This window comes from Streptomyces sp. A01 (assembly GCF_059026195.1).
Window position 1 is genome coordinate 1 of record NZ_JBWLKN010000033.1, and the last position, 56626, is coordinate 56626.

Below are 56626 nucleotides of genomic sequence, written 5' to 3' on the forward strand. Positions count from 1 at the left end.
TCTGGACCAAGACCGCCGACGAAATCCTCGAACGCCTCGCTTCATATCTGAACAGAATTCCTGACTCAGAAGACTAGGAAAGACGAGAAAAGAAGAAGCAGGAATACCACGGTGACTGAGCACTCCGGTTGGCCCATGCGCGATTGAGTCGGCCACTCTCGCCTTGAGCGCCGAGCGCGCTTGTCAGCCTTGTGCCGGGCGCGGTGGCACCGGCGTGTGCAGGAGCCGCAGACCCGCCTCGACCAGCACCCAGCCGAGGCGGACCCGCACCGAGGCACCGCCCCGGCCCGCATGGTCGGCGCCGACGGTCCGGCGTAACTCCCCGGCGCGGGCCTGTGCCCGCAGATCGGCGGCGCGGGCGGCGTGGAGGTAGGGGTGGATATCCGGGTGGTGGCTCATGACGCCTCCCCCCGGCGGTTGCGGAACGCGATGCGCAGCACGGTCACCGGCTCCGCCCCTTCCGGGCGCCGTGACGGGTCCTCGAACCGCTCGCCGTAAGGCTCCAGCAGCGCCGAGACCCGCTCTTCGAACTCGGCGAGTTCGGCGGCCGTCAGGTAGACGATGTCGTCGCCGAACCGCTCCGCCCCGCGCCACTCGCGCGGCAGTTGCTGCCGGGTCTCGACCGCGTGCGTGAGCCGCTCGAAGTACAGCTCCGCCACGGCCCTGCTGAGATCCTCGGCCGCCTCGCTGTCGACACCCTTCCAGGTGGTGTAGCGGGCTGTGGCCCGCCAGGGCTTCTCCCTGCCCTGGCCACCCTCGGCCTCCTCCACCAGGCCGTACTTGGCGAGCATGCGCAGGTGGTAGGAGCAACTGGCCACGGACTCGCCGGTGAGCTGCGCGGCACGGGTGGCCGTGAAGGGCCCCTCAACACGCAGCATCCCGACCAGCTTCATGCGGGTGGGATGGCTGTAGGCCCGCAGGGCTCGGGAGTCTGAGAGATGGACGGTGCGCTGGGGCTTGCCAGCCCTGGGCGTAAGCTCGGACATGCATCTAAAGCTAACTTTCTAAAGAACCCTTTACAAGGTGTTGGCGGGCGGAGGTATCCGAGCCGGAGCGGGATGCCGGCGCTCGACCGGGCCGACCGCGACGCGCGACGTGGCCGACTTCAAGCTCAGTCACCACCACCTGCTGAGCCGAGGACAGTCCTTGTCGCGAGGCACAGTCCGTGTCCCCCAGCCGCGGTGTCGGCACACGACCAACGCAGCGGCCTGCCCGCCTAGTCGGCCACCACGCTCCCTCGCCGATGACCTGATCCCGGCCCGTACGGCGGCCTGCACGGGCAAGGGCGGGCCAGGGCGCACACCGTCCAGGTGACGATCCGCATCCCCGAAGCCGTCTTGCCTGTCCCACCTGGGCCACAAGCGGCGGGGCCCGGCGATCCGGGCGCGCGGGCGCGCGGGCGCGCGGGCGCGCGGGCGCAGTCACGTGACGGATACCGCGCCGACCCGGACCGTTCGTACGGTCTCCAAGAAGGCTGCCTCCAACCCTCCCGAGACCGCCGCCTCACGGACAACAGCAAGCCCGGCAACGTCACCACCCGCAGCCACCCCCAGCCATCTGCGGCCACCCCCAGCTACCTGCGGCCATCCTCGGCCATCACGCCGCGGAGGCGGCGCACGACACAAGCCAGCTCGCCATCCCAAGCCGGCCCCCCTCCACCCCCGGCACCGAGCAGGGCCGAAACCCGAGCCCACAGAAAGACACACCCATGAACCACCACCCCGACCCCCTCGCGACCACCACCAAGGGGGCGGTTGGCGGCCTGTGTCATGAGGGCGTTACCGCTTTCTTGGATATCTCCTGCGCCGTGCCGCTCTTGTGTGCCGGCTGGTTCGCCGCGCCGCGGCCGCACGAGCCCTGGCAGGGCGTACGGGACGCCACTCTGTGCCGGGGCCCAACGCGTCGCAGTCCGAGCGCAAGCTCGGCAGCGTGGACATGTCCCCCTACCTCGGCGCCGGCTGGAGCCGGGGGGGCGGACTACCTCACCCTCAACGTCTGGGCACCGGAGACCGGGGGCGGCCTGCCGGTCGTGGTGTTCGTCCACGGTGGCGGTTTCGTCGCCGGGTCGACGCGGTCGGCCCTGTATGACGGGTCCGGCTTCGCCCGCGACGGCGTCGTCCTTGTCACCGTGTACTACCGGCTCGGCATCCCCGGATTCCTCGACCTGCCCGGAGCGCCTGTCAACCGCGGGCTGTTCGATGTCATCGCCGCGTTGGGCTGGGTGGGGGAGGACATCACCGCTTTCGGTGGTGATCCCCACCGTGTCACCCTCTTGGGCCAGTCGGCCGGGGCGGCCGTCGTCGGTGGCGTTCTGGCCAGCTCCCGGGCTACGGGCCTCTTTCGGCGGGCGGTCGTCCAAAGGGGCAGCGGCCTGGGGGCGTTCACCACCGGGCAGGCCGCCCGCGTCACCGGGGCCGCGGTCCGGGCCCTGGGTGTCGGGCCCCGTCTCGACGTCTTCGCGGACCTCTGCGAGGAGCGCTTGGTCCAAGCCGCCTCCCAGCTCACGGGCATTGATGTGCGCAACTCCCGCGCACCGCGACCCGCTGATCGGACTGGCCCCCTTCAGCCTGGTCCTGGACACTCAGCCCGCCCTGTCGGTCGCCGCCGGCCTCAGCGCCGGCGTCGATCTGCTCATGGGCACCGACACCGAAGAGGGAAATCTCTACCTGGCCCCCCTGGCCCCCTGGCCCCCCTGGCCCCCCTGGCCCCCCTGGGCCACTACGCCACCTCGACCGGCGCGGACGTCGACGCCGTGGCGGCGCGCTCCCATCCCGACCCGGCGCGGCTCGTCCAGGCCTGCCACAGGGCATGCCCCCGGGCGTCCTTGGGTGAGCTGCGCTCGGCCATCATGGGCGATGCGCTGTTCGGCGCGGGCAGCTGGGCCCTGGCCGGCGCACACGCGGCCCACCCCCGCTCCGCCACCTTGCGGCTACGCGTTCGCCTGGTGCTCCCGCGCCCTGGGCGGAGAGCTGGGCGCCACCCACGCGGTGGGGTTCCCCTTCGTCTTCGACCGCACGCGTCTGCCCCCGCTGCGGAGACCTGACGGCCTGCTCGGCCCCGGCAAGCCCCCCCGCGGAGCTCGCCGCTCGTGTGTGCCAGGCCCCTGGGTCCGGTTCGCCCGGAGGGGGGGGACCCTGGTTGGGAGCCGTGTGGTCGCCAGTGCTGGGCCGTGATGGGCGTCGGTACCCAGTGGGCCCAGGGCGGCGACCTTCGCGGCCGGGAGCGGCAGGTCTGGGACTGGGCGCGCGCCGCGGCCGCCGGTAAGCCGTTGCCTGCCCCGGTCTACTGTCTGCGCCTGGCTCCCCTGCCCTGGGGTTGTTGGTGGAGGTTGGTGCCTTGGTGGTGCTGGTGGATTGGGTTCCAGTACTCTGTCCCGCGCTGGTCTGTGGGGGTGTCCGGGCCGTGGGCGGGGGGGTGGGGGCCGGTGGGGGGGTGGGGTGGTCGGTCAGGGTCGGCGGTGTCGGCGCAGTATCCACAGGGCGGCGGCTGCGCCTAGCAGGTGGCGTTCGGTGCGTCGTGTTCGGGTGGTGGTGCGGTGGTCGGCCGGGGAGGAGGGGCGTGTGATGGCGGTGTGCTGGAGGGTCAGTTCCCCGCCTGCTAGGCCGCGTCCTACGGCTCGGGCTTGCGGGAGTAGGGTCTCCAGGCCGGAGAGGAATTGTAGTGCGGTGTAGCCTAGTTGCTGTTGGGACAGTGATTGCATGGCGTACTCGGTCAGTACTCGCCGGGTCTGGCTGACCAGGATGTCGGTCACTGCCAGGTGTGGGGCCAGGTAGCGCACGGACCCCTCGATGTTGGCGAAGGACTTGCCCAGAAGACCGATCATGGGGTTGGTCTGGATGCCGCGCCGGGTGGAGTACCGCAGGAGCGTGCCCAGGGACGCGCCGAACTCCAGCCGGTCCAGGGGGACGGCGGACAGTTTCGGTACCAGGCGGGCCATGTCCTGCTCGAAGCCGCCGATGTCCGCCCAGGCGGTGGGCCTGCCCATCTCGGGCCAGGTGCGGGCGACGGCGTGGGCGTCGTTGTTGGCGAGTGCGAGTAGCGACATCATCAGCGTCATGCTCAGGTGCCGGTCGATGCGGCCGACCATGCCCCAGTCGATCAGGGTGGCCGGACCGCCGGGGCAGACGAAGACGTTGCCTGGATGGGGGTCGGCGTGGAAGCGGTTGTCCAGGAAGTATCCCCGGTACATGACGGTCATCAGGTCGGTGCCGATGCGGTCGCGTTCGTCGTCGTCGAAGTCCGCGGGGTCGGCGTCGCGGATGCTGGTTCCGGGGGCGCGCCGCTGGATGAGCACGTGTTGGGTGGCGTGTACCACTGAGGGGACCTCGACTCCGGGACAGGAGGCGAGGGCGGCGCGGGCCTCGTCCATGTTGGCCGCCTCGCGGGTGAAGTCCAGCTCGTTGCGCATGGCGTCGAAGATCACGCCCAGTATGGCGTGGACGTCGATGGTCTGGCTCAGGGCGGGTGTGCGCTTGGCCAGCGTCCGGGTCATACCGCGCAGCAGGCGCATGTCCGCGGTGATCAGCGGCGAGATGCCGGGGCGCTGGACCTTGACGACGGCCGGGGTGCCGTCGGCGAGGGTAGCGGCGTACGCCTGGGCCAGGGAGGCGCAGCCCAGCGGTCGTTGCGCGTCGAAGTCCCGGAAGCGTTCGCGCCACGCGCGCCCCAGGTCCGCTTCCAGTACGGCCGCCATGCCCTCGAAGGGGCAGGCGGTCGCGCGGTCGCTCAAGTGCTCCAGTTCCCGCGCGATGGCCGGCGGGATCAGGTCCTGGCGGGTGGAGAGGATCTGGCCGGCCTTGACGTACAAGGGGCCGAGCCGTTCCAGGGCCGCGCGGACGCGTATCGCGCGCTCTTCCATCGGTGAGGCCGTTTCCGGGCGGTCTTGTTCTTTGCGCCGTCCGGCCACGCGCACCTCCTGGGCCATCAGGCCCGCGGCGACGGTGAACAGCAGTCGGCCACGCTCAGCAAGCACCGGCGCCTCCAGTCAGCAGCGACCCTGTGAACTGTCCCCCGCGCGGGCGGGGGCGGTGTGCCCCTGCGAGAGGGCGCCCTTTTTTTCGTCGGGGCACAACTCGCGGTGTTGTGCCTCTTGTTAGTTGACTCCGATGGCAGGCGCCGAAACCCGTCCGATATACACACAAGGGTCGGTGGCTGCCCTTTCGCCGCCCATGCATTGTCTGGAATCACCCGTCCGGGTAATTCGGGAGTGAGCGCGGGCGGCGGCCGGCCGGTGCGCGCGGATTCCTCCCATACGAGATCCGCCGGATACGCCCTGGGCGCATGAGGAAAGCAGGGGCCCGCTACAGCGAACAGCAGGTTCCCTCGCGGTGTCGTCCTGCGAAAACAAGGATAGGGGCCGGATGGTCCCGTGGGCGGTGCCAGATGCCCGGCGCTCTTCCCGCTCTTTTCTCACGATTATGCCGTGCGTGGTGAGGGGAGGGGCTCACAGAGGGCGTGCACGGCTGTGGCGCGCGCCAATCGTCCGCGGCGGGGCCTTGCGTAAATTGGCTGCTCGGTTCAACGTGAATACAGTCCCCCGATAGTGCGTGCTCGGCCGCCGTGTGGACGAACGTGAAGGACCGCGTTTGTCCGCCATGGCCCAGCCCGCGGACAGGGCGTAACGACCAGCCGTCGACGCCCCCCAGGCGACGGGACGCGTGCGGGGTCCTGCCCCCCGCCACCGCGACCGTCCCGCGCCACGGTCGCTTTCCCCCTCTCTCTTTCGTTCGTACCGCACCCGACACTGGAAGGACGAGTGCTGCGCCATGCCTCTTCACCTGCTGGGACGCACACTGCACGGACTCGTAGCGGAAACCAAGGAGTTCTTGGACGACATCATCGACGCCTTCGAGAAGTACGAGGGTTTCCGCGGGGCGGCCACCACGGCCACCGCCCCGCCCCGTCCCGCCCGCGGCCCCGCGCCGGCGCAGGAGAGCGCCGGCGGCACCGGCCGGCTCGACGCGCTCCGCGAGGAAGTGGACCGGCTGCGCCAGGTCCTGGAAGAGGTAGCCGAACGGCCGGCGTCCCAGGCGCCCGCACCGTAGGAAATCCCTCCCGGGCACCCCGCGACACCCCCCCCGGTCCGGGTGCCCGCGTTCTTGTGGGGCGGCAGCCTCGCCTGACCGCGCCCCCGGGCCGGAAGTGCCCTCAGCGCGGGACGGTGACCGCATCCCCCGGTAGTGGTCATTCACCCGCCGCGCGCAACCGCGCGCACCCGTACGCGACGGCGCGCGAGGGCACGGCAGTTTTGTGCCGCGCCGCTTGCCAAAAAACGCGGCGCGTGACCGTAGGACACCCCGAACGGGAATCGTCACCCCCTTCTTTCGAGAACCGAGGTCCGCAGTGGTGGATTCAGGCTGTTTCAAGCTGGCCAGGAACCCGATCGCCATCATCGGCGTAGCCGGGATATTTCCGCAGGCTCACGACGTGCGCGAGTTCTGGCACAACATCGTGACCGGCCGCGACTGCATCACCGATGTTCCCCCGGCGGCCTGGAGCATCGCTGACCACTACGACCCCGACATGCTGGCCGAGGACAAGACTTATGTCCGCAAGGGGGGATTTCTGCCTCCCGCCGTTTTCGACCCCGCGGAATTCGCCATGCCGCCGGCGACACTGGACTCCATCGGTTTGGTGCAGTTGCTGAGCCTGCGGGTAGCGGGGCAGGTCCTCAAGGACGCCCGGTGCCAGGACTCCGCCTGGTACGACCCGTCCCGGACGGGTGTCATCCTCGGCGTCTGCGGCCAGAACACCACCTTCTACGCGCTCGGCGCCCGCCTCAGCGCTCCCGCCGTGAAGAAGGCGGCACTGAGCTGCGGGCTCCCCGAGGGCGCGGCGCGCGAGGTCGCCCGCAGATCCGCCGCGTGGTCTCCGCCCTGGACGGAGGACAGTTTCCCGGGCATCCTCGCCAACGTCGTCGCGGGGCGCATCGCCAACCGCTTTGACCTCGGCGCCGCGAACTGCACGGTCGACGCCGCCTGCGCCAGTTCGCTGGCGGCCTTGCGTATGGCGGTGAGTGAGCTGGTCGAGCACCGCGCGGATCTGATGATCACCGGTGGCTGCGACGCGGACAACTCGATCACCACGTTCATGTGTTTCAGCAAGACCCCCGCCCTGTCACCGAGCGAAAGCGTCAAACCCTTCGACCGCGACGCCGACGGGACACTGCTGGGCGAAGGCATCGGCATGCTGGCGCTCAAGCGACTGGCCGACGCCGAGCGGGACGGCGATCGCATCTACGCCGTCCTGCGCGGGCTGGGCGACTCCAGCGACGGGCGGACCGGCAGCATCTACGCGCCCAGCGGCGAGGGACAGGTGACCGCGCTCTCCCGCGCCTACGCGGACGCGGACGCGGACCCGGGCACCGTCGGGCTGATCGAAGCGCACGGGACGGGCACCCGGGTCGGCGACAGGGTCGAACTCGCCGCCCTGCGCACCGTGCTGGGACCGGGGCAGGGGCCGTCGCCGATCGCCATCGGCTCGGTGAAGTCCCAGATCGGGCACACCAAGGCAGCCGCCGGTGCGGCCGGTCTGATCAAGACCGCACTGGCGTTGCACCACAAACTCCTGCCGCCCACCATCAACGTCGACGCCGCCACCGATGCCATCCAGGACAGCGGCCTGTACGTGAACACCCGCGCCCGGCCCTGGGTCCGCGATCCGCGGCAGGCGGTACGCCGCGGCGCGGTGTCCGCCTTCGGGTTCGGCGGCGTGAACTTCCACGCCGTCTTGGAGGAGCACCCGCCCTCCGACCGGTACGCCCGCTCGCTGCACCGCACCGCGCAAGCGCTGCTGTGGCACGCGCCGGACCCGGCCGCGCTGCTGGCGCTGCTGCGGGAGGGGGCACCTGCGGCCAGTGGCGGACCGGTCCCGGCCGGCCACGCCCGCCTGGGCCTGCTGGCCCAGGACGAGGAGGACCGCGAGGCGCTGCTCGCCGAGGCGGTGGCACAGCTGGCCGAGGACCGCGCCCAGGACAGCTGGACCCTGCGGGGACGCGCGCACTACCGGCGCACAGGGCTGCCCCGCGGCGCGAAGGCCGCCGTGCTCTTCGCGGGCCAGGGCAGCCAGTACGTGGACATGGGGATCGACGCACTCCTGGCGGTGCCCCCTGTGCGCCGCGCCTTGGACGACGCCAACGCGCTGTGGGCCGGGGAGCCGACCACCCTCGCCCAGGTCGTCTACCCCCAGCCGGGACAGGAGCGGGACCCGGCCGCCGACGCGGCCCGGCTGCGGCGCACCTGCTTCGCCCAGGCGGCGGTCGGCGCGCTGGCGATGGGCCACTACGCCTACCTCAGCGATCTCGGATTCGCCCCCCAGGCAGCGCTCGGGCACAGCAGCGGTGAGATCACCGCCCTGTGGTCGGCGGGAAGCCTGTCCGATACCGACTGCCTGCGGCTGACCCGGCAGCGCGGCCAGGCCATGCAGCCGCCACCGGCCGCCAACGGGGATGCCGGGGCCATGGCGGCGATCGAGGTATCGGCCGAGGAGTGGAAGGAACAGGCCGGTACCCACCCGGAACTGACCGTGTGCAACATCAACGCGCCGGACCAACTCGTCGTCGGCGGCCCGACACCGGCCGTCGAGGCCCTGGCCGCCCGGTGCGCGCGCGAGGGCGGACCTCTGGTACGCCGCCTGCCGGTGGCCGCCGCCTTCCACACACCGCTTCTCGCGCATGCCGTGGACACCTTCGCCCAGGCCCTGGCGGAGACTGATGTGGGACGCCCGGCCATGACGGTCCTGGCCAACACCCCTGGCGCGCGGTACGGGTCGAACCCGGAGGCCAACCGGCGTGTCCTGGCGCGGCAGATCGTGGAACCGGTGGACTTCGCCGCCCGGGTGAGGGAGCTGTACGCCGACGGGGTCAGGGTCTTCGTGGAATGCGGACCGAAGCAGGTCCTGAGCCGGCTCGTGCTGCGTACGCTGGGCCCCGACGCGGTGGAAGCCGTACCGGCCGACACCGGTCCGGGCACCGACAGCGCCGCGGCGTTGAAGAACGCCGCCCTGCGGCTGGCTGTCCTGGGCTTGGGCATCCGGGACATCAACCGCCACGACGCCCCGCCGCGGCCCCCGCGGCCCAGCCCCTCCCCGGTGGCACGGCTGCTGGAGGGCGCCTCGTTCGCGGTGGAGGCCCGGCGGGCGCGGTACGAGGCCGAACTCGCCGCCCCCTACCAGGACACGCCCCCCGCGCCGCCCCTGAGCACGCCGACTGCCGCCCCGGACCCCGCCGCCTCGGGCCCGGCCGCCTCGGGCCCGGCCGCCCCGGGCCCGGCCGCCCCGGGCCCGGACCTGGCCGCCTCGGGCCCGGCTGTCACCGTGGCCTCGGGCCCGGACTCGGCCTCCTCGGGCCCGGCCGCCTCGGGCCCGGACCTGGCCGCCTCGGGCCCGGCCGCCTCGGCCTCGGGGCCCGCCGCCCCGGACCCGGCTGTCACCTTGGCCTCGGGCCCGGACTCGGCCGCCGCCTCCGACCCGGACCCGGCCGCCTCCGCCCCGGACTCGGCTGCCTTGGACCCGGCTGCCGCCTGGGGTCCGGCTGCCGCCGGACCCCAGGCGTTGGCACGCGCCGCAGCCGCTCAGCTCGACCTGCACAGTCAGTTCCTGACCGGCCAGCTGGAAACCGCACGGAATTTGACGAAGATGCTCACCCGCGACGACAGGACGACCCCTGACGCGACGCTGCTCGCCTGCGCCGAGGCCGTCCGGGACCACAGCGCCGCGCTCTGCCAGGCACATATCAGCGGCCAGCAGACCCTTCTCGAACTGGCCCGCACGGGACTGGAAGCGGGCCTGCGCGCATCGGCCGAAGGCGCCTGGTACGCCGGGCAGGCCATCGGCGACCGCACGCCGGTTCCCCCAGCGAGAGGCGCAACCGACCCCACGGCAGGGGCCGGTACCGGCCTGGCCTTCCACGACGCGGCGCCCACCGGCAGCGCTCCCGCACCTCTCACGCCCTCCGCAGTCCCGTCCGCCGGCATCCCCGCCGCACAGGAGCGGGTCCCGGCCCAGACCACCGGCGCCGCCGAACCGCCCCCCGCCCGGCCGCAGGGCCCCGCCGGGTCGCAGGGCCCCGCCGGGTCGCGGGACCTCGCCGGGTCGCGGGACCTCGCCGGGTCGCGGGACCTCGCCGGGTCGCGGGACCTCGCCGGGTCGCGGGAGCTCGCCGGGTCGCAGGACCCTGTAGGGCCGCCTACCGATGTCGCCGACGTCGAACGCATCCTGCGCGAACTCGTCGCGGAGAAGACCGGCTACACCTTCGAGATGGTCGGCCCCGACCTGGACATCCAGACCGACCTTGGCATCGACTCGCTCAAGCAAGTCGAGATCGCCTCCGAGGCCTGGCGCCGCTACCCCTTCCTGCCCCGGGAGGAGATCTACCGCTTCGCCCAGGCGCGCACCGTCGCCGAACTCGCCGCGCTGCTGACCACCATGACGGCCACGCCCACCACCCAGCCGCCCCAGCGCACCCCGGTGGCCGCCGGGCGCGCCTGCCTGGGACTGCGCCCCCTGCCGGCCGTCGACGTCCTGGCCGACGCCTACGCGCCGCAGCCCACCGCACTCGTGGTCGACGACGGCAGCGCCCTGTCGCACGCGCTGGCCGCCACGCTGCGGGAGCAGGGCTGGGACACCCGGCTGCTGACCCTGCCCGGCGCGGCCCCACACGCGCCCGCCGCCGGGCAGCTGACGGACAGCCACGAGGAGACACTGCAAGACCAGCTCGGACAGGCCCTGCCGGCAGGCAGCCGACTCGACCTGTGCCTGCTGGTCGCCGGCCGCGAACCCGATACGGACACCACCACCACCGCCATCGCCCGCCTGGGCCACGCCGTACTCCTGGCCAAACACACCGTCCACGCGCTCAAACGCACCGCTGCCGCAGGGCACCGTGCCGGCTTCCTCACCGTCACCCGCATGGACGGCGCGCTGGGCCTGGCCGGGTCCGGCGGCCACCTCGCCCAGGCCCTGTACGGGGGACTGGGCGGCCTGGTCAAGGCGCTGGGCGTGGAGGAACCGGACCTGTTCTGCCGAGCCGTGGACATCGCCCCGGGCATCGACCCCGGCGCGGCCGCCGAACAGGTGCTCCGGGAAGCGGCGGACGCGGCGCCGGACTCCGAGACCGCCTGGGACGGGGCGTCGCGCCGCACGCTGCGGCTGTCCCCCCAACCCTCCGGCCTCCTGCCGCCCGGGCCCGCCGCCGACGCGCCCGGACCCGAGGACCTCCTGCTGGTCACCGGCGGGGCACGCGGTATCACCGCCTGGTGCCTGACCGCGCTCGCCACCCGGGGCCCGTGCCGCTTCCTGCTGCTGGGACGCACACCGCTGGAGGAACTGCCCGCCTGGGCCGCCGAACCCGACAGCTTCCCCGCGCTGCGCCAGGCGTGCGCCGAGCAGGCCCGCGCCGACGCAGACCCCCCCGGCGCCGACGCCCTCCAAGCCGCTGAGGCGCGCGCCCAGCACCTTGAGCGGCAAAGGGAGATCCACCACACGCTCAGCACCCTGCGACAACTGGGCGCCCAGGCCCAGTACATCAGCGCCGATGTCAACGACCCCGACGCGGTCCGCAGGGCACTGGCCCCCTACCAGGACCAGCTGACCGGCGTCATCCACGGTGCCGGCGTCCTGGCCGACCAGCCGCTCGCGGACAAGAGCCCACGCGACATCGAGCGTGTCATCGGCACCAAACTCACCGGCCTCCACCACGTCCTGGAGGCGCTGCCGGCCGACCGGCTGCGCCACCTGGTCCTGTTCACCTCGGTGTCCGGCATCTACGGCAACGGCCGCCAGACGGACTACGCCATGGCCAACGAGGCCCTGAACCGGTTCGCCTGCGCCTGGAAGGCCGCCCACCCCACCACCCGGGTCGCCGCGCTGGCCTGGGGGCCGTGGCGCGGCGGCATGGCCTCCGCACACGCCCAGGAACTCTTCCAGCAACTCGGTGTGCCGCTGCTGACCCGCCAGGAGGGCTGCGCCTACTTCGTCGAGCAGTTCGCCCCGGAACACCACGACGACACGGTCACCGTCCTGGGCCCGCTCGCCTCCGTCTTCGCCCCCGCCCCGCTGCCCACCGACGGCCGCGTGCTGCTGCGCGACCTCACCGGCCTGGCCGCCGAACCGGTCCTGCGCGACCACCGCATCGACGGCCAACCCGTGCTGCCGATGACCGCGGCCATCGGCTGGGGCCTCAACGCCGTGGAACGCACCGGGGACGGCAAGCCCGTCCGGGAGGTCCACGACTTCAGCGTACGCAAGGGCCTGGTCCTCAACGGCACCCAGGCACCCCGCGCCCGGGTGGTCCTGCGACCGCTCCAGGACGGCCGGATCGCGGTGGCCATCCACGACGACGGGCACACCCACCCCACCCCGCGCTACGAGGGCGAGTTCAGTACCCGTCCAGTCCTTGGTGAGGCGCCCGCACCACTCCTGCTGCCCATCGCGCCCCCACCCCCCTTCCCGCGCCACCCCGCCTACGGCGACGGCTTCCTCTTCCACGGCCCCCTGCTCCAGGGACTGGGCCCGGTGCTGCACGAAGACGACACCCGGCTGACCGTCGCGGCCCAGCTGCCCGACGCCCCGCTGGCCCGCGGCGCGTACGCCGGAGCGCTCTACAGCGCGGCTCTGGCCGACCTGCTCCTGCAGACCGCGGCCCTGCTGGGCCGCCGCGTCTGCGGCCACCGGTGCCTGCCCGTCGCGGTGGAGCACATCGAGCTCCTGGAGCCGCTGCCCGACGGCGAGCCTTTCGCCATCAGCGCGGAACTGCGCGACCACAGCCCCCTGGAACTGACCTGCACGGTGGTGGCCTGCCGCCTTGACGGCACCGTCTTGCAGCGGTGGTCCGGCCTGAAGGGCATCGTGGCCGCCCCGCAACTGGGCAGCAGGGCCGCCTGGCCGGCCACACCCCCCGACCCCGCCTCGTAACGCGCCGCCACCCCCCGAACGGACAGCGACCATGGACGATCTCGTATTCGACGGCCCTGCCCATGGCACCCCCGGGTGGGCCGGGGAGGGCCCCGGCACCGCGGACACGACGCCGACCGACCCCCCACCCCCCGCACCACCCCCCGCACCACCCTCCGGCCGCCCCGCCCCCACCCTCCCGGCCGGACTCGCCGAGCTGGCCGGACTCGCCGAGCTGGCTGAAGTGGCCGGCCGGGCGCACCGTGTCACCCTGCGCGCCCACCAGGCGCTGCAGGACTGGGTCCTGGCCGGCGCCGGCCACCCCGCGCCGGACAGCGATCGGCCCCCGCCCACCGGCGCGGCCGCGGCAGTCCTGCACACCGGTGAGCGCGCCAGCCCCCTCCACGGCCTCATGACGGCACAGCCCCTCAGCGCCGTGCTCATCTGGCACCGGGAGCCGCCACGGGCCACCGGCGGCCTCCGGGGCCGCGCCCACCGCGCACCGGGCCCGCGCGGCTGGACCGTGCGCCAAGGCCGAAGCCTCCTGGCCCAGGCACAGCTGACCGCGGAAGAAGAACCGGACGCCCCCCCGGCCCCCGCGGCGCCCGCGCAGTGGCGGCCGCTGGCCCGCACCCCCTGCCACCACCTCACACGCGCCGCCCTGACCCAGCTCACCGCAGGACGGATCACCGACGTCTTCGGCCCCTCCCACGGGCCGGCCACCCCCGACGCCTGCGCGGGCTGGTGCGACCTGACCGGGCCGCACCTGATCGACGGAGCCCTCCTGTCGGGCGCCGGCACCGGCCGCCACGGCCTGGGCCACATCACCGCCACCCTCCCCGCCGCACACGGCACCGGCCGGCAGTGGACCGACCTGGTCCGCGCCACCTGGCAGGCCCTCCAGGTGCACGCCCTGCACGAAGGCATGCACCTGTGCCTGCCCGCCCCCTGCGCCCACCCCCTGCTGAACACGCCGACCCACGTGCGGATCACCGACCCCGCCCGCCTGGCCGGACCCCTCACCCTGCACGGCGACATCACCGCGATCGGCCTCCTCCCACGCCCCCACCTCCGGGCAGACATCAAGATCACCAGCGAACACGGCGCCATGGCCCACGTACGCGGCGCGGGAGTGGCACTGCGAGAACCACCGCAGGCACCCATCGCCCCGTCACAGACCGCCGGGCCCGGCCGCCGCTCCAGCCTGGGCGAACCGGTCTACGCCCACGAACTGCACATGGCCCACGCCGCCGACGGCGACCTGGCCGTCACCTACGGGCCCGCCGCACGGGATTCCGCCGCGCGGGTACGCCCGCGCCTGCCCCGCGGCGACATGTTGATGCTCGACCGCATGGTCACCCCACCGGCGCCCCGGGGCCACTACCCGATCGGCACGACCTACACCACCGAATACGACGTCCCCCCCGACCCCTGGTACGTACGGGAGAACGCCGGAACCTTCCCCTGGTTCGCCCACCTGGAACACCCCCTGCAGGCGGCGGCGTTCGTCGGAGCGGCACTGGGCACCAGCCTGGAGCACCCCGGCGAGGACTTCACCGTCCGCAACCTCGAAGGCCACAGCCGCCTGCTGCACCCAATCCGGCTGTGCGGGCGTACCGTACGCCAGCGCACCACCCTGCTCTCGCACACCCCGATGCCCGGAGCGGTGCTCCAGCGCTACGCCTTCGAACTCGACGTGGCAGGCGAGGTGTTCCAGCGGGGCGAGACCGTCCACGGCTTCCTCACCGGGCCCTTCCTGGCCCAGCAGCAGGGGCTGGACGGCGGCCGCCACGTCCGGCCATGGCTCCACGACCGCGAAGCACCCGCGCCGCCGGCCCAGCACGCGGACGCGGACGCGGGAGCGCCGATCGCCCACGGCCGCCTCGCACTGCTCAAGGGCGCCCACTGCGCCCTGGTCCCCGACGGCGGGCGCCACCGGCGGGGATACCTGCTGCTGACCAAAGCCGTGGACGCGGCCGACTGGTACTTCGCCCGGCACTTCCTCAACGACCCCGTCATGCCCGGCTCCTGCGGAGTGGAGACGCTCTTCCAAGCCCTGAAGTACTACCTGCTGCACACCGGCGCCCTGGCCGCGGACGCCCTCCACGAACTCGCCCCACTGCCGGGCACGGAACTGCGCTGGACCTACCGGGGACAGATCCTGCCCCACCACCACCAGATCCAGGCGGAACTCCACCTCAAGGAACTCCGCCACACCCACGGCCACCTGACCGCCGTGGCCGACGGCAGCCTCTGGCGCGACGGGCTGCGCATCTACGCCGTCGACGGCATCGCACTGGCCCGCGGCCACCGCGGCGAGCAGGTGCCGGCATGAGCCCGGCGCACTTCGACCGCACCGGTATCCGCGAGGCCCTGGCCGCACTGGACCAGCCCTGCTTCATCGTCCGCGCCCAGGGACGGATCGGAGCCAGCAGCGAGCGCCCCCCTTCCACCGCGAGCGTCGAAGTCCTCGCCTCAGCACCACCGATCACCCCCCGGCTCCTGGGCTCCGCCGACTTCCAGCGGCGGCACGCGCTGCGACACCCCTACATGGCGGGGTCGATGGCCGGGGGCATCTCCTGCGAGGAACTGGTCGTCGTCCTCGCCCGCTCCGGCCACCTCGCCTCCTTCGGCGCCGCGGGCCTCGCCCCCGCACGGGTCGAGCGCGCGGTCCGCGAGCTCCGCCGCCGGCTGCACGGCCTGCCGTGGGCCTGCAACCTCATTCACAGCCCGGCCTCCCCCCAGTGCGAGCGGGAAACCGTCGACCTCTACCTCCGGCACGGCGTGCCCTGTATCGAGGCCTCCGCTTTCCTGGCCCCCACCCTGGGCCTGGTCCGCTTCCGCGCCACCGGCCTGCGGCGCGGCCCCGACGGCGCGGCCCTGGCAGAGCACCGGGTGATCGCCAAAGTCTCCCAGGCCGCCACCGCCGCCTTCTTCCTGCGCCCCGCCCCACCCGAACTGGTCGCCGCCTTGGAGCGGCAGGGCGCCCTGACCGCGGAGCAGGCCCGCCTGGCAGCCCAGGTACCCCTGGCGGACGACATCACCGTCGAAGCCGACTCGGCCGGACACACCGACCGCCGCCCCCTGGTCACCCAGCTCCCGCTCATCCTCGCCCTGCGCGACCGCGAAGCCCGGGCCGGCCGGCCCGGCGCGGCGGTGGGCATCGGCGCGGCAGGCGGCATCGGAACACCCCAGGCCGCCTTCGCCGCGTTCGCCCTGGGCGCCGGCTACATCGTCACCGGTTCCGTCAACCAGGCATGCGTGGAGGCCGGCACGTCCCCCGCGACCAAGACACTCCTGGCCGGGGCCGACACCCGCGACTACGCCATGGCACCGTCGGCCGACATGTTCGAGATGGGAGTGGACGTCCAAGTCCTCAAACGCGGAACACTCTTCCCCAGCCGCGCCGCATGGCTCTACCGCCTCTACCGCACCCACCCCTGCCTCGACGCCCTCCCCGCGCCGGACCGCGACCGGCTGGAACGCGAGGTCTTCCGCCGGCCACTGGCCACCATGTGGCCCGACGTCGCCGCCTACCTGCGACAACACCAACCCGAACAAGCCGAGCAGGCCGAAGACGACCCCCGGCTGCGCATGGCCCTGGTCTTCCGCTGGTATCTGGGCCTGTCCTCCCGCTGGGCGACAACCGGTGCCGCGGACCGGCAGGGCGACTTCCAGATCTGGTGCGGCCCCGCGATGGGCGCCTTCAACCAATGGGTCCAGGACACCCCCTGGAGCGCCCCGGAAAACCGGCGGGCCGCCGAGGTGGCGCAGGCCCTGCTGCGCGGCGCGGCCTACCACAGCCGCCTGGCCCAGCTGCGCTTCGCGGGTGTCCGGCTGCCGTCCTGGTGCACCCACTACCCCCCACCCGCGGCGCGGGAGGCCACACCGCCCCCCGCCCCCGCGACCACCAGCACAAGCCCCTGAGCACCACCCCCTCCGCGTGCCGGCCGCGCGAGAACCGCGCCGAATACGCAACCGGCCACCGACCCGCGCCGCGCCGACCCGCACTGACCCGGACCGCGCCGGTCCGGCACCCCCCGGAGCGCCGCCTCCACGACACGCGACCTCCACGACACGCAACCGCACGGCAACGCCGCGCAGGGAGCACCACCACCCCCGCCTGCCCTCCCGCTCCCCGCCGCCGACCAGGCGCCCCACCACCCCGCCACCGGCGCCCCCGGACCGGGCCTGCCAGCAATCCCGCACACGGTCAGCGGCGGCCCCCACCTGCGGGGGCACCACCGGCCGCTGCGCCCACCGGCCCCCCTTGCCGACCTCGCTCCGGAAGCCACCCGCCATGCCCCCACTGGCCGTCAGCTGGACCCTTCAGCACCTACTGGGCGCGTTCCTGCCCCGGGCCTTGGCCGACTGCGGCCTCAGCACAGCGACCGAGGACCGTGTCACCGTCACCGGTGTCTTCTCCGGCCGCCCTTTGCTGTCGGTTCCCCTGTCGTCAGCCGGCCAGGCGCACACAGCGGTCGCTCGGGCCAGGCAAGCCGCTCCGTCGTGGGGGGAGGTACCGGCAGCCCAGCGCGCGGCGTGGGGCAGACGCCTCCGGCGGGCCGTCGCCTCGTGCCGCGGCCCCTTCCTCGCCGTCCTCACGCAGTCCTGTGGTCTGGGCCCGCTCGACGCCGAGGCCGAGTTCGGCGCGGCCGAGCAGGCGCTGCGTACGCACCTGGGGGCCGTCCGCCCGCGACTGGGCCGGCCGGTCGCCCTCCATGGCCCGGCCGGCCGGGCGCCGCGGCCCACGGTGGTGTCCTCCTGGGTGGACGACGCGCGCCCGCTCGCCTCGCTCCTCGAAGGAGGGCTTCCCGCACTGCTGAGCGGCCTCACGGTGGTCACCGCGGTCGACCCTCGCAGCGCGGTGCCGGCCCTGGCGGTGCTCAAAGCCGCTCGAGAGGCCGGACTGCCGCCCCACGCATGGCAGTTGGCTCTCTGCGATACGGCCGGTGACGGTCATGCCGCTGTCCGAGCGGTGCTCGCCGAGCACGTGGACCTGGCGGCGCCGCAGTGCTGTCCGCGCCGAACGGGCGCCCGCCTGCGCCCGCCGGGCCTCCTGGTGCTCCGGCACGACGGGAACCCCCGGGCCGCCGCACGCGAAACGGTGGGCGCCAGCTTCACGCGGGCGGGCCGCAGCTGTTCAGCCACCCCTCTCGTGGCGGTCCACGCCAGTGTGCTGCCGGTCTTCCTGGGCCACCTCTCCCGCGAGACCGCGCGCTTCGTCCCGCGCACCGCCCTGCCCGAGGCACAGCAGCGGACACGCTTGGCCGCCTGGACGGCAAAGGCCCTGGCCTCAGGTGCATCGGCCGTCCAGGAACACGCTCCGGGCACCACGGCACCTCATATCCCGCACCCCGTCATCCTGCGGGCTCCCTCGTGCGCGAGCGATCACTTCCTGCGGGTGCCGGTCGGCCCGATCGCATCGGTCATCCCCTTCACCGCGTGGGCGGAAGTCCTGCGCCTGGCCCGCCACACCGGCCCGCACCTGAGCGTCTTCACCCGGACCAGCCCCTCACAGCTCCACCCCCAACTCGCCGGCCTGCCCGCGACCAGGATCACCCTCAACCGGGCACCCCACGCCGGATTGCCACCGCGACTCGCGCTGACCACCCTCCTGACCGCCCTCCCGCCGTGACGCGCGCCGGCCCCAGCCCCGCAGGAGGACCGGCCCACGGCGCGCGGGCGCTGCCGGGGCGCGTCGATACCGTCATGGCCCGGTACCAGGCCGCCGGCGGGAATGACGTGCCGGCTGGTCAGCAGTGGCCAGACGGGGGCGGGAGGGGCGAACCGCGGCCGTGGAAACGCTCCATGACCTCGTGGTGCACCTGGCCGAGAGCCTGGGGCCGACGCCGATGCAGCGGGCGGCTTCCTCGATATCAGCGCGGACTTCCTCGCCTACGGGCTCGCCTACGGGACCCCCGTCGGCGTCGCCGCGGCCCGCTGTCTCGTTACCGGCTGCCGGCTACCGGCTGCCGGCAGTCGCGCCGGCCTCGATGCTGCGGGAGCGGACCAGCCGTGCCGCCCACCAGCCGCCCGCGCTCAGCACCAGCAGACCGCCCAACGCGACCCACAGCCCAGGAGAGGCGGGGTCGCCCAAGGACCCGCCGAGCCCGGTGTAGAGGACAGTGCCCGGGAGGATGCCCAGGGCCGTGGCGGTCAGGTAGGAGGAGAAGCGGACACCGGCCACCCCTGCCCCGTAGTTGATGACCGAGAAAGGGAACAGCGGCACCAGCCGCAGGAGCAGGACGGCTGCGAACCCGCGGCGCGTCAAAGAGGCGTCCAGCCGGGCCAGCCGCCCCGAGCCGGCATAGCGGGCCACCACCGGACGCCCCAGCCGGCGGGCGAGGCCGAAGGACAGGGCCGCACCCGCCGTCGCTCCCACGAGCACCGTGCCGGCCCCCAGCGCCAGCCCGAACAGCGCGCCCGCGGACGCGGTCAGTACCGAGCCGGGCAGCAGCGCCGTCACCGCCAGGGCGTAGCAGACCGCGAAGACCACCGGCCCCCACAGGCCGAGCGCATCGACCCACTGGCGCACATCGCGCCACAGGTCCCCACCACCCAGCGCCACCCAGCCCCCGAGTGCCACCAGCAAGGCCACCAAGGCGGCCAGCCGTGACCACGCTGCTCTGCCCGGCGGTGCCGCGCCGTCCGGGGCCGCGTCGGACGGCGGGTGCGCGGGTGCGGGGGAGGGGGCCGCCGGGCGGCTCATGTCGGCTCCTGTGACGGTTGCTTGGTGGGAAGGTCGGCCACCACGCGGCGCAGCGGCAGCTCAAGGCGCCGGGTCCGCACCGCCCACCGCGCCAGGGAGTGCTTGGCGGCCTGGGCGCGGTGGTGCGTCAGTCCGGGCAGGTACAGGGCATCGGCCAGCAGGGCCGCCGCGTCGGCCGAGTCGATGGCGAGGGCGAACACGCGTCGCTCGTCGTCGCGGACGCGGAACCCTGCCGTGCGCAGCACAGCGGCCAGTCCGTCGCGGGCCCGCGGGTTGGGCCACGGCTGGCGCGGGGCGCGCAGGGCTGCCATCACCCGCAGCCAGCCGAGCAGGCCGGAGGGGGAGAGCCCCGACTGGGAGGGCACCAGCGCCGCGAGCGTCCCTCCGGGCCGCAGCACGCGCCCGATCTCCCCGAGGACCAGCGGCAGGGGGGTGACGACCGGCAGGCACATGGCCGCGCAGACGGCGCCGACGCTCGCGGAGGCCGCCGGGAGCGCGCCCGCGCCGGCCTGTACCAGCGATCCGCGGCCCCGGCGCGCCGCTTCGGCGAGTTCCGCCGCCGACAGGTCGATCCCGACCCAGTCGACGTCCAGCAGTTCATCGCGGGTGGGTGCCGAGCCGCAGGCCAGGTCGAGGACCGTGCCGCGGGCGCCGCGCAGCGGTTCGGCCAGCCAGGCATAGGGGGAGGTGCCGGCCAGGGAGAAGAGCTGTTCGGTGATACCGGGGTGCGCCTGGTGGTAGGCGCTGATGAAGCGCCGCCAGTCCGGTTCGTCCATCCAGCCCTCGCCTCTCCTCCGGCCCACGGGACGGCTCGCCCCCTGCCCTCGCCGTCGGGAACCCTGCCGGGCCGTTGCCGCATTCCGTTGTCGGACCCGCCGGAAGCGGACGGATGACGCAGGCCGGCCTTCCCGGCCGTGCCCGTGGGGCCGGGAGAGGGAAGGCCCCGGCTGTGTCACCGGGGTTCCCTCACGTCCCACGACCGCGCGCCGACCATCCCACGACCGTGCGCCGACCATCCCACGACGGCGCGTCGACCGCCCCACGACCGCGCGCCGACCGCCCCACGACGGCGCATCGGCCGTCCCACTCGCCTCCTGGGCCGCGGCGGCAAAGGCGAGCCGCGCTCGGCTGGTGGCATCCCCGGCGCCCGAGGGGGGGGTACGGAAGCGGGACGCGGAGCAGCCCCAGCGGCGACGGTGCCAGACCGGCAGTGCGGTGGCGCTAGGCCCGCCGCCCGAGTGGCGCCACCGTGATGTCACCGCAGCGCCATGGCGTGCCGCCTGGCTGTCATCCCGGCGCCATGACACGCCAATCCGAGAAAGAATCCCCAGTTCAGAGCCGTACGCGCCAAAAGGAAGCCAATCTGGCTCGCCATGGCGCCATCGATGTGCCATGATGGCGTCATGGACCTCACGCCCTACGTCGACAACCTCCGGCACGAGCTGGCCGTCGCCGCGGACGCCGGCGGCGACGACGCCCGCGCCCTCGCCGAGCGGCTCACCGCCCCCCTGGAGTCCGCCGCCCGCCTGACCCTCCTCAACGCACTGTCCGCCGCCATGGGCGAGGTCACGCGGGAGCTGGCGCCGGGCTCGGTCGACGTGCGACTGCGCGGACTCGACCCGGAGTTCGTGGTGACCGCGCCGCCCGTGCCCGAGCCGTTCCGGGAGGCGCGGGAGCCGGTCGCCGCCCCCGCCGCCCCCGCCCCGCAGCCGCCTGCGGACGCCGACGACGGCGCCATGGCGCGGATCAACTTCCGCCTGCCCGCCCACCTCAAGGCCCGCGCCGAGGACGCCGCGGCGGCGGAGGGCCTGTCGGTCAACGCCTGGCTGGTGCGGGCGGTGTCCACCGCCCTGGACGGCGGGGAGCGCGCGAGCACACCGGGCCGCGGCAAGGACTCGGGCAGCCGGGGCTTCACCGGCTGGGTCCGCTAGGGCCACCGGCCCACCCCCCGGCCCACCCCGACTTTCACCGGCGGATCGCCGATCCCGCCGACGTCACTCATCACCCGCCTCACCAGCGGGATCACTCACCCAAGCCAACAGGACGGGACAGCCATGCCTGCTTTCGAGACCCCCGAACCGATCTCCGCCACCTTCGAGTTGGAGGTCGGCACCGCCCGCATCACCGCGGGCAAGCGCACCGACACGGTCGTGGAGGTGCTGCCGCGCGACGGCTCCGACGACAACGACGTACGCGCCGTGCAGCAGACCCAGGTCACCTGCTCAGGCGGCCGCCTGAGCGTCAAGACACCCAAGAAGCGGTCCCTGTTCGGCAAGCCGGGCGCCATCGAGGTGAGCGTCGAACTGCCCGCGGGATCGGATATCCGGGGCACCTCGGCCATGGGCGGCTTCTTCTGCCAAGGCCGCTTGGGACAGGTCACGCTCAAGACCTCGCTCGGCGACCTCCAGATCGATGAGGTGGCGGGCGCCGACCTCAAGACCGACCACGGCGACATCCGCCTGGACCGCTCGACCGGGGACATCGAGGTCATCGGCGCGGGCCGGATCGAGGTCGGCACGGTCGCCGGCACGGCGACCGTCAAGAACGGCAACGGCGCGACCGAGGTCGGCGAGGTCACCGGCGGCCTGAAGACCAACGCGGCCAACGGCGACATCAGCGTCGGCATCGCGCACGGCAGCGTCGGCGCCAAGTCCGCCAACGGCCGGATCGAGATCGGCGTCGCCCACGCCGGAGTCGAGGCGATGTCCTCCAACGGCCGCATCCGCGTCAGCGACGCCATCCGCGGCCGGATCGACCTGCGCACCTCCGTCGGCGACCTCGAAGTGGGCATCCACCGGGGCACCGCCGCCTGGCTCGACGTGAACACCAAGTACGGCGCGGTACGCAATGCGCTCGGCTCCTCCGCCGGCCCCGCGGACTCCGACGAGACCGCCGAGGTCTACGCCCGGACCGCGGTCGGCGACATCATCATCCGCCGCGCCTGACCCGGCGCACCCCCCAACTCCCCACGTACGACCCGACTTCCCACGTACGAAAGGAAAGCGGCATGACCGCCACCCAGGCATCCGCGCCCACCGCCGCGAACGCGACGGCGCCGGCGATCGCCGCCACGGGACTGCGCAAGTCCTACGGCGACAAGCTCGTGCTCGACGGCATCGACCTGAACATCGCCGAAGGCACCGTCTTCGCCCTGCTCGGGCCCAACGGCGCCGGCAAGACCACCACGGTGGAGATCCTCTCCACGCTCATCGACGCCGACGCGGGCGAGGCATGGGTCGCGGGCCGCCATCTGACCCGGGCCGCCGACGCGGTGCGCTCCGCGATCGGCGTCACCGGCCAGTTCTCGGCCGTCGACAATCTGCTGACCGCCGAGGAGAACCTGCTCCTCATGGCGGATCTGCACCACCTCGACCGGCGCGAGGGCAAGCGGCGGGCCAAGGACCTGCTGCGCCGCTTCGACCTGTCGGAGGTGGCGGGCAAGACCGCCGTCACCTTCTCCGGCGGCATGCGGCGCAAGCTCGACCTGGCGATGACGCTGGTCGGCGATCCGCGGATCATCTTCCTCGACGAGCCCACCACGGGACTGGACCCGCGCAGCCGCCGCACCATGTGGGAGATCATCCGCGACCTCGTCGCCGACGACGGCGTGACCATCTTCCTGACCACCCAGTACCTCGAAGAGGCCGACCAGCTCGCCGACCGCATCGCCGTGCTGGACCACGGCAGGCTGATCGCCGAGGGCACCGCCGACGAGCTCAAGCAGCGCATCCCCGGCGGCCACATCCGGGTGCGGTTCGCCGACGCCCAGGGCCTGGCCGCCGCCGCGGGCCTCTTCGGCGTCGCCACGCGCGAGGAGGACTCCCTGACCCTGCAGATCCCCAGCGACGGCTCCCTCCCCAGCCTGCGGGCCGTCCTGGACATCCTGGAGTCCACCGCCGCCCAGGCCGAGTCGCTCACCGTGCACACCCCCGACCTCGACGACGTCTTCTTGACCCTCACCGGCCGGCCCCGCCCCGCCGGCCCCGTCGCATCGCCCAAGGAGAACGCCTGATGGCCACCGTGTCCTACGCCGCCAAAGACTCCAGGACGATGCTGCGGCGCAACCTCAAGAAGGCCGCGCGCTACCCGTCCCTGACGCTCACCGTCGTCATCATGCCCATCATGATGCTGCTGCTGTTCAACTACGTCTTCGGCAGCGCCCTGGGCACCGGCATCAGCGACCTGCCCACCGGCAGCGGCGACTACATCGACTACGTCGCGCCCGGCATCATCTTGATGGCCGCCACCTCCGGCGCTCTGACCACCGCCATCAGCGTGTGCGTCGACAAGACCGAGGGCATCGTCAACCGCTTCCGTACGATGCCGATCTCCCGGGCCTCGTTCCTGACCGGCCATGTCATCGCCAGTGTCATCCAGACGATGACCAGCATCACGCTCGTCATCGGCGCCGCCCTCCTGATGGGCTTCCGCCCCAGCGCGACCCCCGTCGAGTGGGCCGCCGCCATCGGCCTGCTCGCGCTGCTCACGCTGGCGCTGACCTGGCTCAGCGCGGGCATCGGCCTGGTCGCCAAGAACCCCGAGACCGCCAGCAACATCCCGATGCCGCTGACGTTCATGCCGTTCATCGGCAGCGCCATCGTGCCGACGGACTCCATGCCCACCGGCCTGCGCTGGTTCGCCGAATACCAGCCCTTCACACCGATCATCGAGACCCTGCGCGGCCTGTGGCTCGGCACCGAGATCGGCAACAGCGCGGCCATCAGCCTCGCCTGGTGCGCGGCGCTCACCGTGGTCGGCTACCTGTGGGCGCGCCACACCTTCAAGGCCGGCGCCAAGCGCTGACCACCGCCCCCCTCACCCCGCTTCACCGACCACACCACACACCACACACCACCCCGCCCGACGGATCGCAGGAGTGACCCATGACCAGAGAAGACCTCGCCCCCCTCCAGCCGGCGACCGCCGCCGTCCGGCACCAGCGGGACACTCTTCAGCCGCCGCTGATCCGCCACACCACCGTGCTGCCGCAGGACAGACCCTGCCTCCTCCCCGGAACGGCCGGGGCCCACTTCGTTCCCCTGGCGCCCCGGAGGGACCACGACAGCAACCGTCCAGGACAGAGCGAGCTTCACCAGGCAGCCGTGCGCTCGGTGGGGCGGCTCGAACGCCTGGGGAGGTTTCTGGGCACCGGGCTCCTGGCCGGCGGAAACGGTGCGCTGCTTGTCCAGGTGGGCGGGGGCGCCAACACCGTGCCCTTCGCCCAAGCCCGTCTCGGCAACGAGTGGCACTTCCTCCACGTCAAGGGCGCCAAGCACCTGCCGGCCGCGACCGCCGATCTCAGCGGCATCAACCTCGTCACCGGCCCCTGCCTGTTCAGCCATCAGACCGCGCGGGGCTACGACGACCAAGGCGGCCGCATCGACCTTCTGCCACCGGAGCACCCCTTTTCCCACCGCCTCGCCTCACTGGCAGCCGCCCCCGGCCTGACGCTCTACGAGCACGAGTCGATCATGCGGCAGACCCGCATCGTCGCGGACCTGGTGGCGGCGCTGCCCCCCGGCGTCCCGCTGACCATCACCATCGACATCCCACGGGCCCAGTACTACCTCTACCTCCTGGACGCCTTCCGGCGACGTCTGGCCAGCGTCGCGCTGACCCTGGACTGGTTTCGCATGATCGACGCCCGTCATGCGCTCACCGCGGGCTGCTTCCGCCAACGCCTCCGCCGCCACCTGGCGGCCGCCTCACGGCAGGACGCGACCATCCGGGAATCCGACGCCCTCGGCGGCCTCGCCGAACTCCTGCGCGACGCCGTCAAGACAAACAGCACGCCGTCGCTCGGCGACCTCACCGCGGCGCTCTCCTCCCTGGGCGATCCGGTCTGGAGCCTTGTGCTGGACCTCGACCCACCGGCCGACCTGGCCGCACTCGGCAACGCCAGCTACGTCGTTGAGGAACTGCGTGCCGCCGCCGTCCACGACGACAGCAGCCCGGCCCTGGCGATCCCCGTCGAGAACTACTCCGAATGGAAGATCTTCCACCACAGCAGCCACCTGCTCGAACGGATCAGGAAGACGACCCCGGCAACCTCCCCCGGCAACCTCCTGGGCATCTACCCGCTGGAACGGATGCTCAATGTCGACCCGTCCGGCCAGTGGGCGCCCCTGTACTTCCTGGACCCCGGCCGCCACGCCACGGACGAGCACGGAAACACCGTCGACCTCTTCGAGACGGTCAACGCCCTCTACGCCGCCTGACGAGGCGACGGCGCGACAGACGAGAAGGAAGAGCGCCACCCGGGCAGCAGCAACCACTGGAGGCAGGACACCGGTCGCCTACCAGCTCGCCCGCCCGGAACCGCAGGGACCGATCGAGAAGACGCGCCGGATCGTCGAGTCCGGTGGGGGAGCGGCAGCCGGCTCCGCGCGAAGGTGCTGGGGCCCTTGTGGTCGCCGCTTTCCGGTCACGGCATCACCCCCTCCAAGGGTTCGCAGCGGATCAGCGGTGAGACGGGTCGGTTGTGCGAGTGCGCTCTCGTAGGCAGGGCGGGCGAAGACGTACGGGCCCATGGCAAGCTCCCCCCACTCCTTGCGGAAGGGCTGGCGGAAGGAGGACCAGGTGACGGTCTCGGACGTGGTGCTGATGATCGTCTGTAGGGGCCAGCAGCCCCAGATGCCGCAGGAGCAGCCCAGGACCGGGGTGGTGCCGGCGGAAGGGGCCGCGAACTCCGGGGCCGGATCGCCCAGGAAATGCCGTACGGCGTCGCCAACCTCGGCGAGCGTAAGGCCGCCGTGCTGGGCGAGCAGGAAGCGTTCCTCCTCGGCCAAGCCCTCATCCTCGCGCTCCAGGCGCCAGAGATCGCGGGTGGCATCTGCGGCGTACACGCGCAGATCCGTGCCGTCGATACGGAAGCCCCACTGAAGGTCCGGCTGCTGTTCGCCGATGGGATAGTCCACAAACTCAATACGCTGCATGGTCGTCAGAAAGTACACCTAGCATCTCATCGCCGGCCTGGTAGACGCCCGCCGGCCGCTCATCGTCATAGACCCCGCTCATGCCGTTGGTGCTCAACCGCCCTCCGCCACGTCCGGGGCCGCCCGGGCCGGCGAACCCGCTGCGGTTCGGGACGCCACCGAAGAACCGCTGCATCGCCAGAGCGGGTGCGGCGGCGGTCGCCGCCGGTGTGCGGGGGGCCTCGTCATGCCCCGGGCGGCTAGGAAGTTGACATGTGCGGGTTCCGTGTGACGATCAAGGCGAATCGCGGTCACCGAGGGGTGACCGCCTCTTCGACTCCTGTCACCTTCCTTGGGGGAAGCGCTCGTGACCTACCTCTGCGGCCGCCGCGCCGGTCGTGTCCTGACGGGGCTGGCGACCGCGCTGACGGCCACCGCTGTGGTCGGCACCACCACCGCGTCGGCGGGGACCGGCACCTCGGCGCCTGTCCCCGCCGCGTCCCCGGGCGCGCCGTCGTCCGCCGCCGCACCGGAGGGAGACCGGGCCGCTGCCGCACGCGCCGCCGCGCGGGCGTCCGCCCCCGTGCTGCCGCTGTGGGCGGTGAACCGGGGCGGTGATCTGTACTGGTACTGGCCCAACGGCCGGGGCCTGGGCGGCCGCGAGTTGTTCGAGACCGGCTGGACGGACATCAACGCGGCGACCCAGGTCGACCTGCACAACGACGGCTCGTCCGCCGGGCTGTACCAGCGTGCCACCAACGGCACGCTCTTGTACGAGGTCAGCACCGGCCCCACCCGGGAGGTCGGCAGGGGCTGGGGCAGGTACGACGTGCTGCTGTCCCCGGGCAACCTCGGCGGAGCGAAGCAGTCGGACCTCCTCACCCGGGACACCGCCGGAGCCTTGTGGCTCCACCTGGCCAAGCCCGACGGGACCCTGACCGGCCGCAAGAAGGTTGGTCACGGCTGGGGCCAGTACACGCGGATCGCCGGGCAGCACGACCTGAGCGGGGACGGTCGGCCCGACATCGTCGCCCGCGACCGCTCCGGCGTGCTCTGGCTCTACAAGGGCACCGGGGACCACGCCAAGCCGTTCGCCAAGCGCAGCAAGATCAGTTCTGGCTGGAACGCTTTCAACCACCTGCTCTCCACCGGCGACTTCACCGGCGACGGCCGCTCCGACCTGCTCGCCCGGGACAACGCCGGCGCTCTGTGGCTCTACCAGGGCACGGGCAAGGCGTCCGTCCCGTTCAAAGCCAAGGCCAAGATCGGTTCCTCCGGCTGGAACCAGTACGTGCAGATCTTCTGAGCCCGACGGCCCCGTCCGTCGCAGGGCAGATCACCGGCGCCCCGTTCGCGTCACGGCCGACGCTGAACATTCCTGGCCAGCGGCAGCCAGCCCCTACGCCCGGGCCCCCTCGGCCGCCTCGTCGCAGGCGTCGATCAGGGCACGCAGCCCGGCCCGGGGCGGACCGCTGCGCACCGCCAGGTAGGTCCGTATGACGGGCGCCGGCCCGCTCAGGGGACGCAAGACCACGCCGGGAACAGGGAGCTGGTCGGCATGCGCGGCGTACAAGACCGTCCAGGACGGTTTGCCGTGGCCGATGGCGGCGAGGGTGTCCTGGTCGTTGGTGAACTCCGGGCCCAGGACAGGCGTGTAGCCGGCCGCCCGGCACGAGCGCATCACCAAGTCGTGGAGCGCGGGATTGCGGGAGCGCGGGCAGATCCGCAGCGGCAGATCCGCGAGCCGGGCCAGTTCGACAGACTCCCGCGCGGCCAGCTCGTGGCCCGCGGGCAGCGCCGCCACCAGTACGTCCTGCCACAGCGGCAGGAACTCCAGCCCAGGTTCGCTCCGCTCACCGCGCAGCAAGGCGGCGTCCAGGTCACCGGCCCGCACCTGCGCCAGGCGTTGCTCGGTGCTGCCGGTGAGGAGTTCCAACTGGGCGTGTCCGGCGCGCCGGGTGAACGCGGTGAGCAGGGCGTCCAGCCACACACCCAGCCCGGAGCTGGTGCCCAGGCGCACCGTCGCGGCCTGTTCGGCGCGCAGTTCGTCGATGGCCTCCCGGGCGCGTGCCTGGAGGGCGAGCATCTGCCTGGCGTACGGCAGCAGCCGGTCGCCGGCCTCGGTGAGCCGGACGACGCGGGTGGAGCGGGCGAACAGCTCCGTACCCAGTTCGCGTTCGAGCCGGCGCAGCTGCTGGCTGACCGCGGACTGCACGATGTGCAACCGCTCGGCGGCACGACCGAAGTGCAGTTCCTCCGCCACGGTGAGGAAGTAGCGCAGCTGACGCAGCTCCATGACCCCCGGCCCCCCCTTTGTCCGCCGTGACCAGCATTGATCACCGTTCGCGATCAGTGTAGGCGCGGATCGCTCATTGGCCGGCGGAGGCGAGCGCGGTTGGCTGGGGACATCGACAAACCGCGCGGCCCGCAAGGGCCATGAGGCACAGGGGAACCGCCATGCCCGGCCTGGACGTCAACGACACCACGCTCCACTACGAGGACGAGGGGACCGGCCCGGCGCTGCTGTTCCTGCACGGCTGGGGCACCAGCGGCCGGACCTGGGGCGCCCAGCTGCCCGATTTCACCCGGGACCACCGGGTCGTCACCGTCGACTGGCGGGGCTGCGGGCGGTCGGCCCGCCCCGTCCGCGGCAACACCACCGCCGGGGTGGTCAGCGACCTGGTGGCGCTGATCGGCGCGCTGCGGCTGGAGCGGCCCGTGGTCATCGGCTCATCGATCGGCGGGACCTTCGCCACCGAACTGGGCGTGCGGCGACCTGAGGTGATCGCCGGCGTGGTTGCGGTGGACGCGCCGGGGTACTGGCCGTCGACGAGAACTCAGGCGCAGGCGGAGCTCGTGGCCGCTCTGCGCCGGGACCGGGCCGGTACGGTCGCCAGCTGGGTACCGGGGTGGTACGCGCCGGGCACCGCGCCCGCGCTCACAGACTGGACGGTCCGCCAGATCCTGGACTCCGGCGTCTACATCGATGAGCACCAGGCCACCGCCGACGGCTACGACCCGCGCCCGACGCTGCCTGGGCTGCGGGTGCCGATCCACTATCTCCACGGTGAGCTGGACACCGCGATCCCCCTGGAGGTGGCCCGGACCTGCGCCGCCCTCACGCCCGGCGCCACGGTCAGCGTGATCACCGGCGCCGGCCATATGCCACACCAGGAGCTCCCCGACCAGTTCAACGCCGCGCTGCGCGCCGCGCTCGCCCGGATGGCCCCCGCCGCCGCCACCGCATAACCCCCCGGGCGGCCTCCGGCCGAGCCCACGCCGCGACGGTGCGGGCGGGCACTGCGCAGCACCGACTCCGCCCGTCCCCCCTGCACGGTCTTCTTCTTTCATGCTGCACGGTGCGATGCGCCGGGCCGCTGCGCTGTGCTCCATGAAAGAAGAAGACAGGACCATTTTCTCGCACGTACGGAAGGAAGACGGTCTATGACAAGCACCGCACAGGAATGGCATCTCGTCGCTCGCCCCGTGGGACGGCCTGCCGAACGGGACTTCCGACTGGTGGAACGGGCCCTGCCGTCTCCCGGCGACAACCAGGTGCTGGTCCGTAACAGATTCCTCTCGGTGGACCCGTATATGCGGGCTCTCATGGGCGCGGGGCACGGTATCCCGTCCTACCCGCTGGGCCGGCCGATGACGGGTGGGGCCGTGGGCGAGGTGGTCCAGTCGCGGGCGGCCGGTCTGGCCCCGGGGGACCTGGTGCTCAGCGACCTCGGCTGGCGCACCGCCGCGGTCGCCGGCGCCGGGAGCTTCACCAGGCTGCAGCGAGTCGAGGGAGTACCGGACTCCGCATTCCTCGGCGTACTGGGCATGCCCGGACTGAGCGCGTACGTCGGGCTGACCGAGATCGCCGAACTGCGCGCGGGCGAGACAGTGTTCGTCTCCGGAGCGGCCGGCGCGGTGGGCAGCCTGGCCGGCCAGATCGCCCGGCTTCGCGGGGCGAAGGCCGTGATCGGCAGCGCCGGGTCCGCAGCGAAGGTGACATACCTGACCGACGAACTCGGCTTCACCACCGCCTTCACCTACAAGGACGGCCGTGTGCACGAGCAGCTCGCGCAGGCCGCCCCGGCCGGCATAGAGGTGTACTTCGACAACGTGGGAGGCGACCATCTGGAAGCCGCCATCGACGCGCTCAACCCGCACGGCCGGGCCGCACTGTGCGGGGCCATCTCCGGCTACCACGCCACCGAGCCGCCGCCCGGTCCGCGCAACATGCTCGAACTGGTGAGAAAGCGGCTCACCCTGCGCGGCTTCGAGGTGGGCGACCACGCGGCCCTCCAACCCCGCTTCGCCCAGGAGATGAGCAACTGGCTGGCCGATGGCCGCATCATCTTCCGGGAGACCGTCGAGGACGGCATCGGCAGCGCGGTGAACGCCTTCCTCGGCCTGATGGACGGCCACAACACCGGGAAGATGCTGGTCCGCCTCTCCTGACGCACTCCGCACCGGACCCCCGCGACGATGGCGGCTACCTTCTCGACAACGCACGGCCCGAAGCGGGCGCCCGTTTCGGCGCGCTCGGCGAGCTCTTCGACCCCAGCACCTTCCGGCACAGACGCCGATCCGGCATCGCAACCGCTGATCTGCCTGGACGAGTACGGGCCCGAGCAGGCACTGACCAACAGGTTGCGGGCCGGATTCCGCTCGCTCCTCGCGACCCGCGGTGCCGACCTGGCCTACGGACGCAAACTACCCCGGCTGCCGCGGGAGGCGGGACTGACCGGTGTCACCGCGGACGCCTACTTCCCGATCGCATCCGCGGCCTGCGACGTCCTGGAGGCGGCGACGATCCGACACGTGCGCGACAAACTCATCGCGGCAGGACTCGCGACGGACGAGGAGATCGATCGGCGTCTGGCGAACGTCACTTCGGGCACCCTCGACCTCGCCACCTCCCCAATGATCTCCGCGTGGGGCCGCCGCCCATAAAACCCCGCCGGCCCGGTCCCTCACGGGTACGAACCAGAAGAACGCAAGGCGTTCGTACGCACCCGCGCCCCAGGAGTGCCCCCGGAAGAGACCCCAGCGCCGGTCGCGGCAGCCCTTGTCCGTTACGCACCGCTCGCCGCACCGAGAGGGGACTTCTCTGGCCGATCCCAGCCGGGAGAACCGGGTAACCGCCGACCCGCTGGAGGCGATCCGCCGGATCGGACAGCAGGACAGCCCGCCTGATACGGCCCAGTCGCCATACGGCCCAGTCGCCACCGAGGCTCGGCTGACCCCTGACCAGATGGGGCCGGGCTCGCGTTGCCCCTTGTCCGGGTTCGCTACCCGGCACCGTTTCCCCGGGACCGCCCTGGACCGCCCTCGCCGCAGCCGCCGAACAGGCCGCGGACACGGGGGTGCGTAAGAGAGGCGCCCGCCCGCACCCGGTGCGCGCCCGGTGCGGTGCGGCGGTGCCTACCACGACGCGCACGGCGCGGTACACGATGCGCACGGCGTGGTGCACCGTCCGGCGGCGGGGCCCACCCCGATGCCCACCACCATCATCCACGGCGCGCACGACATCACCGACGCGAACATGAAGCGGCCACGTGACCGGCCGGACCAGGCCCTAGCACCTGCTCCGGCCGGCAGAGCGTCCGCACACAGGTGGCGGTTCCGCGTCGGTACGCCTGCTGGACCCAAGGGCGGCGAGACCGAAGGCCAGCCCTCCGGCGATGAACCAGGGATTCCAGAGGACCAGCGTCCAGGCTCGCTGCCCCGCGCTCACGGAGGCGTCCAGATGCGTGGTGTCGGTCAGCACCAGCACCTCGATACCGACACCACGGACCAATAGGAGGGCACTGACACCCCACCCCAGCCACCGTGCCACCAGAGCGGGACCACCCCGGAGCCTGGACCGGGCAAGCAGCCATGCCAGCGAGGCGCCCCCGAGGCAGAGCACACCCACACCCCACAAACCGGCTACGACGAACCACAGCGGGCGCTCAGTAGCCAGCGGACCAGCGGAAATACTCAACCCCACATCACCGCCGACGGCCCAGTAGAAGTGCAACCCGGCGAACGCGGCCGCCCACAAGCACGCGATACGCCCCCACAGCATGGACGGTTCGGCGCCCGTTCCCTCCACCTCGCCTTTCACCGCCGCACCTCACGGGCATCGCGCCTGTCAGCGCATGGACCGCCCGCCTCCTGGGGCAACACGATGAACGCGGTGCCCCCGGTCAGATCAATGCTGGAGCGCGGCGGCGCACCGTCACTCTCATCGTCCCGCCGCAGCAACTCCACCCGCCGCTGCTCCAGCTCGACCGTCTTGTTCCCGTTCACGACCGCCGTGAATTCATCGAAGGCCGTGTTCGACAACGACCGCCCCGTGCGCCTGCGCAGCCACGGGAACAAGCCCAGCCCCGTCAACCACCGCCACACGCTCTCCACCAGCGCGAACAAGGCCAGTAGACACACGAACGCCGGAAACGACATGGCCCACATCGCCACAGCTGGCCCCCATCACCCTCAACACCGTTGACGGTCGGAAAACGGCGCAGGGAACGGCGTCGTTCCCACCGGACGTGCGGGCCGGGAGAACCCGGGGCACCAGCCATCGCTCCCGCCCAGCACGTCGTCACCGCCGTCACGGGCGGCCGTCGGCGACCGCCCACCGGGCCAACGCCGTCGGCGACCGCCCGCCGGGCCAACGTGGCGAACGAGCGCCAAGCGGGGGAGCGGGCACCGGGCGACATGGCCGGTGCGTTTTCCTGAACACACCCGGCTGCCGCGCGGAACCGGCCGCGAACAGCCGACCGCCAGCGCCCCCGATACCCCGAGAGACCCCGCGCCCGACCCGGACACCCCGAGGAGCCCCGTGCCCGACGAACTCACCAGCACCGTCGCGGCGGCCATCCGGCTACGGCCGGACTTCCGCCCCACCACACTCCTCTCCCGCACCGAGAAGTCCCTGCTCATCGCGGGAGAAGGTGAGGACGGTCGGCCGTCACAAAGCTGCTGACCAGCCGGGAACCGCTCTGGGCGGAGAAGTTCGGCGCGGAGATCGCGGCATACCGATCTTTCACCGACGCACCACCGCCGGTGCGCTCCCACCCTCATCGCCGCGGACGAGCAGCACCACGTGCTGCTGATCGGGCACACCCCGGGCCGTCCCCCGGTCCCCGGCCCCGACCGGTTCCCGCCGCAGGCACTGGACCCGGCACATGTCACGGCGATGACCGAGGCCATGACCGGCCTCGCCCAGTGGCGGCCCCCCACCGGCGTACTCACCGACCCCGACTATCCCGCACGCCTTGACCGCGATCACCGCCAGGGCCTGACGACCCGACAGGACTACCAAGGCCTGACCGGCCTGCTCCACCAGGTCTGCACCGACCTGGTGCCGGGCCACGGCGACCCGCTGCCGACCAACGTCGTGTTCGGCCCCCGGTATGCGGATGGGGGCGGGCTGACGGCTACGGGGTGTCAGCGCCGCGAGGCCGCACCCCCGCCGGGAGGCGGCCGACGCCCGCCGGGCAGAGGAGTACCGGGCCCGCCAGGAGGAGTACAAGGCACAGGTGCGGCGGGCGGCAGAGGAGCAGGCTGCGAAGAAAGCAGCCGAGCGTGAGGCCCGCCGGCCCGCCGGCCCGTGAACCGGCTGCGGGGCGAAGGTCACCGACGAACGGTGGGAGGCGGCGCGGGCGACGGACTGGGGCACCCCGAAGGGCACCCGCCCGGAGCTCTGCGACGACTGCAAGCACCAGTCCGTGACCGCCGCACGGCAGGACCAGGTCGACAATGAGCGCCAGGAGCAGGGTCAGGCCGTGCCCGAGCGGAAGGCCGGTGGCTGGTTCTCACGCCTGCGCACCTGACCTGGGAGGGTCGGCCTCGGTACGAAGGCCCGCGTCATGCCTCGAGATAGGCGAGCACCGCGAGAACGCGCCGGTGGCCTTCCAGGTCGGGCTCCAGGCCCAGCTTGGTGAATATGTTGCGCACATGGGTCTCGACGGTCTTGCCGCCGACCCCCAGGTGCCGGGTGACGGACTCGTTGGAGCGGCCCTCGGCCATCAGGGTCAGCACCTCCCGCTCGCGCCGGGTGAGCGTCTCCAGGGCGCTGGTCGTACGCCGCCGCCCGAGGAGGCGACGTACGACCTCGGGGTCGATGAAGGACTCGCCTGCCACCACGCGCTTGATGGCCCGCGTGAGTTCGGCGAGGTCGGCGATGCGGTCCTTCAGGAGGTAGCCGAAGCCGGTCGGCTCGCGGGACAGGTCCCGCAGGGCGGTGCCGGTCTCGACGTACTGGGAGAGCAGCAGCACTGCCGTCTCAGGGTGGAGCGACCGTATCTCCGAGGCCGCCCGTATGCCCTCGTCAGTGTGGGTCGGGGGCATACGGATGTCGACCAGCGCGGCGTCGGGGCGCAGCTCGGCGACCAGGGTGAGAAGGTCGTCCGCGTTGCCGGCCTGGCCCACGACGGTCAGGCCCGCATCCTGCAGCAGCCGTACGAGCCCCTCGCGCAGCAGCATGGAGTCCTCGGCCACGATCACTCGCACGGCAGTTCCGCCCGTATGCGTGTCCCGCCGCCGGGCGGACTGGTCACCCGCAGGGTGCCGCCGGTCGCCGCTACCCGGTCGGTGAGGCCGCGCAGACCGCTCCCGCCCGCCGGGTCGGCGCCACCGATCCCGTCGTCGATGACCTCGATCACCAGCCGGTCGCCGACGGGCTCCGCGATCGCCTCCCGCTTTCCGAACACGCTCACCGCATCCGCCTTCGAGTGCTTCGTCGCGTTGGACAGCGCCTCGGCGACGACGAAGTACGCGGTGGACTCCGTCAGCGGGGTGAAGCGTCCCGGCTCGACCATGACGACGACGGGGGTCTGCGCCAGTGCCGCGAGAGCGGTGATCGCCGCCGCGAGACCGTCGCGGGTGAGGACAGCGGGGTGAATGCCGCGGGCCAGGTCGCGCAGCTCGTCCACAGCCTGCCGCACCGCCTGGTCGGCTTCGGCCACCGTCCGGCGCAGTGACCGGTCGGGTGCCTCCCGGGACAGCGCGGCATCGAGCCGACGCAGGGTCACCAGGGCGAAAACCAGTCGAGTTTGAGCCCCGTCGTGCAAATCGCGTTCCAGTCGCCTGCGCTCCTCGTCCACCGCCTTCAGGAGACGGGAGCCGAAGGCCGTCGCCTCCTGCGTCCGCCTGGCGACCTCCGCCCCCAGGCGATTGCTGCGCAGGCAGAGGCGGACCGAGCTGCTGACCGCGAGCATCAGCTTCCTGTCCTCCTCGAGTGCGGTGTCGTGCACCAGCACCACCGTGGGTTCTCCGGCGGACTCCTCGACGGTGGTGGCGGTCAACCCGCTGCCCGGGCGCGGCAGTACCAGCCGCTGTCCGTCCGCATCGACGTAACCAGACTGCTCGCCCTCCCCGCTGCTCGGCGACCGCAGGCCGAGCCGGAGCGAAGGATCACCGAGCAGCCGGACCAGTGCGTCCTGCAGCCGCCGCGGTGTCGGGTCCGCGCCGACTTCGATGACGAGGTTGCCCACGTAGGCCCGCCGCAGGCGCATGCGCAGCAGGCCGATCAGAAAGCTGACCGGTATCAGAACCTGGCTCGCGTCCGAGGGCCAGATCAGCACCGCGTCCGCCGCACCCAGGGCGTCCGGGCCCAGGAGGTGGATGATCTCCCACCCGACGAAGGCCACGGCGACGGAGAGCGCCACCCAGGCCGGCATGAGGATACGCCGCCGCGCCGGGCAGCTCACCCGCCAGCGGCGAACGAGCGCCACCAGGCACAGGAGGGTGAGCAGCGCTCCCGCCCAGCGGTAGACGAGATCGACGACCTCGAACAACCGCGGCGCGGAGTGCAGCAGCACAAGGTTCACGCTCGGCCCGCAGCCCTGACAGGACAGATACGTGGCATCGTCGCTGGCGGCCGGGTCGTACAGCGTCACCCGCAGCAGCCCGCCGAAGACCACCACGCCGTAGCCGACCGCCACCACGCCCCGGTCCAGGGCAGTGGCGAGCCGTCCGTCGGGGAAGGCGAGCAGCAGATGCGCCAGTACCGCCAGGTTCAGCGCCTCTCCCCACGCGCCGATGGTGAACAGCAGCGGTACGCCGGTGCCTTGCAGATTGCCGAGGTACCACGTGACCCCTTCGGCCAACATGAGCTGGCCCGTGCCGTTGGCCGGCCTCCGCCACCAGGCGATCAGTCCGGCGCCCGCGTAGGACCAGCCCACCGATAGGTCTCGTACGACATCGGCCCACGCCGCTCCGGCTCGGAGGTAGCCCCACGCTCCGCAGATGCCGACGGCCAGTGCGGCCGCGGCCCAGCACACCGGTGACCAGCGGAAGTCAGGCCTCCCCCGGCGCCCCTCCACGGCGCTGACCCTATAAGGCGGGTCACCCTGGACGGAAAGGAACAAGCCGGGCGTGCGCAACCGGTCAACGAGCGTTGGTGGCCGACCCGGGAAATCAGGGCCAGCCCTGATGCTGCCCTGGCGGAGAGTGCATACGTTGTGGTCGTCGCGGTTCTTGGGGGTGGCCGGCCCGGTGGGGGCGGGCCTGTAAACCTGTCGGGCCTTCAGGCCGTCGCACCTTCACAGCTCAGTTTCTGTGTTGGTTTGTCACCGTGTCGGCCGCTTTCGAATTCAGCTGAATCATGCCGCCGCTGGGTGATACATACATGACAGGAAAGGAGACACCGTGGCTTCACGCACACGGAACCTATCGCTCACCGTCGCGGTCGCCCTGATGGCCGGCTTCGCGGCCACCGCCACCACAGCGCCCGCGCAGGCCGCCAAGGCCGGCTTCACGGCCACCGCCACCACAGCGCCCGCGCAGGCCGGCAGCAGCTACAACTTCCTGTACTTCGACAAGAATCCCGGCAACCAGACCAAGTCGACGCTCACCCTGTACCGCTACGTCGCGTCGAGCGACCGGACGGTCAAGATCGACTCGTGGCGAGCCGGTTCCGGCTACACCAAGGACACCTGCGCTCGCAACAAGGGCTGGCTGCCCAACGGTACGTACAAGATCCCCTCATGGCACAAGAAGTTCAACGGCAGCAAGATCAAGGGGTACGTGGTGGAGCTCTCGAACAAGCGGTGCCACAACGGCACTCCTCGCACCGAGCTGTTCATCCACAGCGAGATGACTCGGAACGGCGGCCAGGGTTCCGCCGAGCCGTGGCGGTGGGACGGCCCTTCGGACTACAAGTCGAACGGATGCGTCAAGCTCCGCCCCGCCGACATCAAGGACCTCTTCAGCTACAGCAAGCCCACCAAACTGATCGTCGGCTGACCCACCGACTGGACACCGGGCCCGACTTGGGCCAGGTGTCCGCGTACGGGCGGGGCTCCACAACTGCGGCTGACCCCCGGCACCATACGTGGGTGCCGGGGGCACCGCATCCCGCCTGTGCCCAGGGGGAGGGGGACGATCCTTCGGCTGAAGCCCATGGAGCGTCTCGCCGCGCGGCGCGCCCCCCCTCGCACCATCGCCGTGCGGCTGGGGATGGTACGGCGGGCCGCTCAAAGGGATTGTTCCTCCCTATGCGGCACCAAGCTCCCACGGGTCTGGGGACTCGGCGGAGAGGAGGAGATCACCTGAGCACGGAACGTCTGCGAGCGGGTGTGGCGCCTCTGGTCGGCGGGCCGCCGTTCGGCCGCGCCGCCGACCGCTCAGCTCAGTGTGGTGGCGACGCCAGTCGGGGGACGTCGGCGGGGGAGAGGCAGGACCGGGCGCGGTACAGGCGTGCGGGGTGGCGCCACCGGCCGGAGACGTCGCGGGCGGCGTCGACGCCGCCTTCCACCACCAGCTGCGGTCTGGCCAGGGTGATGCTCAGGGTCTCCTTCGTGCCCCACCCGGCGGAGAACGACCAGCCCGTCCATGGACGTTGTTCGCTCGCGGACGGGGACCAGCAGGCCGACGACCGTCATGCCGGTCGCCTGTGTGAGGGGGTGGTGCGGCCGGTGTACTGCAGACGCCCACCGTCGTCGTACCCGCCCAGCAACAGACTGCGGGGAGCGGTCAGAGGGCCGGTGTGGCCGCGTTGACGATCGCCTCGGTGGTCTCGCGCACCTTGTATTTCACCCAGCCGCGCGCCGCAGGCCGGCAGACCTCGTCCAACCGCTTGAGGATCACCCCTTCCAGACCGACTGCGGTCCAGGTCAGCCACTCGGTCACAGTGTCCGGGCCGGTGGTCGACGGACACAGTGCCCACGGCGCCGTCAGCCGCCGCTCGGCGAACACCGACTCCAACGCGGCCCGGCGCCGCCGGTAAGGCCAGCCCGGGGTGTCGGTGCCCGCCAGGCGCAGTACGTCGAAGGCAGAAGCGCGCAGGCTCGCAGAATCTCGGCCCCCCGGACAGGGGAACCCGCGTGTTGGCCGGTGTTCTCGGCGGTATCGCGCACGGGTGAGGAGCACGCACCGTCTACGGCTCCACATCCCGCCGGCCTGCTTCATCGACCGTGGCCGGGGGCTCCCTTCGAGACCGCTGATAGATTCCCGCGGTGAGCGAGCAACTGCCCAGCGGCGGCATCGAACTGTCACCCGGCGAGACCGAAGCCCTCCACGCCAGGTGGTCGTCATGCTGGACCCCGAGTGAGGTCGCGCAGCAGTTGGCCGGGAGCGGCACGCCCTGGTACGTAGCCGCGGGCTGGGCGCTGGACCTGTTCCGCGGCAGGCAGACGCGCGCTCACGGAGACATCGAAATCGCGATCCCGGCCGCGAGCTTTCCCGAGGTCCGCCACCGCTTTCCCGGATACGTCTTCGACGCGGCAGGCAGCGGCCGGATCTGGGAGGACGCCACACCGGAGGTGCTGGCCGCCGTACATCAGACATGGCTCCGCGACCCGGCCACCGGAAACTACCTGCTCGACGTGTTCCGCGAACCGTCCGAGGGCGACACCTGGATCTGCCGACGCGATGAGAGGATCCGGCTTCCTTACAGCGACATCATCCACCACACCCAAGACGGCATCCCGTACCTGGCACCCGAACTGGTCCTGCTGTTCAAGGCCAAGCACGCCCGCCGAAAGGATCAAACAGACTTCGACGCGACCGTCCCGCACATGACCCCGGCTCAGCGCGAGACCCTGACCGAGCTACTCGACCGCGTACACCCGGGGCATCCCTGGATTACGGATCTGTAGCCGGCTACCGGCGAGCTCGCATGTTCATCTGTCGCTGGCTCCCCCAGGAAGCCAGCCCGCGCGCGCCCGGCCATGTGAAAGCCGGTCAGGGCGTGGGCTGCAGACAGGCTGGACAGCGCCGCCCGGCTCAGCGGATAGGACGGGGTCTACCAGAACCCCTTCCCGATCGAGGACAGCGCTGACACACGGCGGAGCATGTACGAACTCATGTGGTACACCCCGGGAGAGGCGCCGTTCGCCCCGGACGCGCCGCTGGGCTTCCTCACCCCGCACATCCGCCGCGCGGAAGAAGGAACCGACTGGACGGACGGCATCACGCTGTTCTTCGCCGGACTGGAACGAGCCTTCGGCCTGTCCCTGCCCCGGGAGGCCCTGCCCCGATCAGGACCGAGCGGCTCGTGCTCCGTGAGCCCGAGGCCCGGGACCGTGCGGCGTTCATCGAGCTGCTGGCGTCGCCAGAGGTGCACACCTACCTCGGAGGCCCCCGGCCGCGTGACGAGCTTGAGCGCGAGGTGCCCGAGGTGCCCGAGCGGTGGCCCGGGAGCTTCGTCGTTGATCTCGACGGGGTGATGACCGGTCAGATTCTGCTCAGGAGAGCATCGGAGCACCATCGCCCGGCTGCCGCGGGGAAGGCCGATCTCGGTTACCTGTTCCTGCCGCGGGCGTGGGGATTCGGGTGTGCCGCCGAGTCGTGCGCGGCGGCACTTGACTGGTTCGACGGCGTCCTTCCCGGTGAGCCGGTGGTGCTCGCCACGCAGACCGCCAACGTCGGCTCGATGCGCCTCGCGGCAAAGCTGGGGTTCACCGAGGTAGAGCGGTTCCGGGCCTGGGACGCTGAGCAGTGGCTCGGCCTGCGGTCCCCGGTCACGCCCTCCGATTGAGCTCGCGCTCGACAGCGCGGAACTGTCGAATGAGAGGAAGCCGCTCTGTTCGCGCAGCGCCGCCGCGGTGGTCTCGGCGCGACGCACCTCCTCGGCTCCAGCTTGAAGATCGCCACCACCTGGGAGGCCATCTGACGATTCCTCTCGTAGGAAGGGACGGTGCGAATCCTTGTCGTCTGTGGCATGCGCGGGCCCGGCCCGGATCGAACGATCCTGGGACGGGCCGCGTTTCGCCTGCCGGTCAGCTCGACGTACTGGCGAACATGCCGGGCTCATACGAGCCCCCCGGGTTGTGCACGATCACGTTCAGCCGGGTGGCCGCGTTGATCAGGGAGACCAGGCAGACCAGCGCACCCACCTGGTCGTCGTCGTAGTGCTTGCGCACCTCGGCCCAGGTCTCGTCGGACACGCCGTGGTCGCCGAGCCGGGTACCTTCCTCGGCGAGCGCCAGCGCGGCCCGCTCGGCCTCGGTGAACACGGTGCTGTGCCGCCAGGCGGCGACCAGGTTGAGCCGGAGCGCGGTTTCACCGGCGGCCGCGGCCTCCTTGGTGTGGACGTCGACGCAGAAACCGCAGCCGTTGATCTGGCCGACCCGCAGCTCGACCAGTTCCCGCAGGGTCTTCGGCAGCGTCGACCCTTCCAGGGCCAACGAGGTGTTGTAGAACCGCTTGGCGACCTTCGCGGCGGTCGGGCTGTCGAGCAGGTTGAAACGGGGTTCCATGACATCGTCCTCACTCGTGGTGTTGCGTGCTGCTGCACTGGACGAACACAAGATGCCGACGGCCCGATCCTTGTGACGGCGCGGTGATGTGGCGTGCGTCACCGGTCGCGGGTGTCACAAAGCGGTGTTGGCCGGCGTCTGGTGTACGGCGCAGCCGAGAGCGAACGGACAGGAGCCGGCGATGAACGACCGAACCACGAGGGACTGGACACGGGACGCATCCGAGCCGGTCGCTCGTGGCGACCGCATGGACAGCGTCACCCAGGCGTTCGTCGCCCACCGCAACCTGCTGTTCACCGTCGCCTACGAGATGCTCGGCTCGGCCGCCGACGCCGAGGATGTCCTGCAGGAGACCTGGTTGCGGTGGGTGGGCGTCGATCTCGACACCGTGCGGTATCAGCGTGCGTACCTGGTCCGGATCACCACCCGGCAGGCGCTGAGTCATCTGCGTACGCTTGGCCGGCGCAAGGAGTCCTACGTCGGCCCCTGGCTGCCCGAGCCGCTGCTGACCGCGCCCGACGTCGCCGAGGACGTCGAGTTGGCCGACAGCGTCTCGATGGCGATGCTGCTGGTGCTGGAGACGCTCGCGCCGACCGAGCGGGCGGTGTTCGTGCTGCGCGAGGTGTTCGACCTCGGGTACGACGAGATCGCCGAGGCCGTCGACAAGAGCCCGGCCGCGGTACGCCAGATCGCTCACCGGGCACGGGCCCACGTCGCCGCGCGCCGACCGCGCGGGGTCGCTTCCGCTGCCGAGACTCGCCGCACCGTCGAGGCGTTCCAGCGGGCGGTCGAAACGGGCGACCTGCAACGCCTGCTCGACATCCTCGCGCCGGACGTCGTCCTGCTGACCGACGGTGGCGGAGTCGTGCAGGCCGCACTGGCTCCCGTCGTGGGGGCCGACCAGGTGGCCCACGTGCTGGGCAGGATCGCCGCCGCGATGTCGCTGCGGCCGGCACAGGTCAACGGCGACCCGGCGCTGATCGTCCGGCTGGGCGGCGAGATCGACACCGTCATGGCGATGCGTATCGACGACGGCCTCGTCACCGGGCTCTACGCCGTGCGCAATCCCGAGAAGCTGTCGCATCTGGAACGGGAGACCACCTTGCGCCGCTAACGACCTGGGAGCAATACCTGAAGGCGCTTGACCTCAAGCGTGGTAGAGGTTTGATGCTGGCCCCATGAACGCAACTGTGATCGATAAGCAGGTACAGGAAGCCGAGGTCGTGGCGATCAAGAAGGTGATCGCCGCTCTTGAGCACTCCCAGCAGAAGGAGCTCGTGGACGAGTTCGTCAGTCTCTTCCGGAGCGACGCGATGTGGACGACGGGCCACGGCAAGCGCCTCACCGGGCGCGATGAGATATCGGCTTTCACGCACCAGGTACTGCCCGGTGCCATGAAGGACTCGACGGCTGTGTACGAGGTGGTGGATGTGCTGTTCATCCGCCCCGACGTCGCCGCTGTCAAGGCGCATGCCCAGTACCTGACGCTCGGCGGTCAGCCCATCGGGAACCCGGGTACGCCGCTCTATGTCATGGCGAAGGAAGACGGGCAATGGCGCCTGGTCGCCTGCCAGAACACGGAGATACTCGGCGCGTGACCCGACAAGGGCCGCGTGGGTCGGGTGAGTTGTGAAGCTGACCTGGGCCCGCGCGGCCTGCTCCCATCCTGCCCTGCCTGGAGTCTCCCGCGCGCACTCAGGCGAGTTGCTCGCCGAACTCGCCGCCCCGTGGGAGGCCGCGCGGCAGTGTGGACTTCGCGAAGCCCGAGGTGGGCAACGCCGCAGGGCGGCCGGCGCCGGGGGCGAGACGAAGTGTCATTCCGCGCTGCCACGCAGACGCCTTCCAAGCCCGACCCGGGAGTCTTTGAAGTACACGAGACGTGCGACTCATGCGCGCTTCCTGGTTACGGCGGGCGTTGGAGCCGTGAGGGGGCGAGCCATCCGAACCGCTCATCGAGGGATGCGGATGACCGGTGACTTCTGCAGATGGCCCGGCCGCGTCATGGGTGACGGGCTTGAGGGTGCGCGCGGGCCGCGATCCCTTCGACGAAGATGTCCAGCGAGAAGTCGAACAGTGCGCCGGCTGGGCTGGGCTCCAGCTCGCTGATGCGGCTCAGGTATGGCAGTTCCACGCCCGGGGCCGGGCACAGCCACGACGGCGGCAGTTGGTTCAGGTCCGCGGGGTCCAGGTGCGCGGGCGGCCGGTCGTGCAGGGCGTCCTGCAGTTCCACGAATCCCACGACGAGTCGGATCGCTTCCATGCAGGCGAGGTAGGCGTCCGCGAGGGACAGCCCGACGCCCGTGAAGAACCCGATCAGGGTGTCCACGTTCCGCAGCATCGCCGGGTGTCGGGCCATGGTGACGTTTTCACGCAGTGCCAGCGTGGTCATGCCGGGGTGGCGCCGGTAGTGGGCGCGCAGGTCCTGACAGAAGGCGCGCAGGCTCTCCCGCCACCGGCCCGGGTCGGCATCGAGTTCGGGCGGGTGCCACTCGGCCTCGAACAGCTCGGCGGCGAGGGTGATCAGATCGCGCCGGTCCTCGACGTAGTTGTACAGCGCGCGCGGCGAGACACCCAGGCCGGCCGCGAGGGAACGCATCGTCAGCTCGGCCGGACCCCGGCGCCCCAGGAAGTCCAGGGCGGCCTGTCCCACCGACTCGCGGGTGAGCGTGGCGCGTCCCTTGCGGTGGGTCGGCCGTCGCCGGGCCGGAGGGTCGCTGCTCATCGGGCATGAGGCTACCAAGCCGCCCTGAACTTCACACATGTTGACTTTAAGGGTCTCGGTCGGGAGAGTTGTCCCGGTAAGGCTCACCTAACTTCTTCTGGAGTCGCCCATGCGCCCGGCCCGTCTCGCCATGGACCTCACCCCGCTCCGCGACAGCCGCGACTTCCGGCTGCTGTTCGCCGGGTTCCTCGGGGCGCTGGTCGGGACGCTGATGACCAGCGTGGCGGTGGCGGTGGCGGTCTACGACCTCACCGGGTCAGCGGCACACACCGGCCTGGTCAGCCTCGCCCGGGCCTTACCGATGGTGGCCGGCGTACTGGTAGGCGGCGTACTGGCGGACCGGTACGACCGCCGGCTGCTGATGCTGGCCACCCGGCTTCCGCTGGCGCTCGTCGCGGCCGCGCTGGCCCTCAACGCCCTGCTCCCGCAACCGCATCTGTGGCTCATCTACGTCGCCACCGGTCTGACCGGTCTCCTCGCAGGCCTCGGCGGCCCGGCCATGCTGGCGGCCATCCCCGCCCTCGTGGGCACCGAACGCCTGGCCGCGGCGGGCGCGCTGACCTCGGCCTCCGTCCAGCTGGCAGCTCTGCTGGGGCCGGCCGTCGGTGGCGTGCTCATCGCAGGCCCCGGGCTCGCCGCCTGCTTCGCCGTCGACGCGGCCGGGTTCCTGGCTTTCTCCTTGGCGCTGCTGTTCGTACGGCCGCTCCCGCCCGCCGCCAAAGGCGCCGCCAAAGGCGTCCGGCAGGCGTTCGCCGCGGTGACCGACGGGATGCGCTACGTGCGAGGCCACCGCCTCATCGTCGGCCTGCTGCTCATCGACGCCGCAGCGATGGTCTTCACGATGCCGCAGGCGCTCTACCCGGCCCTGGCCGACCAGCAGTTCGGCGGCGGTCCCGGCGTGGTGGGCCTGCTGTACGCGGCGCCCGCACTCGGTGCCCTGATCGGCGCGGCCACCAGCGGCTGGACGGCCCGCGCCGGCGGCCACGCCCTGATCGGCGCCGTCCTGCTGTGGGGGCTGTCGCTGACCGGCTTCGGCGCGACCTCGCTGCTGCCCGTCGCCCTGGTGCTGCTCGCCCTCGCCGGACTGGGCGACCTGATCTCCGAAACCCTGCGCTCAGCTCTGCTGCAGCACGGCACGCCGGACGAACTGCGCGGACGGGTCAGCAGCCTGTGGATGGCCCAGGCGACAGTCTCACCCGCCCTGGGCAACGCCGCGGTCGGCTTCCTCGCCGAACTGACCAGCGCCCGCACCGCAGTGACCACGGGAGGGCTGGTCTGCGTCGTCGCCACTCTCGCGGTCGCCACAGCCTTCCCGGCCCTCCGCCGCGCCCGCCTCCTCGAGCCGCCCGCCCAGATTCCGCAAAGTACATCCGATGGTGACCGCTCCGACGCGTCGGGATCGACGGAGGGGGCGACGAATTAGCGACTTGCGGGGTGGTGGCTGGCCTGGTGTGTTGCTGGTTCGCTGAGAGGCTGGGCGCAGTGGCTTCGGAGGGGGGTCAGGGGTGTGAGCTGGGGTTGTGGGTGGTGTGTTGAGTGGAGTGGGGTTCGTTGTTCCTCTACGAGGGCGGCTATGTCGTCTCAACTGGACTGCAGGCTGAAGGACTTTCGATAGCTCTTTGACCTGTAGTGATGCAAAGAGCGAGAAGACGATCAAGTGGATTCTGACCTGCGGGTCAGTGCTATGAACTGCGAAGCTGCAAAGATTGAGACAGCCCTGCATTTCTAGTGAGACGGCCATTGATGAGGCAGGGGATAGGGGTGTGCTGTGATCATATCCGGCGGCCACTCAGGGGGCCGCCAGCCTCCTCGTCGTTTGGGTGGGCGCGCAGTTGACCGGGCCGGGTCCGGCTGACCTGAGATGCTCAGAGCCTGCCGTTGCCGGGGCGAGCAGGCTGGTGACGCCGACGATGGTCTACGCCGGGGGGTGGAAGTAACGGCGTACGTTCTCTGGCTTCTTGTGCCGTTACTGCGCCATCAGCATCTGACGAAGCACGGCACGGCCTCCCTCACCAGTCCCACGTTCACAGACCATGCCGAGGTTCTGGGATGAGTCCGTGTCGGACGCCTTGGAGCGGAACCGCGGGGCGGGGATACGAGCGCTGCGGGGATGTTCTCAAACCCCGTCGTCTGGAAGCTCGCCGGTCTGGGCTGCTGTCATGTGGTGGACGCTCATACCCGCCCGGCAGCGGGAGGGGCCGATGGTGCCGTGCAGGCGCGTGAACAGGTCGGGGCGGATGAGCAGATCCGCTCCCGCGACCACGGGCAGAGGAACTCGCACGTCAGGCGCCGCAAGAGCTGGTCGGGCTGGTCACGGAAGAGTGGGGCACTCGCTACGGACGGGCCGCCCGGCTCGGCAAGAACCCGACCCGGCCGAAGACCCGCATCAAGAACACCGGCGACGACGTCCACCTCCTGCTCCGCTACGTCCGCACCTACCTGCGCACGCTGTGGCAGGGGCCGCAGGTCCAGGCGTTGCGGCAGGTCTTTCTCCAGAACTACTGGATCGACGAGCGAGCCCGCGTCCGTTGGCGCGAACCCGGCGACGACGAGGCCGGGCTGCCGCCCTCGTCCATCGCGATCGTCTCGCCCTATGACCTGACCGCCCGGTACTCCCGCCGGAACGACACACGCTGGAAGGGATACCTGGCACACGTCACGGAGACCTGCGACGACGACACGGTCAACATCATCACGGACGTGACCACCACCCCGGCCACGCTCTACGACATCAGGGCGCTGCCCGTCATCCACAACCGGCTGGCACAGCGGAACCTGCTGCCCGGCGAGCACCTGGTCGACGGCGGATACACCTCGGTCGTGGAGCAGGACCGAGTGGACAGCAAGCACGGGATCACTCTCGTGGGACCGGTCCGGCAGAAACGCACCCGCCAGTCACGCAAGGGCAACGTCTTCGACCGTGACGCTTTCACCATCGACTGGGAGCGGCAGCACGTCGTATGCCCGCAGGGCAAGCTGAGCCGGCAGTGGACTACGCCCCCGGCGATCACTCCCTATGTCAACGTCAGGTTCTCCAAGGAGGACTGTGGCCAGTGCCCGGTCAAGTCCAGTTGCACCCGCAGCGAGCGACGGGCGTTGACCTTCCTGCCGCAGCAGCTCTACGAACGGCAGGCTGCCGCCCGGGCAGCACAGAAGACTGGCGAGTGGAAGGCGAACTACGCGATGCGTGCCGGCGTCGAGAGCACGGTCAACGAATTCGTCAGCGGTCACGGCATGCGACAAGCCCGCTACCGGAGCCAGGCGAAGTCCCACGTCCAGCACGTTCTCACTGCCATCGCCGTCAACATCGAGCGCGTCAACGCAGAACTCACGACGCCCGTGACAGAACGCCAGCCCCGAACACCCACCGCGCTACAGACCTTCCTGGACTGGCAGCGCATCCCAAGGCCAACCGCATGGCGCACCGCAGGGAAATCTTGACTCTCAAGATCCCCGACAGCGTCACCTACTGAGCACCGGATGGTCCTGTCCGCGCTGCTCACCGCCCCGGGAAGTGTCCGGTGACCCGGCAAGCGGTGCTCTTCGACCTCGACGGTGTCCTCCTCGACAGCGGCCTGGCCGTACGCACCGCCCTCGCGGCGGTCGCGACCTGCGCGACCGGCCGCCGCACCACCATGGCGGATCTCCCGCCCGGCGCCCTGCGCCGCCCCCGAGCCGAGGTCCTGGTCCCTCCTCGGTGTCACCGATCCGGACGACGCCTGCGCCCGCTGGTGGGACGGCGCGCTCGCCGTCGCGCTGCCCAGTGTGTTTCCCGGCGTGCTCACCGGGCTGCTGACCCTGCGCGCCGGTGACATTGCCCTCGGGGTCGTCACCCTCCAGGACCGCGACCGGTTGTCCTGGTTCCTGCCACTCGCCTCATGGACCTGCTGGACGTGGTGATCACCCGGCAGGACGCGCCCGCGAGACCGGCCCCCGACGGCCTGCACGCCGCCCTGGCCCGGATCGACGTCTCACCCGAGCAGGCGGTATTCGTCGGGGACAGTCCCGGCGACATGACCGCCGCCCGCGCCGCCGGCGTCCTCGCGCTGGGCGCCACCTGGGGCTGGCACCCGCCCGCCGCACTCCACACGGCCGGGGCCCGCCACCTCCTGCCCGATCCCACCCGCATCGGACCGTCCCTCCTGCACCATCTGACCCCAATTCCCGCGACCTGACCCACCTGTCCCGCTACAGTGGATGGGCACCCACAACGGGTGCCCTTCCTGACTTCCAAGGGACTCAAGGCATGCGTGTGATGCGGCGACAGGCGCCAAGCGCCGGTCGGGACCACTGAGGCACCACCTCGCCGGTCCGGGCCGGCGCTCACCCCCGCGCCCTGCCCACCACTGCTCCTGTGAGTCGCCTCCATGTCTGCGCTTCCTCCCGTCGGCCGTCTTCAATGGACCGATGTCCCCGCCCTGCTGCTCACCGGCACCGCCCGCGCTGTCGCCACCGACGTGCGCCGCGCCGCGGACCTGCTGCCCGAAGACCACGCCGCTCGCGCCCTCGCCGACGTCGTCCTCGAGGAAGCCGACCGCCGTCTCTCTGTCCCGCTGGAGGGCACCGCGCGCTGCGCCCAGGGCCACGCCCGGCTCGTACGCGCTCTGTACGAGCGCCTGGACCGCCTCGCCGGCGTCGCACCCCAGACCCTCCCCAGCCCCTGAGACCACCGCGCACCCGAGACGACACCGGATCTCCCGGGTGCGCGGTGCACGGCACCACACCCGGCTCAACCCGGGCCAGGTGAGCACCGCTCGACACCGAGAGGGGCACCACTGTGAGTACCGCAACGACCGAGCTGCGCCGGTTCCTGACCATCACCGGCCAGCGCTTCAGCAACGGCCAGTCCGCACCCGAGATGTTCTCCCCGGCCGTGGACGCGGCCTGGCACGAACTGCTCGGCACCTCCGCCTACGCCGCCCTGTGCCTGGAGACCGCTGGCCAGCCCATCCGCCACGTCGCGAACAACGGCCACGGCCCGGTCGCCTGGGTCGCCGCCTACGAGGCCGCGTACGGGCCGCTGCCGGAGATCTGGTTCACCGACGCCGACGCCGACGGCAACGTCGACCAGGACGCCATCGCCCGCTACCGGGAGACCGGCACCGTGGTCGCCGAGTGGAACTGCTCCCCGACCGGCGGCGACGGCGACGACGTCGCGCCCGACCAGCCGGAGACCGCCCGCCGGTGACCACCGGCCGCACCACGCCAGCGCCCCGGCCCACCGCCGGGGCGCTGCGCCTCGTTGAGGCCAGCACCACCCGGCCGAGATCCGTGGACATCAGCGACTACGCGCGGCAGATGACCGCCCACTGCCCCTACCTGGCCCCGTCGCTCCGGGCGGGCCTGACCACATGGACGGTCTACCGCGCCGACGGTGACGCCGACGCTGTTCAGGCGGAGCTCTTCCACGCGGGCGCCCAGGCCGCGGAGTGGCTGCGGCCCTTGCTGAACCGGCCACACGGCATCCTGCGGTGCGAGAACATCGTCCTGGTGGGCGACGTGTCCCACGCCCGGCACCGTGACCTGCTCGCCTGGCCGCACTGGGTGCTGAAGAACCTCTACGGCCCGGTCGGGGTGATGTTCGGCAAGTTCTACGCGGGAGAAGAGGAAGTCACCGCGGCCGGCCACCGGATCCCGGCCGCCCCCGCCTCGTTCCTCCCCGTGAGGGCCGCCGTCCGTCGCCGCGACCCACGCTTCCTGAGCGCGACTCCCGACCTGGCCGCCGCGCTCGCCGCAGCCGACGACGACGGCCGCGACGTGTTCGAGCACATCCCCACCGAGTGGACGGAGATCCGCACATGGGCCAGACACCTGCTCCCCCCCCGGCGAAGCCGTCGCCCTCCTCACCGGACACACCGGCGAGCCCACCGCGATCCAGCTCTTGAGCGACCGGCGCGGCTCCCGGGCCTGGAAGATCCAGGGCCCCAAGGGCGCCGTCGCGTTGAAGGCCAACCACCCCGACGGCGACGACGCCCGCGACAAGGCAGCCGAGATGGCCCAGGAGGACGACCACCTCCTCCACCTCACGGCCGCCGGCGCCCTCAGCCCCGACTACCGGGTGAGCGCCGGGAGGTGGGAAGGCGGCCGGTGGCTGGCCGTCAGCTGGATCGACGGCGTACCCCTGTGGCGGACCCTCGCCCTCGCCCGCGGACCGGAAGGAGACCGCGCCTCGGTCCGCCCCTGGCTCACCGGCATCGCCCGCAGCTGGACGGAACACCTTGCCCGCATGCACGCCGCCGGCTGGGCCCACGCCGACGTCCAGCCCACCAACACCCTCGTCACCCACGACGGCCACACAGAGGTAATCGACTACGCCCTCGCCTGCGGCCCCGGCAACGACCGCCGCGTCCCGTACCGGGGAGCCCTCACCCACACCACCGCCCCCGAGATCGCCACCGCCATCCTCTCCACCCCGCCCGACACCCACATCCAGGCACAGCCGGCCGCCGACATCTGGAGCCTGGGCGCTTCCCTGTTCTGGTGCTGGACCGGCCACCGCCCCGCCCCCTACGACGACACCACCGACCGGCTGGAGAAGCTGGCCACCATCGCCAAGGGCACCACCACCGCGCTGCGCGACCTCCGGCCGTGGCCGTTCCCCGCGTTCGAGGACGCCATCACCGCGTGCCTCGCCCCCGACCCCGCCGACCGGCCCACCGCGAAGGAGCTGACCGCCGCATGGTGACCTTGCGCGCCCTGAACCCCGACGACGCACCCGCCCTCACCCGCATCTACAGCGGCGCCTCCATCCGGCACACCACCGGCAAGCCCCTCACCCTCGACCAGGCCCACGAGAAGATCCGCACAGCCCTCGCCCGAGCCGCCGAAACCCCGCGGGCACAGTGGAGCTGGGGCATCCTCAACGAGGACGACCTGATCGGCCTGATCGCCCTGCGCCGACGAACCCCGTCCATGGGCACCATCAGCTACATCCTCCGCGAGGACAGCTGGGGCCACGGCTACGCCACCCACGCCGCCCACCACGTTGTTTCCGTCGCCTTCACCACCGCCAGCCTGAACCGGCTGGAGACCATGCACCACCCCGACAACCCGGCCTCCGGCCGCGCCCTGATCAAAGCCGGGTTCACCCGCATCGGCACGTCCGACCGGCACACCGACGAGGGAACCACCGTGCCGTACCAGGTGTACGCCCTGCAGAACTCATGACAACTGCCTCTGCCAAGCCACGGAGACAACGTGACACCCCCCGGGTAGGCACCGATGCACGGAAATGATCGACATGGTTTCGGCCACTGCATCTGATTGCCCGGCGGGTCCCGGACGACTGCGGGTACGGTCGATCAGCTTGACGGCTGGCAGCTGCTGCCGAAGGACGTACGGATCTCCGCGCTGTGCAAGCTCGAGTACGACACCGACGGCGAACCGGTCGACGGCGACGGCTATGACGAACACGCCGCGGCCGTCACACCGACCGCCGCTGTGCTCACCGGGGCCGGGTTCGGCACGCTGCTGTCGTGGCAGACCGAGATCGGCCACAAGCTCCCGTACGGCTACACCCAGTACGCCGACCTGACGATGCGCGCCCCGGAGGCGGGTGTGCCCGCGATGCTCCTGGAGGTCGACCGCGTCAACGAGCCCGTCGACGACCTGGTGGCCAAGCTGCGCCGCTACACCGAGTGGTTCGAGCTCCTGGCGCCGAAGGCCGACGCGAGCAAGGCGCAGCTGACCCGGGGGAGCGGCGGTGCACGACTTCCGGCTGTGGTCGCGGATCTACCTGGCGACCGGCCAAGAGAGCTACGTGCCGGCGGCGTTCGTGTTCACCGGGAAGACGGCGGCGCAGCGGGAGAGCCGGATGCGGCGCCTGGAGCAGGCCACCCGCTCCTACTTCGCCGGCTCCGCGCGCCCGGGGCGGGCCGCGGGCATCACGGCCGTCGACTACCACCAGGCGGTGCCCGTGGTCGTCACCGAGTTGGAGCGGGTCACCGCCGATCCGGCCGGGGCGGGCGGCGCGGTGTGGCGCAGGTTCGGGCGGGGGATCAGTGGCAGACGCTGCGCGGGGCGCTGGGCACCCCGGACGGCGACCGGCTGTACGCGGTCCAGTACGAGCAGGCCCGCCGACGCGAGGCAGAACGCCAGGCTGCGGAGAGGGAGGCGCAGCGGCCGGTGTGCACGCGCTGCGGCACCAAGTTCACCGATGAACGCTGGGAGTTCCTGCGTGGGCGGGGACGGTCCTGGGGCAGCGAGCACGACGGGCTGTGCCAGCCGTGCGCGGAGACGGAGCGCATCCAGGCCGAAGCCGAACGCGTTGCGCGGCGCCAAGCGGAAGATGCCGCCGCACGCGAGGCGGCCGAAGCCGAGGCGAAGAAGAGCCGCGGCGTGTTCGGGATCGGACGCCGCCGGTAGCCGCCGGCCTGCCCGGCGGGACGGCTCCCGACCTCGGTGCGTCACCGGGTTGCCCGGAACGCCTTCGGGGAAGATCCCTCACAGATAACGTGAGCGGCCGGACACTGGAGGTACGGAGGGTGGCTACGCATGGAGGACTTCTTCGCCCGGGTTGAGAGCCGCGCCCATGCCTGGCCGCCCGGCCGGAAAGACCTGCACTGGCTGATCGTCCCCGGGGGCGATTTCGCGCGTACGCACCTGTACGAGCCCTACCGAGAGCTGGCTGAGCATCCCGGCCTGTATCCGGTCCAGCCCGAGTGGACGCACGTCACCCTCCTTCATATGGGGCCCCAAGACAGTGCGAGCACGGGCGAGATCGACCAGCTCGTTGCCGAGGCTGCCAAGCGCGCGGCCGCCGTCGACCCGTTCGAGCTGACCCTGTCGCGTCCGGACATCGGCAACGTCGCGATCGAGTCCAAGGGCTACCCCGGGGCACCGCACCGTGCCTTGTGGGAGATGACGTGGCAGGCGACGCACGCCGTGGTCGGCGACCGGTGGCCACGTATCCCCACGACCTCCTATCCGCACCTCTCGCACGCCTACGCCGGGGCAGAAGGGCACCTCGCCGACCGGGGCGCGCTCAAGGTGGCGCTATCCGATCTGCCGGGCGAGCCGGTCACCCTGCCGGTCACCACGATCAGCCTGGTTGCCGAATGGCATGACCGCCGCGAAATCATCTGGGACGTCCTGGCCGAAGTGCCGCTGGGCGGGGCCTGAACCGATGACCACCCTCGCCCTGGAGACGGTGGCCCGCTACCGCGAACTCGCCCAGCCGCTGGCCATCTTCGCCATCGCGCGCGGAACGATCGTGGCCGCGACCAACGCGGTGGCAGCAGCTGGCCCTGGCGAACGCTGGGCTGCGACGGGCACATACGGCAGCGTGATCAGCCGCACTCGCCGGCGTGGAGATCCTCGCCCTGTGGAGCTGGCGCCGCGCCGACGACCTCACGTAGCCGCCGACGTCAGTCAGCGCTTGCGCTTCGGCTTCCGCTTGGGCTGGGTGCGCTTGCCCACGGTGCGCACCGACGGCTTCGCCCTCTTCGTCTGCGTGACGGCCGCGGCCTGCAGGATGCTGAGCAGCTTCGCCTTGAGCTCCTGGCGCTGCTCGGGTGTGGTCGCCTCCACTGGGGTCTCCAGCAGGTGCGATTTGAGGACCGCGAGCATGTTCCACTCCCACGGGCCCCGCTTGTCGGCACCAGGGATGAGACGGGCGTAGTCCTCGTCATACAAGTCGGCCAGCAGGGCAAGCGCGTCGGCGTCGCTGACCTCGTCGATCCGCTCGCGCTCCGGGCCCCGGTCGCGGTGCTCTCCGCGCTGCGCACCTGCTTCAGCAACATCAGCCGGATGTTCTCCAGCGTCGCCATCCGGCCGCCGGCCCCGCCGCACAACCACGCACCCGCTGCCGCTGCGATGACGAAGTCCACGGGGGCCGCCGTCCTCTCCGCCGGAGAGGTCCATCGGTTCCCGGCCCGGAGGGAACGCCGCCATTTTCGTCAGAGCGTCCTCGCTGTACTGGGCGGGCGCGAACCGCTCGATCAGGTCGCGAGCACCCTCCACAACGACTTCGTTGGGCAGGGAACCACGCTCCTCGATAGCAGTGAACGCGTCGTTGACGATCCGCAGGAGCGCGGCCATGCCCGCATCGTCCTCGCGCCACACCGCCTCCCGCTAGCCGCACGCGCGCAGCCGCAAGCGCGCAGGATGTCGTCCGTTGCCACCGCGTCGGCCTTTACCGGTACGCCCACACGTTGTCGGTCGCTGCCCGGTCGAGGTCGAGGCGCACGACCAGGCCGTGATGGTCGGAGGCGCCCGCAGGAGTGTCGAGCAGGGCATAGTCGACGATCGTGTCGCGCAGCGGAGCCGACACCCACAACTGGTCGATCCGATCATCCGTCCCCGTTTTACGCAGCAGCGCCTTGTCGCCGCGCTCCTCATACAGCTTCGCGGCTGCGTCCACGAACCCGGTGTACGCGAGCATCTCGGTCACCCGCCGGTCGGGCACCAGCTGCCCGTCGACCTCGGACGGCAGCCGGGTTCGGGCTGAGCGGTTGTACGGCCGCATCTCCGCGTAGTCGGGGGAGGGGCTACTCGGGTCGGCGGGCGGATAGTTCATGTCGCCCGCGAGGATGCCGTACGGCCCATATCGCAGCGCCCGCGTCGCGATCAGCTTCGCCTCGTCGCGCGCCTTGTCGCCCACGAAGGGGTTCAGGTGTGCGGAGGACACGGCAAGCGGGGCAGGCAGGCCGACGTCGAATACGGCGATGCCGAAGCCGTGCAGGGTCTCCTGCGCGAAGTCGGTGTTCCAGTATGTCCACCGACCGACGGTCTCTCGCCGGTACAGCAGCGCCGGCGGATAGCCGGAGCTGGACGGCGGGATCGGCACGGCGTCCATGTCCAGGTCATGCATCACGCGACCGAGCTGCCGGTGGCCGTACTTGTCCCAGTCGACCGCCTCCTGGACCAATGCGAAATCTATGTGCTCAGCACCGACCCGCTCGGCAGCTCCATTGATGCGCTCAGCCAGCTGCGGCCACCGCTCCTCCGGATCCCCGGACCCGTTGCGCAGCCCACCGTGTCCCAGGTTCTGGACCACGATCGTCAGCTCCATGTGCCGCCCTCCCCATGCCGTCGCGTTTCTCGCACCGTAGCCACTGGACGCCCTGCCCATCGGCCGATCGCCGCAAGCCGTGGCCGCACCCTTTCGGTCTTCTACGGGTATGCCAGCACAAGTCATCGTCGGCCGATGGTTGGACGTGCAGCGATACCCTGCCGGGACGGCACGCTGCAGAGGGGGCAACTGATGTTGGTCAGGCCGCACGAGATCACCGTGAAGTGCGAGGCGACCCACGCCATGCCGCTGCCCTGAGGCCATCACCGAGCGCGACATCCACGGCCACCAGTAGAGATCGGGTTCGTGTTCTCCGGGCAGGTCGCCTATACCGCTGAACAGAACGAGTTGGGGGCCCAACCGTGGGCCGTGAACAGCTGCGTGGTCGCCATCTCAACGAGGTCGTCGGGGATCGACCGACTGCCGAACTCTTCGCCCGCATGTCACTGCCGAGCCGGACATCGAACAGTCGCATGATTCTGGTGTGCCCGATACGTACGATTTCCCCGCCGAGCTCCTGGAGGCCCAGCGGGAGCTCCTTCAGGTCCAGTCCCAATTGACCTCCCTCTATGAGCGGCTGCATCGGTGACACGAAGCCAGGTGCCATTCACCGTGCAGGTGCGTGAGGTTGGTCAGCGCGGTGGGCCGGCGCACGCCATGAGCGTCCATGGACGATCTCACCGACGACGAGGCGGGCGACCTGCTGCGACGACGACCGCGACGCCGGGCGGGAGGACGGCGAGCGTACGAGTGGACGCGCAGTTCACGGGATCGCCGGTTCCCGCCGATCGGAGGGAAGCCGGAGTGCGACTTCGAGCCGCGGTGATCGCCGGAAATCCTCTGGACAGCGTTCGAACGCTTGGTCACATTGAGAGATCGTTTGGTGACGCTGGGAAGGGGAGGGTGTTCGTGTCGACGAAGTCCGTGCCCGGTGACGGGCAGCACGGCAAGGGCAGCAAGGGTGTCGTGGGCGGCGAGCCGCAGCGTAGTGCGGTCGCCTTCGTGAAGGACGTGGCCCGGGGTGTGCTGGCGCTTGGGCGCCGGTGAGCTTGCTCCCGCTGTTTGAGGACGGGGCCGGCCTAAGGTCAGCGGATCCGCTGGTCCTGGCCGGCCCCGCTCCTGTTGTCGATCTGGAGGCCCTCGCGTTGCTGCTGGCGCCGCCCGCGCTGCTGGGGGAGTTCGTGCCCCGCTCGCCGTGGAAGGGCGTCGAGCGCGTTGCGGCCGAGATCCCGCGGCCGCTGCCCGGCTCGCTGCCGCGCGCGTTCTTCCGGGCCGTGGAGGCGGTGTGTGCGGACGCTGAGGTGATCGGTGTGCTGGTCTCCGGCGGGCTGGATTCCCTCGCGGTCCTGGTCCACGCGGTGCGGGCCGCCAGGGGGAGGCGGGTGATCGCGTTCACCACCGACCTGACGGACGATGCCGGTGGCAGTGCCGCGGCGGTGGTGCGGCGTCTGCTGGCCGCCCTGGCGCTGCCGGTCGAGCTGGTGGTGCTGGATCCGGCCCGGGACCGGGCCGAGCCGGTGTGGTCGCCCGCGGGGCCGCGGCTGGACGCGTTGCCCGAGGTGAACGCCGCTGCCGCTGAGCGGGCGGCCGAGCTCGGCGTTCAGGTGCTGCTGTCGGGTGACGGTGCGGACGAGCTGCTGGGCGTCCCGCGTTTCGCCACTGCCGCGGTGGCTGCCCGCCGGGGTGTGCGGG

50 protein-coding genes and 3 pseudogenes (1 of these 53 cut by a window edge) are annotated in these 56626 nt (G+C 71.7%); 35 read left to right on the top strand and 18 right to left on the bottom strand.

Translation table 11 applies throughout. From position 1 onward, the window contains the following. Nucleotides 1–183: 183 nt before the first annotated feature. Together AC5P1B_RS30835 and AC5P1B_RS30840 are read right to left on the bottom strand one after the other, a co-directional pair. Nucleotides 184–399, bottom strand: coding sequence for a hypothetical protein (locus tag AC5P1B_RS30835; protein WP_493891282.1), 216 nt, complete (start codon nt 397–399; stop codon nt 184–186). Beyond that, nucleotides 396–986, bottom strand: coding sequence for a winged helix-turn-helix domain-containing protein (locus tag AC5P1B_RS30840; RefSeq protein WP_493891283.1), 591 nt, complete (start codon nt 984–986; stop codon nt 396–398). The genes AC5P1B_RS30835 and AC5P1B_RS30840 overlap by 4 nt, the downstream gene beginning before the upstream one ends. 722 nt (nt 987–1708) lie before the next feature. On the opposite strand from AC5P1B_RS30840, the gene AC5P1B_RS30845 reads away from it, so the two are divergent. Next, nucleotides 1709–3043: a carboxylesterase family protein gene (locus AC5P1B_RS30845; RefSeq protein WP_493891284.1), complete on the top strand. Its 1335-nt coding sequence runs from the start codon at nt 1709–1711 to the stop codon at nt 3041–3043. Nucleotides 3044–3445: 402 nt separating this feature from the next. Here AC5P1B_RS30845 and AC5P1B_RS30850 read toward each other — a convergent pair whose 3' ends face one another. Beyond that, entirely contained in the window at nt 3446–4972 is a 1527-nt protein-coding gene (locus AC5P1B_RS30850) for an ABC1 kinase family protein (RefSeq protein ID WP_493891285.1), read from the bottom strand. A 793-nt stretch (nt 4973–5765) separates the two neighbouring features. On the opposite strand from AC5P1B_RS30850, the gene AC5P1B_RS30855 reads away from it, so the two are divergent. From AC5P1B_RS30855 to AC5P1B_RS30875, 5 genes are all read left to right on the top strand, one after another. Beyond that, nucleotides 5766–6044: a hypothetical protein gene (locus AC5P1B_RS30855; protein ID WP_493891286.1), complete on the top strand. Its 279-nt coding sequence runs from the start codon at nt 5766–5768 to the stop codon at nt 6042–6044. Between the two features lie 301 nt (nt 6045–6345). Further along, on the top strand, nt 6346–12909 hold the full coding sequence (locus AC5P1B_RS30860) for an SDR family NAD(P)-dependent oxidoreductase (RefSeq protein ID WP_493891287.1): 6564 nt from the start codon (nt 6346–6348) through the stop codon (nt 12907–12909). 31 nt (nt 12910–12940) lie between these two features. Then, nucleotides 12941–15223 carry a hotdog family protein gene (locus AC5P1B_RS30865; RefSeq protein ID WP_493891288.1) on the top strand — a complete coding sequence of 761 codons (2283 nt, stop codon included), beginning with the start codon at nt 12941–12943 and terminating at the stop codon, nt 15221–15223. Beyond that, nucleotides 15220–16815, top strand: a complete 1596-nt coding sequence (locus AC5P1B_RS30870; RefSeq protein ID WP_493891289.1) for a PfaD family polyunsaturated fatty acid/polyketide biosynthesis protein — start codon at nt 15220–15222, stop codon at nt 16813–16815. Before AC5P1B_RS30865 ends, AC5P1B_RS30870 begins: the two co-directional genes overlap by 4 nt. Nucleotides 16816–17188: 373 nt before the next feature. Next, complete coding sequence (locus tag AC5P1B_RS30875) at nt 17189–18526, top strand: aldehyde dehydrogenase family protein (RefSeq protein ID WP_493891290.1); 1338 nt, start codon at nt 17189–17191, stop codon at nt 18524–18526. A 327-nt stretch (nt 18527–18853) separates the two neighbouring features. Here AC5P1B_RS30875 and AC5P1B_RS30880 read toward each other — a convergent pair whose 3' ends face one another. Together AC5P1B_RS30880 and AC5P1B_RS30885 are read right to left on the bottom strand one after the other, a co-directional pair. After that, on the bottom strand, nt 18854–19600 hold the full coding sequence (locus AC5P1B_RS30880) for a TVP38/TMEM64 family protein (RefSeq protein WP_493891291.1): 747 nt from the start codon (nt 19598–19600) through the stop codon (nt 18854–18856). After that, a complete protein-coding gene (locus AC5P1B_RS30885) occupies nt 19597–20376 on the bottom strand; it encodes a class I SAM-dependent methyltransferase (RefSeq protein ID WP_493891292.1) in 780 nt (259 codons plus the stop codon). Before AC5P1B_RS30885 ends, AC5P1B_RS30880 begins: the two co-directional genes overlap by 4 nt. 627 nt (nt 20377–21003) lie before the next feature. Here AC5P1B_RS30885 and AC5P1B_RS30890 point away from each other — a divergent pair. From AC5P1B_RS30890 to AC5P1B_RS30910, 5 genes are all read left to right on the top strand, one after another. After that, nucleotides 21004–21531: a toxin-antitoxin system HicB family antitoxin gene (locus tag AC5P1B_RS30890; protein WP_493891293.1), complete on the top strand. Its 528-nt coding sequence runs from the start codon at nt 21004–21006 to the stop codon at nt 21529–21531. A gap of 123 nt (nt 21532–21654) precedes the next feature. Then, nucleotides 21655–22545: a DUF4097 family beta strand repeat-containing protein gene (locus AC5P1B_RS30895; RefSeq protein WP_493891294.1), complete on the top strand. Its 891-nt coding sequence runs from the start codon at nt 21655–21657 to the stop codon at nt 22543–22545. Nucleotides 22546–22607: 62 nt separating this feature from the next. Then, nucleotides 22608–23612, top strand: coding sequence for an ATP-binding cassette domain-containing protein (locus AC5P1B_RS30900; protein WP_493891295.1), 1005 nt, complete (start codon nt 22608–22610; stop codon nt 23610–23612). Beyond that, nucleotides 23612–24403: an ABC transporter permease gene (locus AC5P1B_RS30905; protein ID WP_493891296.1), complete on the top strand. Its 792-nt coding sequence runs from the start codon at nt 23612–23614 to the stop codon at nt 24401–24403. Before AC5P1B_RS30900 ends, AC5P1B_RS30905 begins: the two co-directional genes overlap by 1 nt. Before the next feature lie 80 nt (nt 24404–24483). Next, nucleotides 24484–25818, top strand: coding sequence for a hypothetical protein (locus tag AC5P1B_RS30910; protein WP_493891297.1), 1335 nt, complete (start codon nt 24484–24486; stop codon nt 25816–25818). Between the two features lie 78 nt (nt 25819–25896). Here AC5P1B_RS30910 and AC5P1B_RS30915 read toward each other — a convergent pair whose 3' ends face one another. Further along, nucleotides 25897–26535: a hypothetical protein gene (locus AC5P1B_RS30915; protein WP_493891298.1), complete on the bottom strand. Its 639-nt coding sequence runs from the start codon at nt 26533–26535 to the stop codon at nt 25897–25899. Between the two features lie 346 nt (nt 26536–26881). Between AC5P1B_RS30915 and AC5P1B_RS30920 the strand changes: the two genes are divergently transcribed. Next, entirely contained in the window at nt 26882–27820 is a 939-nt protein-coding gene (locus tag AC5P1B_RS30920) for an FG-GAP repeat domain-containing protein (protein ID WP_493891299.1), read from the top strand. Between the two features lie 93 nt (nt 27821–27913). Here the strand turns inward: AC5P1B_RS30920 and AC5P1B_RS30925 are convergent, their stop codons facing one another. After that, a complete protein-coding gene (locus AC5P1B_RS30925) occupies nt 27914–28810 on the bottom strand; it encodes a LysR family transcriptional regulator (protein WP_493891300.1) in 897 nt (298 codons plus the stop codon). A 161-nt stretch (nt 28811–28971) separates the two neighbouring features. Here AC5P1B_RS30925 and AC5P1B_RS30930 point away from each other — a divergent pair, with 161 nt between their 5' ends. The 3 genes and pseudogenes from AC5P1B_RS30930 to AC5P1B_RS30940 all read left to right on the top strand — a co-directional run. After that, a complete protein-coding gene (locus AC5P1B_RS30930) occupies nt 28972–29763 on the top strand; it encodes an alpha/beta fold hydrolase (protein ID WP_493891301.1) in 792 nt (263 codons plus the stop codon). Nucleotides 29764–29958: 195 nt separating this feature from the next. After that, nucleotides 29959–30966, top strand: coding sequence for an NADP-dependent oxidoreductase (locus AC5P1B_RS30935; RefSeq protein ID WP_493891302.1), 1008 nt, complete (start codon nt 29959–29961; stop codon nt 30964–30966). A gap of 120 nt (nt 30967–31086) precedes the next feature. Next, nucleotides 31087–31461 (top strand): annotated as a pseudogene (locus AC5P1B_RS30940) (SAM-dependent methyltransferase); the annotation flags it as partial. Nucleotides 31462–32086: 625 nt separating this feature from the next. On the opposite strand, the gene AC5P1B_RS30945 reads toward AC5P1B_RS30940, so the two are convergent. Both AC5P1B_RS30945 and AC5P1B_RS30950 read right to left on the bottom strand, forming a co-directional pair. After that, a complete protein-coding gene (locus tag AC5P1B_RS30945) occupies nt 32087–32617 on the bottom strand; it encodes a DUF3995 domain-containing protein (RefSeq protein WP_493891303.1) in 531 nt (176 codons plus the stop codon). Further along, the gene (locus tag AC5P1B_RS30950) at nt 32614–32964 is read right to left on the bottom strand and encodes a DUF6191 domain-containing protein (protein WP_493891338.1); all 351 of its coding nucleotides are present in this window, start codon (nt 32962–32964) and stop codon (nt 32614–32616) included. Before AC5P1B_RS30950 ends, AC5P1B_RS30945 begins: the two co-directional genes overlap by 4 nt. 373 nt (nt 32965–33337) lie before the next feature. Between AC5P1B_RS30950 and AC5P1B_RS30955 the strand changes: the two genes are divergently transcribed. Continuing rightward, the gene (locus AC5P1B_RS30955; protein WP_493891304.1) at nt 33338–33481 is read left to right on the top strand and encodes a hypothetical protein; all 144 of its coding nucleotides are present in this window, start codon (nt 33338–33340) and stop codon (nt 33479–33481) included. Between the two features lie 120 nt (nt 33482–33601). After that, nucleotides 33602–34087 carry a hypothetical protein gene (locus AC5P1B_RS30960; RefSeq protein ID WP_493891305.1) on the top strand — a complete coding sequence of 162 codons (486 nt, stop codon included), beginning with the start codon at nt 33602–33604 and terminating at the stop codon, nt 34085–34087. Between the two features lie 278 nt (nt 34088–34365). Here the strand turns inward: AC5P1B_RS30960 and AC5P1B_RS30965 are convergent, their stop codons facing one another. Both AC5P1B_RS30965 and AC5P1B_RS30970 read right to left on the bottom strand, forming a co-directional pair. Next, the gene (locus AC5P1B_RS30965; RefSeq protein ID WP_493891339.1) at nt 34366–34983 is read right to left on the bottom strand and encodes a LuxR C-terminal-related transcriptional regulator; all 618 of its coding nucleotides are present in this window, start codon (nt 34981–34983) and stop codon (nt 34366–34368) included. A 17-nt stretch (nt 34984–35000) separates the two neighbouring features. Further along, nucleotides 35001–36782, bottom strand: coding sequence for a sensor histidine kinase (locus tag AC5P1B_RS30970; RefSeq protein ID WP_493891306.1), 1782 nt, complete (start codon nt 36780–36782; stop codon nt 35001–35003). Between the two features lie 367 nt (nt 36783–37149). On the opposite strand from AC5P1B_RS30970, the gene AC5P1B_RS30975 reads away from it, so the two are divergent. Next, nucleotides 37150–37746, top strand: coding sequence for a L,D-transpeptidase family protein (locus AC5P1B_RS30975; RefSeq protein WP_493891307.1), 597 nt, complete (start codon nt 37150–37152; stop codon nt 37744–37746). A 729-nt stretch (nt 37747–38475) separates the two neighbouring features. On the opposite strand, the gene AC5P1B_RS30980 is transcribed toward AC5P1B_RS30975, so the two are convergent. After that, nucleotides 38476–39036, bottom strand: a complete 561-nt coding sequence (locus AC5P1B_RS30980; protein ID WP_493891308.1) for an ATP-dependent DNA ligase — start codon at nt 39034–39036, stop codon at nt 38476–38478. Here AC5P1B_RS30980 and AC5P1B_RS30985 point away from each other — a divergent pair. Beyond that, on the top strand, nt 38958–39599 hold the full coding sequence (locus AC5P1B_RS30985) for a nucleotidyltransferase domain-containing protein (protein WP_493891309.1): 642 nt from the start codon (nt 38958–38960) through the stop codon (nt 39597–39599). The two genes, AC5P1B_RS30980 and AC5P1B_RS30985, sit on opposite strands and share 79 nt — an antisense overlap. Before the next feature lie 398 nt (nt 39600–39997). Further along, a complete protein-coding gene (locus AC5P1B_RS30990; RefSeq protein ID WP_493891310.1) occupies nt 39998–40480 on the top strand; it encodes a GNAT family N-acetyltransferase in 483 nt (160 codons plus the stop codon). A 241-nt stretch (nt 40481–40721) separates the two neighbouring features. On the opposite strand, the gene AC5P1B_RS30995 is transcribed toward AC5P1B_RS30990, so the two are convergent. Then, complete coding sequence (locus tag AC5P1B_RS30995) at nt 40722–41201, bottom strand: carboxymuconolactone decarboxylase family protein (RefSeq protein ID WP_493891311.1); 480 nt, start codon at nt 41199–41201, stop codon at nt 40722–40724. Between the two features lie 247 nt (nt 41202–41448). On the opposite strand from AC5P1B_RS30995, the gene AC5P1B_RS31000 reads away from it, so the two are divergent. Beyond that, entirely contained in the window at nt 41449–42315 is an 867-nt protein-coding gene (locus AC5P1B_RS31000; protein WP_493891340.1) for an RNA polymerase sigma-70 factor, read from the top strand. Nucleotides 42316–42379: 64 nt separating this feature from the next. Then, on the top strand, nt 42380–42799 hold the full coding sequence (locus AC5P1B_RS31005) for an SgcJ/EcaC family oxidoreductase (protein WP_493891312.1): 420 nt from the start codon (nt 42380–42382) through the stop codon (nt 42797–42799). Between the two features lie 97 nt (nt 42800–42896). Here AC5P1B_RS31005 and AC5P1B_RS31010 read toward each other — a convergent pair whose 3' ends face one another. Beyond that, on the bottom strand, nt 42897–43019 hold the full coding sequence (locus AC5P1B_RS31010; protein ID WP_493891313.1) for a hypothetical protein: 123 nt from the start codon (nt 43017–43019) through the stop codon (nt 42897–42899). A 181-nt stretch (nt 43020–43200) separates the two neighbouring features. After that, entirely contained in the window at nt 43201–43923 is a 723-nt protein-coding gene (locus AC5P1B_RS31015) for a TetR/AcrR family transcriptional regulator (protein WP_493891314.1), read from the bottom strand. A 109-nt stretch (nt 43924–44032) separates the two neighbouring features. Between AC5P1B_RS31015 and AC5P1B_RS31020 the strand changes: the two genes are divergently transcribed. Further along, nucleotides 44033–45346 (top strand): MFS transporter, encoded by a 1314-nt coding sequence (locus tag AC5P1B_RS31020; protein ID WP_493891315.1) that lies wholly within the window; start codon nt 44033–44035, stop codon nt 45344–45346. A 693-nt stretch (nt 45347–46039) separates the two neighbouring features. Here AC5P1B_RS31020 and AC5P1B_RS31025 read toward each other — a convergent pair. Further along, complete coding sequence (locus AC5P1B_RS31025; protein ID WP_493891316.1) at nt 46040–46204, bottom strand: hypothetical protein; 165 nt, start codon at nt 46202–46204, stop codon at nt 46040–46042. Nucleotides 46205–46398: 194 nt separating this feature from the next. On the opposite strand from AC5P1B_RS31025, the gene AC5P1B_RS31030 reads away from it, so the two are divergent. The 10 genes and pseudogenes from AC5P1B_RS31030 (at nt 46399) to AC5P1B_RS31075 (ending at nt 53043) form a co-directional block, all read left to right on the top strand. Then, entirely contained in the window at nt 46399–47364 is a 966-nt protein-coding gene (locus AC5P1B_RS31030; RefSeq protein WP_493891317.1) for a transposase, read from the top strand. 114 nt (nt 47365–47478) lie between these two features. Then, nucleotides 47479–47823, top strand: a complete 345-nt coding sequence (locus AC5P1B_RS31035) for a hypothetical protein (RefSeq protein WP_493891318.1) — start codon at nt 47479–47481, stop codon at nt 47821–47823. Beyond that, nucleotides 47802–48098: an HAD family hydrolase gene (locus AC5P1B_RS31040; RefSeq protein ID WP_493891319.1), complete on the top strand. Its 297-nt coding sequence runs from the start codon at nt 47802–47804 to the stop codon at nt 48096–48098. Before AC5P1B_RS31035 ends, AC5P1B_RS31040 begins: the two co-directional genes overlap by 22 nt. A gap of 240 nt (nt 48099–48338) precedes the next feature. Continuing rightward, a pseudogene (locus AC5P1B_RS31045) lies at nt 48339–48587 on the top strand (restriction endonuclease); the annotation flags it as partial. A 113-nt stretch (nt 48588–48700) separates the two neighbouring features. Then, the gene (locus tag AC5P1B_RS31050) at nt 48701–49111 is read left to right on the top strand and encodes a hypothetical protein (protein WP_493891320.1); all 411 of its coding nucleotides are present in this window, start codon (nt 48701–48703) and stop codon (nt 49109–49111) included. Nucleotides 49112–49221: 110 nt separating this feature from the next. Beyond that, nucleotides 49222–49590, top strand: a pseudogene (locus AC5P1B_RS31055) (hypothetical protein); the annotation flags it as partial. Nucleotides 49591–49804: 214 nt separating this feature from the next. After that, nucleotides 49805–50608 (top strand): protein kinase domain-containing protein, encoded by an 804-nt coding sequence (locus AC5P1B_RS31060; RefSeq protein ID WP_493891321.1) that lies wholly within the window; start codon nt 49805–49807, stop codon nt 50606–50608. Continuing rightward, nucleotides 50602–51090, top strand: a complete 489-nt coding sequence (locus AC5P1B_RS31065) for a GNAT family N-acetyltransferase (protein ID WP_493891341.1) — start codon at nt 50602–50604, stop codon at nt 51088–51090. Before AC5P1B_RS31060 ends, AC5P1B_RS31065 begins: the two co-directional genes overlap by 7 nt. Before the next feature lie 96 nt (nt 51091–51186). Beyond that, a complete protein-coding gene (locus tag AC5P1B_RS31070; RefSeq protein ID WP_493891322.1) occupies nt 51187–52287 on the top strand; it encodes a hypothetical protein in 1101 nt (366 codons plus the stop codon). A 129-nt stretch (nt 52288–52416) separates the two neighbouring features. After that, nucleotides 52417–53043: a 2'-5' RNA ligase family protein gene (locus tag AC5P1B_RS31075; RefSeq protein ID WP_493891323.1), complete on the top strand. Its 627-nt coding sequence runs from the start codon at nt 52417–52419 to the stop codon at nt 53041–53043. A gap of 249 nt (nt 53044–53292) precedes the next feature. Here the strand turns inward: AC5P1B_RS31075 and AC5P1B_RS31080 are convergent, their stop codons facing one another. Next, nucleotides 53293–53961: a hypothetical protein gene (locus AC5P1B_RS31080; protein WP_493891324.1), complete on the bottom strand. Its 669-nt coding sequence runs from the start codon at nt 53959–53961 to the stop codon at nt 53293–53295. Between the two features lie 94 nt (nt 53962–54055). Next, entirely contained in the window at nt 54056–54934 is an 879-nt protein-coding gene (locus AC5P1B_RS31085) for an endonuclease/exonuclease/phosphatase family protein (protein ID WP_493891325.1), read from the bottom strand. A 909-nt stretch (nt 54935–55843) separates the two neighbouring features. Between AC5P1B_RS31085 and AC5P1B_RS31090 the strand changes: the two genes are divergently transcribed. After that, nucleotides 55844–55981, top strand: coding sequence for a hypothetical protein (locus AC5P1B_RS31090; protein WP_493891326.1), 138 nt, complete (start codon nt 55844–55846; stop codon nt 55979–55981). After that, nucleotides 55978–56626, top strand: partial view of an asparagine synthase-related protein gene (locus tag AC5P1B_RS31095; protein ID WP_493891327.1) — the 5' portion only. It continues 671 nt past the right edge of the window; only the first 649 of its 1320 coding nucleotides appear in the window; it begins with the start codon at nt 55978–55980; the stop codon falls past the right edge of the window. The genes AC5P1B_RS31090 and AC5P1B_RS31095 overlap by 4 nt, the downstream gene beginning before the upstream one ends.

What these genes read in the sequence shown, in the direction of transcription:
- AC5P1B_RS30835 (WP_493891282.1), bottom strand. Translation starts at nt 399, where the DNA reads ATGAGCCACCACCCGGATATCCACCCCTACCTCCACGCCGCCCGCGCC.
- AC5P1B_RS30840 (WP_493891283.1), bottom strand. Translation starts at nt 986, where the DNA reads ATGTCCGAGCTTACGCCCAGGGCTGGCAAGCCCCAGCGCACCGTCCAT.
- AC5P1B_RS30845 (WP_493891284.1), top strand. Translation starts at nt 1,709, where the DNA reads ATGAACCACCACCCCGACCCCCTCGCGACCACCACCAAGGGGGCGGTT.
- AC5P1B_RS30855 (WP_493891286.1), top strand. Translation starts at nt 5,766, where the DNA reads ATGCCTCTTCACCTGCTGGGACGCACACTGCACGGACTCGTAGCGGAA.
- AC5P1B_RS30865 (WP_493891288.1), top strand. Translation starts at nt 12,941, where the DNA reads ATGGACGATCTCGTATTCGACGGCCCTGCCCATGGCACCCCCGGGTGG.
- AC5P1B_RS30870 (WP_493891289.1), top strand. Translation starts at nt 15,220, where the DNA reads ATGAGCCCGGCGCACTTCGACCGCACCGGTATCCGCGAGGCCCTGGCC.
- AC5P1B_RS30875 (WP_493891290.1), top strand. Translation starts at nt 17,189, where the DNA reads ATGCCCCCACTGGCCGTCAGCTGGACCCTTCAGCACCTACTGGGCGCG.
- AC5P1B_RS30880 (WP_493891291.1), bottom strand. Translation starts at nt 19,600, where the DNA reads ATGAGCCGCCCGGCGGCCCCCTCCCCCGCACCCGCGCACCCGCCGTCC.
- AC5P1B_RS30885 (WP_493891292.1), bottom strand. Translation starts at nt 20,376, where the DNA reads ATGGACGAACCGGACTGGCGGCGCTTCATCAGCGCCTACCACCAGGCG.
- AC5P1B_RS30890 (WP_493891293.1), top strand. Translation starts at nt 21,004, where the DNA reads ATGGACCTCACGCCCTACGTCGACAACCTCCGGCACGAGCTGGCCGTC.
- AC5P1B_RS30895 (WP_493891294.1), top strand. Translation starts at nt 21,655, where the DNA reads ATGCCTGCTTTCGAGACCCCCGAACCGATCTCCGCCACCTTCGAGTTG.
- AC5P1B_RS30900 (WP_493891295.1), top strand. Translation starts at nt 22,608, where the DNA reads ATGACCGCCACCCAGGCATCCGCGCCCACCGCCGCGAACGCGACGGCG.
- AC5P1B_RS30905 (WP_493891296.1), top strand. Translation starts at nt 23,612, where the DNA reads ATGGCCACCGTGTCCTACGCCGCCAAAGACTCCAGGACGATGCTGCGG.
- AC5P1B_RS30910 (WP_493891297.1), top strand. Translation starts at nt 24,484, where the DNA reads ATGACCAGAGAAGACCTCGCCCCCCTCCAGCCGGCGACCGCCGCCGTC.
- AC5P1B_RS30915 (WP_493891298.1), bottom strand. Translation starts at nt 26,535, where the DNA reads ATGCAGCGTATTGAGTTTGTGGACTATCCCATCGGCGAACAGCAGCCG.
- AC5P1B_RS30925 (WP_493891300.1), bottom strand. Translation starts at nt 28,810, where the DNA reads ATGGAGCTGCGTCAGCTGCGCTACTTCCTCACCGTGGCGGAGGAACTG.
- AC5P1B_RS30930 (WP_493891301.1), top strand. Translation starts at nt 28,972, where the DNA reads ATGCCCGGCCTGGACGTCAACGACACCACGCTCCACTACGAGGACGAG.
- AC5P1B_RS30935 (WP_493891302.1), top strand. Translation starts at nt 29,959, where the DNA reads ATGACAAGCACCGCACAGGAATGGCATCTCGTCGCTCGCCCCGTGGGA.
- AC5P1B_RS30950 (WP_493891338.1), bottom strand. Translation starts at nt 32,964, where the DNA reads ATGTGGGCCATGTCGTTTCCGGCGTTCGTGTGTCTACTGGCCTTGTTC.
- AC5P1B_RS30965 (WP_493891339.1), bottom strand. Translation starts at nt 34,983, where the DNA reads ATGCTGCTGCGCGAGGGGCTCGTACGGCTGCTGCAGGATGCGGGCCTG.
- AC5P1B_RS30980 (WP_493891308.1), bottom strand. Translation starts at nt 39,036, where the DNA reads ATGACGACCACCTGGCGTGGAGGGCTTCGGTCTCGCCGGGTGACAGTT.
- AC5P1B_RS30995 (WP_493891311.1), bottom strand. Translation starts at nt 41,201, where the DNA reads ATGGAACCCCGTTTCAACCTGCTCGACAGCCCGACCGCCGCGAAGGTC.
- AC5P1B_RS31000 (WP_493891340.1), top strand. Translation starts at nt 41,449, where the DNA reads ATGGACAGCGTCACCCAGGCGTTCGTCGCCCACCGCAACCTGCTGTTC.
- AC5P1B_RS31005 (WP_493891312.1), top strand. Translation starts at nt 42,380, where the DNA reads ATGAACGCAACTGTGATCGATAAGCAGGTACAGGAAGCCGAGGTCGTG.
- AC5P1B_RS31010 (WP_493891313.1), bottom strand. Translation starts at nt 43,019, where the DNA reads ATGACACTTCGTCTCGCCCCCGGCGCCGGCCGCCCTGCGGCGTTGCCC.
- AC5P1B_RS31015 (WP_493891314.1), bottom strand. Translation starts at nt 43,923, where the DNA reads ATGAGCAGCGACCCTCCGGCCCGGCGACGGCCGACCCACCGCAAGGGA.
- AC5P1B_RS31020 (WP_493891315.1), top strand. Translation starts at nt 44,033, where the DNA reads ATGCGCCCGGCCCGTCTCGCCATGGACCTCACCCCGCTCCGCGACAGC.
- AC5P1B_RS31040 (WP_493891319.1), top strand. Translation starts at nt 47,802, where the DNA reads ATGGACCTGCTGGACGTGGTGATCACCCGGCAGGACGCGCCCGCGAGA.
- AC5P1B_RS31065 (WP_493891341.1), top strand. Translation starts at nt 50,602, where the DNA reads ATGGTGACCTTGCGCGCCCTGAACCCCGACGACGCACCCGCCCTCACC.
- AC5P1B_RS31075 (WP_493891323.1), top strand. Translation starts at nt 52,417, where the DNA reads ATGGAGGACTTCTTCGCCCGGGTTGAGAGCCGCGCCCATGCCTGGCCG.
- AC5P1B_RS31080 (WP_493891324.1), bottom strand. Translation starts at nt 53,961, where the DNA reads ATGGCCGCGCTCCTGCGGATCGTCAACGACGCGTTCACTGCTATCGAG.
- AC5P1B_RS31085 (WP_493891325.1), bottom strand. Translation starts at nt 54,934, where the DNA reads ATGGAGCTGACGATCGTGGTCCAGAACCTGGGACACGGTGGGCTGCGC.